Annotated in this window: 43 protein-coding genes (1 of these 43 running past the window's edge); 23 read left to right on the top strand and 20 right to left on the bottom strand. The window is 57.9% G+C overall.

The genetic code is table 11. The features are described 5' to 3' along the window. Positions 1-68: 68 nt before the first annotated feature. Positions 69-995, bottom strand: coding sequence for a LysR family transcriptional regulator (locus F0155_RS16845; protein ID WP_208999327.1), 927 nt, complete (start codon positions 993-995; stop codon positions 69-71). Between the two features lie 145 nt (positions 996-1,140). Here F0155_RS16845 and chvE point away from each other — a divergent pair, with 145 nt between their 5' ends. From chvE to F0155_RS16810, 7 genes are all read left to right on the top strand, one after another. Then, on the top strand, positions 1,141-2,196 hold the full coding sequence (gene chvE / locus F0155_RS16840) for a multiple monosaccharide ABC transporter substrate-binding protein (protein ID WP_150525710.1): 1,056 nt from the start codon (positions 1,141-1,143) through the stop codon (positions 2,194-2,196). A gap of 82 nt (positions 2,197-2,278) precedes the next feature. Continuing rightward, positions 2,279-3,799 carry a multiple monosaccharide ABC transporter ATP-binding protein gene (gene mmsA, locus F0155_RS16835; protein ID WP_150525709.1) on the top strand — a complete coding sequence of 507 codons (1,521 nt, stop codon included), beginning with the start codon at positions 2,279-2,281 and terminating at the stop codon, positions 3,797-3,799. Between the two features lie 13 nt (positions 3,800-3,812). Beyond that, positions 3,813-5,045 carry a multiple monosaccharide ABC transporter permease gene (mmsB, locus tag F0155_RS16830; protein WP_150525708.1) on the top strand — a complete coding sequence of 411 codons (1,233 nt, stop codon included), beginning with the start codon at positions 3,813-3,815 and terminating at the stop codon, positions 5,043-5,045. A gap of 3 nt (positions 5,046-5,048) precedes the next feature. Next, positions 5,049-6,791 carry an L-arabinonate dehydratase gene (gene araD, locus F0155_RS16825; protein ID WP_150525707.1) on the top strand — a complete coding sequence of 581 codons (1,743 nt, stop codon included), beginning with the start codon at positions 5,049-5,051 and terminating at the stop codon, positions 6,789-6,791. Continuing rightward, a complete protein-coding gene (locus F0155_RS16820; RefSeq protein WP_150525706.1) occupies positions 6,791-7,714 on the top strand; it encodes a Gfo/Idh/MocA family protein in 924 nt (307 codons plus the stop codon). The genes araD and F0155_RS16820 overlap by 1 nt, the downstream gene beginning before the upstream one ends. A 78-nt stretch (positions 7,715-7,792) precedes the next feature. Further along, a complete protein-coding gene (locus F0155_RS16815) occupies positions 7,793-8,710 on the top strand; it encodes a dihydrodipicolinate synthase family protein (RefSeq protein ID WP_150525705.1) in 918 nt (305 codons plus the stop codon). Between the two features lie 11 nt (positions 8,711-8,721). After that, entirely contained in the window at positions 8,722-10,230 is a 1,509-nt protein-coding gene (locus F0155_RS16810; RefSeq protein WP_150525704.1) for an aldehyde dehydrogenase (NADP(+)), read from the top strand. Positions 10,231-10,355: 125 nt separating this feature from the next. Here F0155_RS16810 and F0155_RS16805 read toward each other — a convergent pair whose 3' ends face one another. Further along, positions 10,356-10,781 carry an Lrp/AsnC family transcriptional regulator gene (locus F0155_RS16805; protein WP_150525703.1) on the bottom strand — a complete coding sequence of 142 codons (426 nt, stop codon included), beginning with the start codon at positions 10,779-10,781 and terminating at the stop codon, positions 10,356-10,358. Between the two features lie 126 nt (positions 10,782-10,907). Here F0155_RS16805 and amaB point away from each other — a divergent pair, with 126 nt between their 5' ends. After that, positions 10,908-12,431: an L-piperidine-6-carboxylate dehydrogenase gene (gene amaB / locus F0155_RS16800; RefSeq protein WP_150525702.1), complete on the top strand. Its 1,524-nt coding sequence runs from the start codon at positions 10,908-10,910 to the stop codon at positions 12,429-12,431. Between the two features lie 10 nt (positions 12,432-12,441). Further along, complete coding sequence (locus tag F0155_RS16795) at positions 12,442-13,497, top strand: saccharopine dehydrogenase family protein (protein WP_150525701.1); 1,056 nt, start codon at positions 12,442-12,444, stop codon at positions 13,495-13,497. Between the two features lie 62 nt (positions 13,498-13,559). On the opposite strand, the gene preA is transcribed toward F0155_RS16795, so the two are convergent. The 3 genes from preA to F0155_RS16780 all read right to left on the bottom strand — a co-directional run bounded on the left by preA (position 13,560) and on the right by F0155_RS16780 (position 17,779). Then, positions 13,560-14,873: an NAD-dependent dihydropyrimidine dehydrogenase subunit PreA gene (preA, locus tag F0155_RS16790; protein WP_150525700.1), complete on the bottom strand. Its 1,314-nt coding sequence runs from the start codon at positions 14,871-14,873 to the stop codon at positions 13,560-13,562. Between the two features lie 22 nt (positions 14,874-14,895). Further along, positions 14,896-16,251 carry an NAD(P)-dependent oxidoreductase gene (locus F0155_RS16785; RefSeq protein ID WP_150525699.1) on the bottom strand — a complete coding sequence of 452 codons (1,356 nt, stop codon included), beginning with the start codon at positions 16,249-16,251 and terminating at the stop codon, positions 14,896-14,898. A 325-nt stretch (positions 16,252-16,576) separates the two neighbouring features. Next, on the bottom strand, positions 16,577-17,779 hold the full coding sequence (locus F0155_RS16780; protein WP_150525698.1) for an ROK family transcriptional regulator: 1,203 nt from the start codon (positions 17,777-17,779) through the stop codon (positions 16,577-16,579). A 236-nt stretch (positions 17,780-18,015) separates the two neighbouring features. Here F0155_RS16780 and xylB point away from each other — a divergent pair, with 236 nt between their 5' ends. Then, positions 18,016-19,461 (top strand): xylulokinase, encoded by a 1,446-nt coding sequence (xylB, locus tag F0155_RS16775; RefSeq protein WP_150525697.1) that lies wholly within the window; start codon positions 18,016-18,018, stop codon positions 19,459-19,461. 37 nt (positions 19,462-19,498) lie between these two features. On the opposite strand, the gene F0155_RS16770 is transcribed toward xylB, so the two are convergent. Then, a complete protein-coding gene (locus F0155_RS16770; protein ID WP_150525696.1) occupies positions 19,499-19,993 on the bottom strand; it encodes an MmcB family DNA repair protein in 495 nt (164 codons plus the stop codon). 247 nt (positions 19,994-20,240) lie between these two features. Between F0155_RS16770 and F0155_RS16765 the strand changes: the two genes are divergently transcribed. Further along, the gene (locus tag F0155_RS16765; RefSeq protein WP_150525695.1) at positions 20,241-20,720 is read left to right on the top strand and encodes a hypothetical protein; all 480 of its coding nucleotides are present in this window, start codon (positions 20,241-20,243) and stop codon (positions 20,718-20,720) included. A gap of 3 nt (positions 20,721-20,723) precedes the next feature. On the opposite strand, the gene F0155_RS16760 is transcribed toward F0155_RS16765, so the two are convergent. The 6 genes from F0155_RS16760 to F0155_RS16735 all read right to left on the bottom strand — a co-directional run bounded on the left by F0155_RS16760 (position 20,724) and on the right by F0155_RS16735 (position 25,947). Then, entirely contained in the window at positions 20,724-21,779 is a 1,056-nt protein-coding gene (locus F0155_RS16760; protein ID WP_150525694.1) for a hypothetical protein, read from the bottom strand. Positions 21,780-21,831: 52 nt separating this feature from the next. Next, a complete protein-coding gene (locus F0155_RS16755) occupies positions 21,832-23,556 on the bottom strand; it encodes a SulP family inorganic anion transporter (protein WP_150525718.1) in 1,725 nt (574 codons plus the stop codon). Between the two features lie 159 nt (positions 23,557-23,715). Further along, positions 23,716-24,126, bottom strand: coding sequence for a protein tyrosine phosphatase family protein (locus F0155_RS16750; protein ID WP_150525693.1), 411 nt, complete (start codon positions 24,124-24,126; stop codon positions 23,716-23,718). Between the two features lie 31 nt (positions 24,127-24,157). Next, positions 24,158-25,051, bottom strand: a complete 894-nt coding sequence (locus F0155_RS16745; RefSeq protein WP_150525692.1) for an MBL fold metallo-hydrolase — start codon at positions 25,049-25,051, stop codon at positions 24,158-24,160. Further along, entirely contained in the window at positions 25,044-25,514 is a 471-nt protein-coding gene (locus tag F0155_RS16740) for a DUF6691 family protein (RefSeq protein WP_150525691.1), read from the bottom strand. The genes F0155_RS16745 and F0155_RS16740 overlap by 8 nt, the downstream gene beginning before the upstream one ends. A 4-nt stretch (positions 25,515-25,518) precedes the next feature. After that, on the bottom strand, positions 25,519-25,947 hold the full coding sequence (locus tag F0155_RS16735; protein WP_150525690.1) for a YeeE/YedE family protein: 429 nt from the start codon (positions 25,945-25,947) through the stop codon (positions 25,519-25,521). Between the two features lie 201 nt (positions 25,948-26,148). Between F0155_RS16735 and F0155_RS16730 the strand changes: the two genes are divergently transcribed. Beyond that, positions 26,149-27,186, top strand: a complete 1,038-nt coding sequence (locus F0155_RS16730; RefSeq protein WP_161599826.1) for a DUF1176 domain-containing protein — start codon at positions 26,149-26,151, stop codon at positions 27,184-27,186. A gap of 22 nt (positions 27,187-27,208) precedes the next feature. Here the strand turns inward: F0155_RS16730 and F0155_RS16725 are convergent, their stop codons facing one another. Beyond that, positions 27,209-29,257, bottom strand: coding sequence for a bifunctional DedA family/phosphatase PAP2 family protein (locus F0155_RS16725; protein WP_192913829.1), 2,049 nt, complete (start codon positions 29,255-29,257; stop codon positions 27,209-27,211). Positions 29,258-29,565: 308 nt separating this feature from the next. Between F0155_RS16725 and pap the strand changes: the two genes are divergently transcribed. Further along, positions 29,566-31,038, top strand: a complete 1,473-nt coding sequence (pap, locus tag F0155_RS16720) for a polyphosphate:AMP phosphotransferase (protein ID WP_150525688.1) — start codon at positions 29,566-29,568, stop codon at positions 31,036-31,038. A gap of 19 nt (positions 31,039-31,057) precedes the next feature. On the opposite strand, the gene F0155_RS16715 is transcribed toward pap, so the two are convergent. Next, on the bottom strand, positions 31,058-32,236 hold the full coding sequence (locus F0155_RS16715) for a pyridoxal-phosphate-dependent aminotransferase family protein (RefSeq protein ID WP_150525687.1): 1,179 nt from the start codon (positions 32,234-32,236) through the stop codon (positions 31,058-31,060). A gap of 290 nt (positions 32,237-32,526) precedes the next feature. Here F0155_RS16715 and F0155_RS16710 point away from each other — a divergent pair, with 290 nt between their 5' ends. Next, a complete protein-coding gene (locus tag F0155_RS16710; RefSeq protein WP_150525686.1) occupies positions 32,527-33,387 on the top strand; it encodes an N-formylglutamate amidohydrolase in 861 nt (286 codons plus the stop codon). 17 nt (positions 33,388-33,404) lie between these two features. On the opposite strand, the gene F0155_RS16705 is transcribed toward F0155_RS16710, so the two are convergent. Continuing rightward, positions 33,405-34,586 (bottom strand): NAD(P)/FAD-dependent oxidoreductase, encoded by a 1,182-nt coding sequence (locus F0155_RS16705; protein ID WP_150525685.1) that lies wholly within the window; start codon positions 34,584-34,586, stop codon positions 33,405-33,407. A 45-nt stretch (positions 34,587-34,631) separates the two neighbouring features. Continuing rightward, positions 34,632-35,849, bottom strand: a complete 1,218-nt coding sequence (locus F0155_RS16700; protein WP_192913828.1) for an acyl-CoA dehydrogenase — start codon at positions 35,847-35,849, stop codon at positions 34,632-34,634. A 159-nt stretch (positions 35,850-36,008) separates the two neighbouring features. Between F0155_RS16700 and F0155_RS16695 the strand changes: the two genes are divergently transcribed. The 3 genes from F0155_RS16695 to F0155_RS23440 all read left to right on the top strand — a co-directional run bounded on the left by F0155_RS16695 (position 36,009) and on the right by F0155_RS23440 (position 38,369). Continuing rightward, complete coding sequence (locus tag F0155_RS16695) at positions 36,009-36,932, top strand: LysR substrate-binding domain-containing protein (RefSeq protein ID WP_150525684.1); 924 nt, start codon at positions 36,009-36,011, stop codon at positions 36,930-36,932. Positions 36,933-37,034: 102 nt separating this feature from the next. Next, on the top strand, positions 37,035-38,147 hold the full coding sequence (locus F0155_RS16690; protein ID WP_208999326.1) for a glycosyltransferase family 61 protein: 1,113 nt from the start codon (positions 37,035-37,037) through the stop codon (positions 38,145-38,147). A gap of 75 nt (positions 38,148-38,222) precedes the next feature. Beyond that, positions 38,223-38,369, top strand: a complete 147-nt coding sequence (locus tag F0155_RS23440) for a hypothetical protein (RefSeq protein WP_161599825.1) — start codon at positions 38,223-38,225, stop codon at positions 38,367-38,369. A gap of 25 nt (positions 38,370-38,394) precedes the next feature. Here F0155_RS23440 and F0155_RS16685 read toward each other — a convergent pair whose 3' ends face one another. From F0155_RS16685 to F0155_RS16675, 3 genes are all read right to left on the bottom strand, one after another. After that, the gene (locus tag F0155_RS16685) at positions 38,395-39,345 is read right to left on the bottom strand and encodes a glycosyltransferase family 2 protein (protein WP_161599824.1); all 951 of its coding nucleotides are present in this window, start codon (positions 39,343-39,345) and stop codon (positions 38,395-38,397) included. Between the two features lie 71 nt (positions 39,346-39,416). Continuing rightward, positions 39,417-40,490, bottom strand: coding sequence for a glycosyltransferase family 4 protein (locus tag F0155_RS16680; RefSeq protein WP_150525682.1), 1,074 nt, complete (start codon positions 40,488-40,490; stop codon positions 39,417-39,419). 45 nt (positions 40,491-40,535) lie between these two features. After that, positions 40,536-40,991: a methyltransferase family protein gene (locus tag F0155_RS16675; RefSeq protein ID WP_150525681.1), complete on the bottom strand. Its 456-nt coding sequence runs from the start codon at positions 40,989-40,991 to the stop codon at positions 40,536-40,538. Positions 40,992-41,152: 161 nt separating this feature from the next. Here F0155_RS16675 and F0155_RS16670 point away from each other — a divergent pair, with 161 nt between their 5' ends. From F0155_RS16670 to F0155_RS16650, 5 genes are read left to right on the top strand one after another with little or no spacing between them, the layout of a single operon-like run. Further along, the gene (locus F0155_RS16670; protein ID WP_150525680.1) at positions 41,153-42,793 is read left to right on the top strand and encodes a long-chain-fatty-acid--CoA ligase; all 1,641 of its coding nucleotides are present in this window, start codon (positions 41,153-41,155) and stop codon (positions 42,791-42,793) included. 34 nt (positions 42,794-42,827) lie between these two features. Continuing rightward, a complete protein-coding gene (locus F0155_RS16665; RefSeq protein WP_150525679.1) occupies positions 42,828-43,334 on the top strand; it encodes a MaoC family dehydratase in 507 nt (168 codons plus the stop codon). Then, on the top strand, positions 43,331-44,320 hold the full coding sequence (locus F0155_RS16660; RefSeq protein ID WP_150525678.1) for an NAD(P)H-dependent flavin oxidoreductase: 990 nt from the start codon (positions 43,331-43,333) through the stop codon (positions 44,318-44,320). The genes F0155_RS16665 and F0155_RS16660 overlap by 4 nt, the downstream gene beginning before the upstream one ends. A 16-nt stretch (positions 44,321-44,336) precedes the next feature. Beyond that, complete coding sequence (locus F0155_RS16655) at positions 44,337-45,380, top strand: phosphotransferase family protein (protein ID WP_150525677.1); 1,044 nt, start codon at positions 44,337-44,339, stop codon at positions 45,378-45,380. Then, a complete protein-coding gene (locus tag F0155_RS16650; RefSeq protein WP_150525676.1) occupies positions 45,373-46,161 on the top strand; it encodes an SDR family NAD(P)-dependent oxidoreductase in 789 nt (262 codons plus the stop codon). The genes F0155_RS16655 and F0155_RS16650 overlap by 8 nt, the downstream gene beginning before the upstream one ends. An 87-nt stretch (positions 46,162-46,248) precedes the next feature. On the opposite strand, the gene F0155_RS16645 is transcribed toward F0155_RS16650, so the two are convergent. Then, positions 46,249-48,336, bottom strand: coding sequence for a 3-hydroxyacyl-CoA dehydrogenase NAD-binding domain-containing protein (locus F0155_RS16645; protein ID WP_150525675.1), 2,088 nt, complete (start codon positions 48,334-48,336; stop codon positions 46,249-46,251). 247 nt (positions 48,337-48,583) lie between these two features. On the opposite strand from F0155_RS16645, the gene F0155_RS16640 reads away from it, so the two are divergent. After that, on the top strand, positions 48,584-48,769 hold the 5' end (the start) of the coding sequence (locus tag F0155_RS16640) for a metal ABC transporter substrate-binding protein (protein WP_150525674.1). It continues 717 nt past the right edge of the window; the window shows 186 of its 903 coding nt (coding positions 1-186); it begins with the start codon at positions 48,584-48,586; the stop codon falls past the right edge of the window.

Genomic DNA, 48,769 nt, shown 5'->3' with positions numbered 1-48,769 from the left:
AAAGCTAGCGGGCTTTCTTGCGTTCAAATAACAAAAACCACCAGGGGGACACTGTACGAGTCACAATATCAGAACTCACTCAGGACAGCCTGCAATACGCGTTCCGCCGCATTTGGGAGTAGGCGGTAGCGATTTCGGATTACGAAACATGGCGATACCGAGATCGGGTGCGTGAGTTCCAGACAGGCAAATCCGGACGATACCGGCCCGTTTGCCAGCATCTGAGCCACTTCCTGAGCCTGCGGGGAAATAGTGTCTGTTCTCTCCATAGACTTGAGGACGACCAGAAGCGATGAGGAGTTGGTGATCCGCCGGGGAACATCCAGTCCAGCCTCGTGAAAGGCCGTTTCTACCGCCTGCCTGATGGGGGAACCACGTTCTTGCATGACCCATTCAAAATCCATCAGATCCTTGAGTGCAACTTGCCGATGGATCGCTAGCGGGTGGTCGGGATGCACCAGAAGGCTGACGGTTTCGCTGCGCGCCGGGTACATCTTGAAGTCACGGCTATCATGTTCTGCTGGCAGCCGCGCTATGACAAAGTCAAAGCGGTTTTCCATAAGCCCTCGAACCAACTCAGTTGAAGGCCCAACCTCGATTGTCATTTCGATGTCAGGAGTGAGTTCCCGGATCTTCTGAACCGCCGGCATCAGCAGACCAACCGCAGGTCCTGTGACAGACCCGACGCGAACATGTCCCTTTTCGCCCGACGTGATCCGAGATGTTTCCCTCTCAAGGGAGTCGTATTCTTCCAGAATAGCTTTTCCGTGCCTGATACAGATCTCTCCTAGGGCGGTGAGTTGCATCCCTTTTGGATGCCTTTCGAAGAGAAGTCCGCCAGCCCGCTGTTCGATATCAGACAAGATCCGCGACGCTGCTGGCTGTGACATGGCCGCCATATGGGCTGCTCGCTGCAGTTGACCGGTTTCGGCAATCCGCATGATGAGCGCCAGATGGGAGGGTTTTAAGCGGTGGGTGAAATCCATGACGAACATTCATAACATCATTGATATGCAGAACGCCAATAAACGGATTTGAGTAATATGTAAATCTGCTGATAGTCCACTGGACAGGGTCACGGCCCCCACAAGGGGAACCCGGTGCTGCGGAGGAGCGCGGCACGTCCAATGGAGGTACATCATGAGCATCAAGAAGATTTTGTTGACGGCAGGCGCTGTCATGCTGTTTGCCACGACGGCGATGGCTGACGGAATGGTGGGTATTGCGATGCCGACGAAGTCATCGGCCCGCTGGATTTCCGACGGTAATTCCATGGTCGAGCAGTTTCAGGCCGCCGGTTACCAGACCGACCTGCAATATGCCGAAGATGATATCCCGAACCAGCTGGCCCAGATCGAAAACATGATCACCAAGGGTGTCGATGTGCTCGTGATTGCTGCCATTGACGGGACGACCTTGTCCAATGCTCTGGAAAACGCAGCAGCAGCCGGTATCAAGGTCATCGCTTATGACCGTTTGATCCGTGACAGCGGCGATGTCGACTACTACGCGACCTTCGACAACTTCAAGGTCGGCGTGCAGCAGGCAACGACGCTTGTGGACGGTCTGAAGGAACGGTACCCGGACGTGAAGCCCTGGAACGTCGAATTGTTTGGCGGTTCACCGGACGATAACAACGCCTATTTCTTCTATAACGGCGCGATGAGCGTCCTGCAGCCCATGATCGATAGCGGCGACATCGTCGTCGTGTCCGGTCAGCAGGGTATGGATACGGTCGGAACACTACGGTGGGACGGTGCAGTGGCGCAGGCCCGCATGGAAAACCTTCTGTCCGCTCACTACACGGACAAGACGGTTAATGGCGTTCTGTCTCCGTATGATGGGCTCTCCATCGGTATCCTGTCGTCGCTCAAGGGCGTAGGTTATGGCTCCGGCGACCTGAAGATGCCGATCGTGACCGGACAGGACGCGGAAGTGCCGTCCGTCAAGTCGATCCTGGCGGGCGAACAGTATTCGACGATTTTCAAGGACACACGGTCTCTTGCTGGCGTAACGGTCGGCATGGTGGACGCAATGCTGAAAGGCGGCGAGCCGGAAATCAACGATACCAAGACCTATGACAATGGCGTGAAGGTTGTTCCCTCCTACCTGCTTGAGCCGCTGCCGGTTACAGCTGCCAATTGGGAAAGCACCCTGATTGGGAGTGGTTACTACACAATGGACCAGATCAAGTAAGCCCTGGCGAAAGCACATTGGCCTTTTCGGCCTGCCCGATCCTCCGGGATTGGGCAGGCTGCAAACCAACCGAGGGCTAAGCATGTCCGTTTTTCTTCAAATGCGCGGGATTACCAAGACCTTTCCGGGCGTCAAGGCACTCGACCGGGTCAACCTGAGTGTTGCGAAAGGCGAGATCCATGCCCTGGTTGGCGAGAATGGGGCAGGTAAATCAACATTGATGAAGATCCTGTCCGGGGTGTACCCGGCAGGCAGCTACGAGGGTGAGATCCACTATGATGGCGCGTTGGCCCAGTTCCGGGACATCAGCGACAGCGAAGACCAGGGGATCATCATCATCCATCAGGAACTGGCGCTGGTGCCACTCCTGTCGATTGCAGAAAATGTGTTTCTGGGAAACGAGTGCGCGCGCCATGGCGTCATTGACTGGCAGGCAACAAACAAGCGCACGGAAGAGCTGCTGAAAAAGGTCGGCCTTAAAGAGGCCCCGACAACGCTGGTCGACAAGCTGGGTGTCGGAAAGCAGCAGCTGATCGAGATCGCCAAGGCCCTATCCAAGAAAGTACGCCTGCTTATTCTGGACGAGCCGACTGCCGCGCTTTCCGAAAGCGACAGTCAGGCCCTGCTCAACCTCCTGCTGGAACTCAAGCAACAGGGCGTGACCTCAATCATCATCTCTCACAAGCTGAATGAAGTCCGCAGAGTAGCTGACACGGTGACTGTCATCCGAGATGGGACAACGGTCTCCACCTTGGATGCGCGCAGGGAAGCGATCTCCGAAGATGCCATTGTCCGCGACATGGTTGGGCGTGACATGGCCCACCGCTATCCCGAGCGACAGCGCCGCGCTGGCGACATGCTGCTCGAGGTGAGCGACTGGAACGTCTGGCATCCCGAGCATGCGGAGCGTCAGGTGATCAAGTCGGCAAACCTGACGGTTCGCGCTGGCGAGGTCGTCGGTATTGCAGGCCTCATGGGCGCAGGACGGACGGAGCTTGCCATGAGCCTCTTCGGCCAGAGCTATGGCCGGAACATCTCGGGCAATGTCCGGATCCGCGGAAAGACAGTCGATGTTTCCCGTGTGGACCGCGCTATCGACGCCGGGCTTGCCTATGTCACCGAGGATCGCAAGAGCCTTGGCCTGATTTTGGAGGAAACAATCCAGCGCAATGTGACGCTGGCCAATCTGGAAGGGGTTTCGTCCGGCGGGGTCCTGAACGAGAACGAGGAAACACAGGTTTCCGAGAAATATCGTCAGGCGATGAACATTCGCACTCCAAGCGTTTTCCAGAAGGTCATGAACCTGTCCGGAGGAAATCAGCAAAAGGTCGTGTTGTCGAAGTGGCTCTTTGCAGAACCGGAAGTTCTCATCCTCGATGAACCGACGCGCGGCATTGATGTCGGAGCGAAGTTCGAGATTTACGGCATCATCAACGAGCTGTCGGAGCAGGGGAAGGGCGTTCTGATGATCTCCTCCGAGATGCCCGAGCTGCTTGGCATGTGCGACCGGATCTACGTCATGAACGAAGGAGCGCTTGTCGGCGAACTTTCCGCTGGTGAGGCCAGTCAGGAGCGCATCATGTCGCTCATCGTAACGGAATAGGGAGGCGAGGCAGATGGCCCTTGCAGAATCTCAGGACAGCGCCGAGCAAAAGGGGATCGGGAAATACCTGCTCGCCAACCTCAGGGAATACGGACTGCTCTTTGCGTTGATTGCGATCATGGTGTTTTTCCAGATCGTGACGGGCGGCACCTTGCTGCGCCCGGTTAACATCACGAATCTGCTTCTCCAGAACAGCTATATCATCATCATGGCGTTGGGGATGCTCATCGTCATTGTTTCCGGCAACATCGATCTGTCTGTCGGCTCGGTAATGGGGTTCATCGGTGCGCTCGCCGCCGTGATGATCGTAAATCACGAGATAAACTGGCTGGTGACCATCGTGGTCTGCCTGGCTGTCGGCGGCCTCATCGGTATGGCCCAGGGCTACTGGGTGGCGTATTGGAAGATACCCTCCTTCATCGTCACGCTTGCAGGCATGCTGGTGTTCCGCGGCCTGTCGCTCTGGCTTCTGGAAGGCCAGTCTGTCGGTCCGTTCCCCAAGGAATTTCAGACAATCGCGAATGGCTTTGTTCCGGACATCTTTCCGGCGGCCATCGGGGAGTCCTTGACGTCGGTCTTCGACGCGCGAAAGGTCAACGTTCTTGCGCTTTTGACGGGATTGGCCGCAGCTGCCCTCGTTGTCTGGGGCGGATTGCACAACCGGGCCCGCAACCGCGCCTACGGTGTGGAAGACGAACCGTTCGGCTTCTTTGTCCTGCGCATTTCCATCATCAGCGCAGCGCTCGTCTTCATCATGTTCAAGCTGTCCACATTCCGTGGCCTGCCAAACGTTCTGATCACCATGGGTGTGCTTACCATCATCTACGCCTTCCTGACGGAGCGCACGGTGATTGGCCGACGCATCTATGCGCTTGGCGGGAACCACAAGGCCGCAAAACTTTCCGGTATCAAGACCGAACGCCTGACATTCCTCGCCTTCCTCAACATGGGCATTCTGGCTGCCGCCGCCGGGCTGGTTTTCGCGGCGCGCCTCAACACGGCAACGCCGAAGGCGGGTTTTGCGCTTGAGCTGGATGTGATTGCCGCCGTCTTCATTGGCGGAGCGTCAATGTCCGGTGGTGTTGGCAAGATTGTCGGTGCCGTTGTCGGGGCGTTCCTGATGGGCGTTCTCAACAACGGCATGTCGATCATGGGCATCGGCATTGATTATCAGCAGATGATCAAGGGTCTGGTGCTGCTCGCTGCCGTGATTTTCGATGTCTACAACAAGAGCAAGCAGGGGTAAGCCATGACGTTCAAACCGGCAGTCTGGCCGCGCAAACTGCGCTCTCAGGAATGGTACAGCGGCACCAGCCGCGACACGATCTATCACCGGGGATGGATGAAGAACCAGGGTCATCCGCATGACCTCTTTGACGGTCGCCCGATCATCGGCATCCTCAACACATGGTCAGACCTCACCCCATGCAATGGCCACCTGCGCGAACTGGCTGAAAAGGTGAAGGCGGGTGTGTGGGAAGCTGGTGGGTTCCCTGTCGAGGTTCCGGTGTTTTCCGCGTCAGAAAACACGTTCCGCCCGACAGCGATGATGTTTCGCAATCTGGCTGCTCTTTCCATCGAAGAGCAGATGCGCGGTCAGCCGATTGACGGAGCGGTGCTCCTGGTCGGATGTGACAAGACCACGCCGTCTCTTCTCATGGCGGCCGCTTCCACAGATCTTCCATCCATCGTCGTGACCGGTGGCCCGATGCTGAACGGCTATTTCCGAGGCGAACGGGTCGGATCGGGCACGCATTTGTGGAAGTTCGCCGAAGCGGTGAAGGCTGGCGAGATAACACAGGAAGAATTCCTTGAGGCCGAGGAATCCATGTCCCGCTCTTCGGGCAGCTGCAACACCATGGGCACGGCCTCCACAATGGCCTCCATGGCTGAGGCACTGGGGATGGCGCTTTCAGGAAATGCTGCCATTCCGGGCGTAGATTCCCGCCGCCGCGTCATGGCGCAATTGTCCGGAAGGCGCATCGTTCAGATGGTCAAGGATGACCTGAAACCCTCCGACATCATGACGCGGAAAGCATTCGAGAATGCCATTCGGACCAACGGGGCAATTGGCGGGTCGACGAATGCAGTCATTCACCTGCTTGCCATCGCAGGGCGTGTCGGGGTGGATTTGACCCTGGACGACTGGGACCGCTGCGGACGGGATGTGGCAACCATCGTGAACCTGATGCCTTCCGGCGAGTATCTCATGGAAGAATTCTTCTATGCAGGTGGGTTGCCGGTCGTGTTGAAACGCCTTGGCGAAGGTGGCCAGCTGCACAAGGACGCGCTTACCGTGTCCGGCGAAACTATCTGGGACGAGGTAAAGGATGTCCGCAACTGGAACGAGGATGTGATCCTGCCGGTGGACAAGGCTCTGACAAATCAGGGTGGCATCGCCGTTTTGCGCGGGAACCTCGCCCCAAGGGGAGCGGTCCTGAAACCTTCCGCAGCGTCACCCCATCTCATGAAGCATCGTGGTCGTGCTGTGGTTTTCGAGGATATCGACGACTACAAGGCGCGGATTTCGGACGATAGGCTCGATATCGACGAGACATGCATCATGGTGCTGAAGAACTGCGGCCCGAAGGGCTATCCGGGCATGGCCGAGGTGGGCAACATGGGCTTGCCGCCGAAGGTTCTGAAAAAAGGCATCAAGGATATGATCCGCATATCCGATGCTCGCATGTCCGGCACGGCCTATGGCACGGTGATCCTCCACACCGCCCCGGAGGCTGCGGCTGGCGGGCCGCTCGCCGTGGTGCGAACTGGCGACATGATCGAGGTTGATGTCGAGGCAAGGCGCCTTCATCTGGATATTTCCGATGCGGAATTGGAAGATCGGCTTTCCAAATGGAGGCCGGGTCACGAGAGGGCGGAAAGCGGTTATGCATGGTTGCACCAAACCCATGTAACCGGTGCTGATACAGGAGCAGATCTTGATTTCCTGAAAGGGTGCCGCGGATCGCCGGTCGGAAAGGATGCACATTGATGGAGATCGCACTTGTTGGGATAGGCAAGATCGCGGTGGATCAGCATGTGCCTGCTATCGCGCAAAGTCCGGATTGGGACCTGTCAGCCACCGTTTCACGGAACGGGTCGGTTTCCGGGGTTCCGGCCTATACGGATTTGGACAGGATGCTGGAAGATCGGCCAGATATCCGCGTCGTCTCTCTGTGCCTGCCTCCCGTTCCCCGGTTTGAATATGCCAAGGCTGCCATCAAGGCGCGTCGTCATGTGATGCTGGAAAAGCCGCCGGGTGCAACCTTGTCCGAATGCCAAGAACTGGCAGAGCTTGCGGAAAAGCACCGGGTTTCGCTTTATGCGACGTGGCATTCGCGTCAGGCAGACATGGTGCCCGCTGCAAAGGCGTGGCTTGCGGACAAGGACTTGCGCTACCTCAAGATCACCTGGCGCGAAAACGTGCGCCAGTGGCATCCAAATCAGGACTGGGTGTTTGAAGCTGGTGGTCTTGGTGTTTTTGATCCGGGCATCAACGCCTTGTCGATCCTGACCGAGATCCTTCCTGACCCGGTTCATCTGACTTCGGCCGAGCTGCACTTTCCGGGCAATCGGGAAACGCCGATCGCGGCGACTTGCCGCTTTTCCCATCCAGCTGGGGCAGACGTGTCGCTGGAGCTGGATTGGCTGGAGCCGGGTGAACCCAAATGGACGATCGAGGCTGAAACGGAGCAGGGCCGCATGCTGCTGGAAAATGGCGGTGGCAAGCTCACGATCGATGGCCGGATTGTCGATGAACACGATGGATTGGCCGGAGAATATCCGCGCCTTTATGCCCAGATGGCCCAACTGGTCAGGCGCGGGGGGATCGACATGGATCTCTCCCCTTTGCGCCATGTCGCCGATGCCTTCCTGCTTGGAAAACGTGTCACAGCCCCGGCCTTCGACTGGTAAGACACAAGCCCGCGCCGCAATTCACCTTTCGTGCCTTTGTGCATTCTCCCTCGACCCGTTCATGCGAAGAGAGCTCCCATGATCAAGCCGCTTTCCGGAATTCTCCCCGTTGCTCCCACCCCGTTTCATGCCGATGGACGGATTGACCCAGACGGCATGTGCCGCGTGCTCGATTGCATGATCGATCAGGGTGTCGACGCCATCTGCATTCTCGCCAATTATTCCGAGCAGTTTCTCCTGTCCGATGAGGAACGCGCGATCCTTACGCGGGTCAGTCTGGAGCATGTTGCCGGACGTGTTCCGGTGATCGTCACCATCAGCCATTTCTCGACAGGGATCGTCACCACTCGTGCAAAAGAGGCACAAGGCATGGGAGCCTCCATGCTCATGATGATGCCACCTTACCACGGCGTCGGGCTGGTTCCCTCGGAGACGGGCATTCTTGAGCATTTTCAAAGTGTCTCTGACGCAATTTCGATCCCGATCATGGTGCAGGATGCGCCTCTTTCCGGTGTCAGCCTGCCGGTTCCCCTTCTGGTGAAAATGGCGCGGGAGATCGAGAACGTCTCCTATTTCAAGATGGAAACCCCGTTTGCCGCCGACAAGCTTGCGGCGCTGATCGAGGCTGGCGGCGAGCATATCATCGGCCCGTTCGACGGCGAAGAAGCCGTGACCTTGCTGGCGGACCTTGACGCAGGCTGTACGGGAACGATGACATCCGCCCTGCAGCCGGAAAAAATCAGGCCGATAGTGACCGAATACCTAGCAGGCAACCTTGACGCTGCGCTTTCACAATGGAAGCTCTGTCTCCCATTGATCAATCACGAGAACCGTCAGTGCGGCCTGCGCGCAACCAAGACGGTGATGATGGAAGGCGATGTGATCGGCTCCGATCATGTGCGCCATCCGCTGAAGCCCCTTTCGGCGCGAACCCGGGATCGCTTGCTGTCTCTATCACGCGAGCTGGACCTGATCGCATTGAAATGGGGCAAATAAGGAGTATCTGCATGTCATTCGAGCCCCATGGAAAACACCTGATTGCCGGGGAATGGACTGGTTCTGAAGGGACCTTTGCCTCGCAGCCTGTTCGCGGGCCATCTCATCAAACAGCCAATGGCGGAGCTGCGGAAGTCGAGCGGGCTGTTGTGGCAGCAGAAGAGGCATTCTGGACCTATGGTTATTCCAGCCGGGCCGAGCGTGCTGCGTTTCTGGACGCAATAGCGGATGAAATCGAGGCGCGTGCAGACGCCATCACGGAGATCGGCACCCGCGAGACCGGCCTTCCCGAAGCGCGTCTTCAGGGGGAACGGGGCCGGACGACAGGCCAACTGCGATTGTTTGCCCGCCACATCGAGAAGGGAGACTATCTCGATCTGCGCCACGACGAAGCCTTGCCGGACAGGGCCCCCATGCCGCGCCCGGACCTGAAAATGGTCCAGCGCCCGGTCGGGCCTGTTGCCGTATTCGGGGCCTCCAATTTCCCACTGGCCTTTTCCACGGCAGGTGGAGACACGGCATCGGCACTGGCTGCCGGGTGTCCGGTAGTCGTGAAGGGGCATCCCGCTCATCCGGGAACGGGCGAAATCATCGCAGATGCCATTCTGGCGGCTATTGAGAAAACCGGCATGCCAAAGGGCGTCTTCAGCCTCATTCAGGGCAATACGACCGATCTCGGCGCAGCTCTCGTCCAACATCCGCTCATTTCAGCGGTCGGCTTCACAGGATCTCTTGGGGCAGGGCGTGCCCTGTTTGACCTTTGTGCCGCGCGCCCGGTGCCGATCCCGTTCTTTGGTGAACTTGGCAGCGTCAATCCGGTATTCCTTCTGCCGGACGCGCTGGCAGCAAGAGGGGCCGAGATTGCGAAGGGCTGGGCGGGATCGCTGACCATGGGCGCCGGCCAGTTCTGCACCAATCCGGGAGTTGTCATCGCCCTTGCGGGACCCGACGCCACTGCCTTTGTCGAGACGGCTTCTGAAGCCCTGTCTCAGGTCGCAGCGCAGGTCATGCTGACCGATGGAATCGCAGCCGGCTACCGTGCAGGGCGCGACAAGATCGCAGCAACAACCGGTGTCCGGCAGGTGCTGACAACCGTTTGTGACCAGCGCAACGCAACGCCCTATTTCTTCGCCACCACCGGCAAGGATTTTCTTGCCAATGCAGCTCTCGGGCATGAAGTCTTCGGCCCGCTCGGGATCTTTGTCGAGGTGTCTGATCCGGCAGAGATGCTCGAAGTTGCCAAATCATTCGAGGGGCAGTTGACCAGCACCTTGATGATGGACACTGGCGACACGGCCCTTGCACGGCGTTTGATGCCGATCCTTGAGCGCAAGGCAGGCCGTATTCTGGCCAACGGATATCCGACAGGTGTTGAGGTCAGCGAAGCCATGGTTCATGGCGGCCCTTATCCGGCGTCCACGAATTTCGGGGCAACCAGCGTCGGCACGCTCGCCATCCGGCGTTTCCTGCGTCCGGTCTGTTATCAGAACATCCCGGATGATGTTCTCGACATTCGGTGAAATGCTGCGGCAGGGAGGAAGTCCCTGCTCCCGCCAGACCTGAAATCGAACATGGTCAAACGCCCGCCCGATCCTTCCAGACCGGCGGGCGTTTTGGCGAGAGCTGCCACGAAGAACGGGCACCGCTAGCTGTTCTGCCAGCTCCGAAGGCGGATATGGCTTTGTGTTCCTGCCACATCCCCAAGACTGCGGATATGATCTATCACCTCGTCCAGACGTGACAGGGAAGAACAGCGAAGCTCGACAACAAGGTCGAAATTGCCGCTGAGCGTTGAGACCGCCATGATCTCCGGAATACGCCGAAAGGCAGCTCGAACCACCTTGTCATCGCCAACCTTCAGCTGGATCAGGGCAAAGGCACTTACCTGAAAATCTATGTCCGAGCGACCAAGCTCTATCGTGAACCGCTCGATCGTGCCCTGGTGAACAAGCTTGTCGATCCGGTTTTGAACTGTGCCACGCGAGACACCAAGCTGCCGCGCGAGATCCGCCGCGGAGCTGCGCGAATCCTTTTCCAACAAAAGCAAAAGCTGCTGATCGAGGTCATCCATCCTGAAATTATGTCACTTGAATTGAGCAAAAAGCAAGAAGCCTGACGAATAGGCAATAAAAATCCCATTTCGCCTGACATGAGGGAGGCGCATCATGAAGGGAGAAATACTTCGGGGACCGATACCATGCCACAAGAGCACTCCCATTCATCCTTTCCAGAAATCATCAGCCGGTGCGGTCTGGACCGCTTTCTGGCACCCACTGGCAGCCTGACAGTCACGACGCCCATCGATGGCAGCGTGATCGCACGACTGGACGAACAGTCGATTGACGACGCGGCACAAACGATCCGCGCGGCGCGAGAAGCCTTTCTTGACTGGCGGACGGTTCCGGCCCCGCGCCGGGGCGAATTTGTTCGATTGCTTGGAGAAGAACTGCGCAAGGAGAAGGAAAACCTCGGCGCGCTCGTGACCCTTGAATGCGGCAAGATCCTGCAGGAGGGTCTTGGCGAAGTTCAGGAAATGATTGACATTTGCGACTTTGCCGTCGGGTTGTCGCGTCAGCTTTATGGCCTCACCATCGCATCTGAACGTCGGGGTCACTCCATGCGGGAGACCTGGCATCCGATGGGCGTTTGCGGCGTGATTACCGCCTTCAACTTCCCCGTCGCGCCATGGTGCTGGAATGCGGCGCTGGCGCTGGTATGCGGTGATCCGGTGATCTGGAAGCCATCAGAAAAAACACCGCTGACGGCTTTGGCCGTGCAGGTCATTTGCGAACGCGTCATGGCTTCCTTTGGAGCCGATGCGCCGAAGGGTTTGATCCAGACGCTGATCGGCGGACGGGATCTCGGCGAAGCCCTCACCGCGTCTCCGGATGTTGCGATCATCTCCGCAACGGGCTCTGTCCCGATGGGCCGTGCCGTTGCATCAGACATGTCCCGTCGCCTCGGCAAGACCATTCTGGAGCTTGGCGGCAACAATGCCATGATTGTCGCGCCCTCTGCCGACCTTGAAATGGCGTTGCGAGCGATCGTGTTTTCGGCTGTCGGCACCGCCGGACAGCGGTGCACCACCTTGCGCCGGTTGATCGTTCATGAAGATGTCTATGACGATCTGCTCCCCCGCATCATCAAGGCTTATCAAGGCCTGCCAATCGGCGACCCACTCACGACCGGCACTCTTGTCGGACCCTTGATCGACAGTCCGGCGCTGGAGGCCATGATGGCTGCCATGAAGCAGGCGAAGGCCGAAGGCGGAACAGTTCACGGCGGTCAGCGCGCGCTGGTGGATCAGTATCCGAATGCGGCCTATGTGACACCGGCCATCGTTGAAATGCCAGGCCAGACGGCCATCATGCATACGGAAACCTTTGCCCCCATTCTCTATGCCGTGAAGTACCGCGATCTGGATGACGCAATCACGATGCACAACGCGGTTCCGCAGGGCCTGAGCTCCTGCATCTTCTCTACGGATGTGCGCGAAACCGAGTATTTCCTGTCTGCTGCAGGGTCCGATTGTGGCATCGCCAATGTGAATATCGGCCCGTCCGGCGCAGAGATCGGCGGGGCATTTGGCGGCGAAAAGGAAACAGGGGGCGGGCGCGAGAGCGGTTCGGATGCTTGGAAAGCCTACATGCGGCGCCAGACCAACACCATCAACTATTCACGCGAGCTTCCGCTTGCTCAGGGCATCCGGTTCGAGATCTGAGGAGAAACCCATGAAAACCATCGCAGTTCTGGGCCTTGGAAAAGTTGGCCGACTGGCAGCCGAACTCCTGCTCGATACCGGGTTCGAGGTGATCGGTTTTGACCTCGTTGCCCCCGAAGGCATGCCCTTTGAAGCGAAATCCCTTGATGTGTCCGACAAGTCGGCACTCTCCGGGGCGCTGGGCACGGTGGATGCCGTGCTGTCCTGCCTGCCCTACTCCTTCAACAAGGGAGTGGCGGAAACCGCGCACGGGCTGGGCATCCACTATTTTGACCTGACAGAAGACGTGCCGACGACAAAGGCGATCATCGCCATGTCGGACAGCGCCAAGGCCTTGATGGCTCCGCAGTGTGGGCTGGCTCCGGGGTTTGTGGGAATCGTTGGCGCGCATCTCATTCGTCAGTTCGAAAGCTGCCGGTCCTGCAGGATGCGGGTGGGCGCTCTGCCGCAGCACCCGACTGGTCTGATGAGCTATTCCTTCAACTGGTCTCCGGAAGGGGTCGTGAATGAATATCTCAATGACTGCGAGGTGCTGGAGGACGGGCAGCTCAAGCAGGTCTCCCCGATGGAATGGGTGGAGAAGGTTGTCATTGGCGGCATCGAGCTCGAAGCCTTCACGACGTCTGGCGGTCTTGGCACCATGTGCGAGACCTATCGGGACAGCGTTCCGAACATGGACTACAAGACCATGCGTTATCCGGGCCATGTGAAGCTGATGAATTTCTTCTTTCACGAACTCCTGATGCGCGAGCGACGCAAGGAAGCAGGCGAAATTCTCGTCAATGCCAAGCCGCCGGTGGAAGACGACGTCGTCTATGTCCACGTGTCTGCGGAAGGCACCATCAATGGCCGTCTGGCTCGCAAGGAATTCGTGCGCGCTTTGAAGCCGATCGAGTTCGCTGGCAAGCAGCGCACCGCCATCGCCTGGACCACGGCGTCGTCCGTTGCAGCTGTCATCGAGATGGTGCGGGATGGGTCCTTGCCGTCCCGGGGCTTCCTGAAGCAGGAGGACATTCGCCTCGACGCGTTCCTCGCCACCAAAAACGGGCGTCGCTACGAAGGCTGAAAACCTGTATCTGAAGTCTGAATCAAAAGCCCGGCCAACAGGATTGGCCGGGCTTCATGTTTTTATTCTGCTGCTTCCGTGACCGCCATCGGATTGTTCGGGTGGGTGGTCCAGTTGGCGTAGGTCGGGTCGACCTTCTTGCCGGTACGCGGGTCGATGCTGCCTGCCTCCATCGCTTCCATGGTGATGCAGTTCTCCACGGGACAGACGCTGACGCACAGGTTACAGCCGACGCATTCCTCGTCGATCACCTCGAAATGGCGTTCGCCGTTGAACATGCTCGTAATGGCCTGATGGGACGTATCCTCACAGGCGATGTGGCAGCGACCACACTTGATGCAAAGGTCCTGATCGATCTTTGCCTTGGCGATGTAGTTCAGGTTGAGGTGCTGCCAGTCCGAGCAATTCGGCACGGCCTTGCCGACAAACTGGTCGATGCTGGTGTAACCGGAACTGTCCATCCAGTCGGACAGCCCCTCGATCATGTCCTGAACGACCTTGAAGCCATAGGTCATGGCTGCGGTGCAGACCTGTACGGTGCCGGCCCCAAGAGCCATGAACTCGGCCGCATCGCGCCATGTCGTCACTCCGCCAATTCCGGAAATCGGCAGACCATGGGTGACCGGATCGCGGGCGATTTCGGCAACCATGTTGAGGGCGATCGGCTTCACCGCAGGCCCGCAATAGCCGCCATGAGCGCCCTTGCCATCAATTGTTGGAGTGGGCGCCATGGCGTCCAGATCAACGCCGACAATCGAGTTGATGGTGTTGATCAGCGAAACCGCGTCGGCCCCGCCCGCATTAGCAGCCTGAGCAGGCTTGCGAATGTCGGTGATGTTCGGGGTCAGCTTGACGATCACCGGCATGCGCGTGTGCTGTTTGCACCAGCGGGTCACCATCTCGATATATTCCGGCACCTGTCCGACAGCCGAGCCCATGCCGCGCTCGCTCATGCCGTGCGGGCAGCCGAAATTGAGCTCAACCCCGTCGGCCTCGGTATCTTCAACCTTCTTGAGGATGTCGATCCAGTTTTTCTCTTCACACGGAACCATCAGGGATACGACAAGGGCGCGATCCTTCCAGTCCCGTTTGACCTGCTTGATCTCCTGCAGGTTCACTTCGAGCGGGCGATCCGTGATCAGCTCGATATTGTTGAAGCCGATGAGATGCCGGTCCTTGCCGTGGATCGCGCCGTATCGGGGACCATTGACGTTGACCACAGGTGGGTCTTCCCCAAGCGTTTTCCAGACGACGCCGCCCCATCCGGCCTGAAACGCCCTGACGACGTTATAGGCCTTGTCGGTCGGGGGAGCGGATGCCAGCCAGAACGGGTTCGGCGATTTGATGCCTACGAAATTCGTGCGCAGATCAGCCATGGTGGGATCTCCTTGAAACGGGTCAGGCGCTCAGCGCGCGATGAATGGCGGCAGCGGCGATCTTGCCGTCCTCGACTGCGGCAACGGTCAAATCCTCGCCGCCGAGAACACAGTCACCACCAGCCCAAACGTCATCGAGGCTGGTCTTGCGGTCCGCATCGACAACGATCCGCCCTTTCTCGATCTGCGGGGCGGGCCCCGATCCGTTGAGCACGGCCGGGACAAGGGTCTGGCCGACAGCCTTGAAAACCATGTCCGCAGGCAAGGTCACCGTTTCGCCGGTGCCTTTCAGGGCGCCGCCGGTCTCTCTGGTTTTTTCAAGCTCGATACCGCTGATATGACCGTTTTGCGCAACAAGTCCCTTGGGCTGGGCCCAGGTCAGGATCTTGACACCGTTCGTCTGAGCCAGATGCTGTTCATACTCGCTCGCGTTCATCCGATCCTGACCACGGCGATAGGCAATGGTCACATCTTCTGCCCCGAGAAGGCGCGATTGAACGGCAATGTCGACTGCTGTCATGCCGCCGCCGATGACGACAACACGCTTGCCGACCGGCAAGCTGGACAGGTCTTTGGCCTGGCGAAGCTCGGAGATGTAGTCGACCGCATTGAGAACGCCGTCCTTGGCCTCGTTTTCAAGTCCAAGATCATTGACGCCGCCAAGGCCGATGCTGAGGAAGATGGCATCATACTGGCTGCGCAGGTCAGCAAGATGAATGTCGGTGCCAAGCTTTTGTCCGGCCTTGAGCGTGATGCCGCCGATGGACAGAATGAAGTCGACCTCGCGCGCGGCGAAATTGTCGACCGACTTGTAGGCGGCAATGCCGAACTCGTTCAGCCCGCCCGCCTTTGCACGTGCGTCGTAAAGATCAATGTCATGCCCCTCGACGGCCAGAGCATGGGCACAGGCCAGACCGGCAGGACCCGCGCCGACGACAGCCACCCGCTTGCTGCTCGCGGCCTTGCGTGTGTAGGGAGTCTTGTCGTTGGTCGACATGTAGTGATCGGTCGCATAGCGCTGCAGCTGACCGATCTTCACCGGTTTGCCCTCGGCAACTTCCCGAACGCAGGACTGTTCGCACAAGGTTTCCGTCGGGCAAACGCGAGCGCACATGCCGCCGAGGATGTTCTGGTCATAGATGGTCTTTGCAGACCCGGTGGGGTTGCCTGTCGAGATCTGGCGAATGAACTGCGGAATGTCGATGCTGGTCGGGCAGGCCTGCATGCACGGAGCATCGTGGCAGAAATAGCATCGATCCGCTTCCACCCGCGCTTCATGCGGGTCGAGCAAGGGATGCAGGTCTGCAAAATTTCGGGCGTATTCCTCGTCAGACAGACGTCCTGCAGCCACGTCAGGAGCAGCATTGGATTGGGTCATTCGGGCCCTCCGGATAAAAGGCGATTTGCGAATATTTGGCGCAATCTTCGTTGCTTGAGATTGCTGTTGGTATTCATTGGAAAAAAATTTGAACAGTTAGTCAAATTTTTTTTGAGGCATGTAAAAACAAGAGGTTTTTTATCAGGTTTAAAGCTGAATTATTTCATCAGCTTGGTAATGTCGGTCCCATGAAATACAGTGGCGCGGAGCGGGGCCAAAAACCGATGAAAAACAGGGTGTCGAGCCAAGTTTTGACTGCTGCAATGCAGCAAATTCCGTCGCTGGAGGCAAATCAGGCAACGAGACGAAGGACCCGGCGCGGGGTCTAGCGACCAGCAGTGCCCTTGTAGCAAAGGTCCAGGCGGGTCATGGCCTGAGCCGCCATGCCGCGAATGATGTAGTCTTCGTCCCATGGCGCCACGTCAATTTCGTGGTTCTGGCTGAGGTCCGCTATCAGTCCATCCTCAAGGCCCGAGCGCATTCCCTCCTGCATGTAGGGAAGGGCTCTTGCAGAGCGTCCGGTAAGGACGATGCGGCGGGGATCAAACATGGCAATGATGCGTGCAAGAGCAAAGCCAAGGACCCGACCGGCTCCCGAAAAGCCGTCCAGAACCGGGCCATTGCCGGACGCGGCCAACTCCAGTGCGGCGTCCAGCGAGGGCGCGTCACAGCTCGGCTCTGCAAGCGCGATCCGGGAAAGGGCATTTTCCGAAAGATAGGCCTCAAAACACCCCTTCTTGCCGCATTGGCACAGCGCGCCGTCCGGCATGTGATTGGTGTGGCCGATTTCCGCGGCCTTACCATTGGCGCCGCAAAACAGACGTCCGTCGAGGTAAAGACCCATTCCCATGCCGTGGTCGAGGAACACGACGACAAAGGTCCCCGCATATTTTTCCGGGTCCGACCAGTGCAAGGCCTCGGTGATCATGTTCGTGTCATTCACGATGGTGCAATGCGCGTCAAACGCGGCAGACAGAGGCTCGACGATTTGTGTGTTTCGCCCGTCTATCGCCGGACTCCATATGATCGTGCCCGCTTCCACATCCACATCCACAGCCCCTTGCGCGATCAGGCCGATTTCCTGAACCCGGGATGATGGCGCATCCGCCATGGTCAAAAGCTCGCGAATGAGATGAACAAGTCGTGGAGATGTGGTGTCAGATGTAAGGGCATTCCCTTCAAGGGGAGCCGAATGATGAGCGACGGTCTGGCCTGAATAATCGACCAAGGCCAGATCAAGTCGCTGAACCGACAATCTGACGCAGACAACATAGGCGGCGTTTGGCGTCAGGCGAAGCAAGGATCTTGGGCGCCCGCGCGTCGATTGCTCCTTCTGCTCACTTGTCTCGAAGCCTTCGATCAGTCCCTGATCGAGCAAATCACCGGTGATGGAAGTCACGGTTGCCGGGCTGAGTTTTGTAATCTGCCCCAGTTCTATGCGCGCAAGCGGACCGTCCCGGCGCAAAGCCTGGAGAATGATGCTTCGGTTCTGACGTCGTATCTGGTCGCGATCCGCCTTATGAGGCATGACCTGGTCCTGTGTTGCTAACGCGTAAGCTTGAAATTACGGGTCATGAATACCCGAAAGAGAGCCGCAATCTGGCAGGAGAGGGACGGTCAATCAACATTTTTTTGGTGTCCAAAAAAATACCAATGCGAAATTGATCGATCCGAAATCTGCCCGCAGCACGAATAGCCGTGTAAATACAAGATGACGAAGGGGTAGGTAATACCAACCTCAAAAGACAAGGGACAGGCAGACCAATGTATCTGGGGTTGGATTTCGGAACGAGCTCGGTCAAGGCGATCCTGATCGATGAGGAGCAACGGATCATTTCGTCGGCCAGCGAGGCATTCGAAGTCTATCGTCCCCATCCGTCCTGGGCAGAACAGGACCCGGAAGACTGGTGGGCAGGCTGCGCAAAGGCTCTGGACAGGATCGCAGACGAGGCACCGAAAGCAATGGCCGATGTGCGGGCCATCGGATTGTCCGGCCAGATGCATGGAGCGACCCTTCTGGGGAAGGATGATCGGCCCCTTCGACCATGCATCTTGTGGAACGATACGCGATCGGTAGCGCAGAGCCTGCAGCTGGAAGAGGGCCAGCCGAAATTCCTGACAGCCGGGGGCAACCGCGTCATGCCGGGCTTCACAGCGCCCAAGCTGCAATGGGTTCGCGAGCATGAGCCGCAGATATTCCAGCAGACTGCAAAGGTCCTCCTGCCCAAGGACTATATTCGTCTTTGTCTGACGGGAGGACATGCCAGCGACATGTCTGACAGTGCCGGAACACTCTGGATGGATGTTGCGGCGCGCGATTGGTGTGATGACCTGTTGGCAGCAACCGGATTGTCGCGAGATCACATGCCGACACTGGTCGAGGGAACACATGGGACGGGGACCGTGAGGCCGTCCCTGTGCCAGCGCTGGGGCTGGACGACGGCCCCGATTGTAGCCGGCGGCGGCGGCGATAATGCCGCTGCAGCTTGCGGCATTGGCGCGGTACGGCCGGGCTCCGCCTTCGTCTCGCTTGGCACATCCGGGGTGATATTCGCGACCACAGATGCATTCAGGCCGAACGTTGAAAGCGCGGTTCATGCCTTTTGCCATGCTGTTCCGGACACGTGGCACCAGATGGGCGTAATTTTGTCTGCAGCAGACAGTCTGAACTGGGTCTCGCGCCTGTTCGGCGAAAAGCCAGCGGATCTGGTCACGGCCATTGGCACGGTGTCCGGCCCCTCGCCGGTCAAGTTTCTTCCCTATCTCGGAGGGGAGCGAACGCCTCACAATGATGCTGAAATTCGGGGGAATTTTTCGAATCTCTCGCATGCAACGCAGCGGGGAGACCTGGTCCAGTCTGTTCTGGAAGGTGTCTGCTTAGGGCTGAAGGATTGCGTTGAGGCGCTTGAACAGGCTGGCACACGAATTGACCGCCTGCTTGCGGTCGGTGGTGGCGCACGGTCGCGAACCTGGCTTCAGATCCTCGCCTCCGTTTTGAATGTGCCGGTGGACCTTCCTGCAGAAGGAGATTTTGGGGCGTCCCTTGGCGCAGCGCGTCTGGCTCAGGCGTCAGTTCGCGGGTATGACCCGGATATTTTCTCCGTTCCGCCCCTTGCTGACACAATCTCGCCGACGCCTGAACAGGTGTCTGCATATGAGGACGCTTACGGGAGCTGGAAGCGCCTTTATCCGGCACTCAAGCAAGTCTAGATCAGCTTTGGGCGTCTCCAACAAACCGCCCGATGCACTAGGACCTGAGGGCTGTCGTCAGATCAGGGTCCATCAAGCCGTGCAGCCGGTTGGCTGCATGGCGGGCGAACCGATGGGTCACAGATTTGCGCGTTGCCGCCGGCAGTTTGTGTTCCGGTGCTTCGCGCAGGATTTCCGCATGATAACCGTCCGACAGGATCAGTCCGGCCTCCTGCGGAAAAATCTCCATGGGGACATCCGGGTGGGTTGCAAAAAACAACCGGTCGCAATGCTGCCGGTAGTCCGGCCACTTCGTGTCGGCCCGAAGATCGGCGATCGAGGATTTAACCTCGATGATCCAGATTTCGTGTCTGGGACCAAGGGCCAGAAGATCTGCCCGTCGGCCCGAGGCGAGCGTGACTTCGGCCAGACTGGAAAAGTCGAGGCTTCGCATCAGCCGGGCTGTGCCACGCCAGACAAGCTGCGCCGTTTCCGACTGACGACCGTCGCTAAGCGGATCATCCAGCACTATTCTGTTGGTTTCAGAAAGCATGGTCCCTCATGTCAATGATGTCAGGCTGTGCGGACGGATTGAAGACAGAGCCTAATTTATTTGTTCCCGGCTTGTTCCATCTATAACCGAAAACTGGAAGCGAAGGATAGTGACCGTGAACAAATCGCAGGTTGCGCCGACTTGCATGGCTCGGTAAGGATTTGGCAGAACATCGACACCTGCAGAGGGCCCGGACGGGGGAGGAGCGCACTGCAGGCATCCAGGAAAGCTTGGGAGGGCTGCAACTGTGAGACAAACCATCTGGATGGGTATGGCGATGCTCCTGATCGCTGGCTTGTCTCCGGCCCATGCCGCAAAAGGCGATCGAACCGTCACTATCCAGCGGTCATCGGAAATCCTTGCAAGCAGGACCCTTGACCTCCGCTTCGCCGACTTTGCGCAAGGCATCTGGGCCCGTCAGGTGGATCGGTGTGAGTCGGTTGCGCGGATTGATGAAGGCGAGCCGGGAGATGCCATCGCGATCTATCGCGGTCTCTTTGAAACGCCCGGTCGGATCTGTGTTGTCTATGGAGCCGAGCAAAACGCCACGCGCGTTCAACGCGCGGCGATGAATTGCCGACTGGACCGGGGCGGGAGCGCACTCGGGCTGGTTACGGTCACCAGCCGTGGCCCGAGCAAGCTCGTTGTGCAGGAAGGCGAACGTCCTCCGGTTGCCTACCGGTTCTGCCGCGCCATTCCGCCTCTCATCCAGCCCTACGGTCAATAGCGGTCAACCCGAGGCGATGCCCAATCGGCGTGCGAGGTCTTCCATTGGCTCGTCGAGAGGAAACCGTGCCCGCATTGTATCAAACACTCGGCCAGCTTCAGTGCTGTTGCCGATGTCCAGCAGCAGGGCGGTCCGCCTTAAAGGCATCAACCTGCGCCAGCGCTTCGGCAAGCTCCGCCAGAGCTGATGGGCGCTGACCCGTTCTTCAAGCTCCGCCAGTTCTTGTGCCGCTGCTTCGGGATTTCCGTGGCGCGCGAGCATTTCTGCGTGCAGCAGCTGAAGTCCCGGGTTGTTGGTGTAGTCGTGTTCCGACTGAATCTCATCAGGTGTGGGAAGTGGTCCGTCCGCCCGGCGCTCGACGAAATTGCCGAACCTTTGAAGGCTCTCCCGGTCAAACGCGGCATAAAGCTCCTTGGAGCGAAGCTCAGGGGCCGGGTCACGATCAAAGGTGCGGATGATCCGCCGGATGATGTTCAGGCTGTAGAGGTGATCGTGGCTGGCATGGGTCGACGCCAGAAGATGGAGGGTTGCGTGCGGAAACCAGTCCATCGCAATAGCCGCGTTTGCCGCATCCGTACCATCAAAGCAGCCATAGTAGAGATGAACCGGATGTGCGGGTGGGTTGGATCCGAGCGTCCTGAAATCCGGGTAGCTCGGGTCATTCGGGCGTACACCATACTGCCGTCCCTGCGAGTCCGGTGTGCCGGGAAGGAGTTCGCCGCCAAAGGCATGAATGGGCCCATCAGAGCGCTCAAGCCCAATGCCAAGGGCCGCAACAGCCCCCATCGAGGATCCATAGTGAATGATCCGGTCGGGGCGGGCTTCACCAATTGCGGCGTCCAGCTGACGGTTGATCTCGTCATGCAGTCCAAGATACCAGCCATTTTGGGGATCATTCAGGAACAGACAGGCATGGCGCGTGTCGGAAAACAGCCGCTCCAGTCCGAACTTGCCGTCGGGAACGCGAACTTGCGAATAAACCACCACCAACGTGCCGCTGGTGCCCGGTTTGAAGCGATGACGGAGACGGGAACCGGCAGAGCCTGGGATGCTTGTCATGATGCCTGATGGCCTGATGGGAGTGCCGATAGTGGCTGCACGGACTATGTGCTCAGATTTCCGGCCCCGTCCAGATGTCAGATTGCGCGGCTTTCTTTGGTGTGCGGGATTCCGAGATATGAGCCGTTTGCGGATCCAGCGTGCACAGGGCGTCATACTGGCTGAGGAACACCTGACCGGTGAGGTGTGACAGGAAATCCGTCCGCTTCAACCGGTCCATCACCGGGCCCTTCACTTCAGAAAGATGGAAGGAAACGCCGCTATCGGAGAGGCGGTGGTTGATTTCCTCCAGACTTTCCAGCGCGCTCGCATCAATCGAGTTGACGGCAGGACACATGAGGACGACGTGTTCGATTTCCGGCCTGTCGGATACCAGCCCGTAGATCCGGTCTTCCAGATACCGGCTGTTGGCAAAGAACAGGCTTTCATCCACACGAAGCGACAAGACCCTGGAGCCGGTGACCACCGCATGGCGGTCGATATTGCGAAAATGCTCGGTCCCCGGGACCACACCGACAATGGCCGTGTGTGGCCTGCTGGAGCGGTAGAGATGCAGGGCGATGGACAAGGCCACACCCGTGACAACGCCCTGCTCGACGCCAAAGAACAGCGTGACGAGAATGGTGGCCGCCATGGCCAGAAAATCGCTCTTTGAATAGGCAAAGGTGCGCTTGATCGCCCCCAGATCAACGAGGGACAGGACAGCAACAATGATTGCTGCCGCGAGCGTTGCCTGCGGCAGGTGAGTCAGCAGCGGGGTCAGGAACAAGGTGGCGACCGCAATCCCGATGGCTGTGAAGGCTCCGGCAGCTGGTGTTGCAGCTCCTGCATCGAAATTGACGACGGATCGGGCAAAGCCGCCCGTGACAGGATAGCCGCCTGAGACAGCCGATGCGATGTTCGATGCGCCAAGGCCGATCAGTTCCTGATCCGGTTCAATACGCTGGCGCTTCTTGGCGGCCAGCGTTTGCGCGACCGAGACCGATTCAACAAATCCGATCACGGAGATCAGCAGCGCCGGTCCCAACAACTGAAGCCAGAGATCGGACTGAAACGACGGGAATTGCGGAACCGGAAGACCGGACGGGATGTCCCCGACGACCCGTACACCCCTTTCCCCGAGATCGAAGGCAGCTGCCAGCAGAGTTGTCGCGGCAACAGCAGCGACCGGTCCGGCCTTGGTCAGGATATCCGCAACAAAGGGCTTCAGCCCGAGTGCCAGAAGTCTTCTTTTCAGGTCCTTGCGCACCCAGAACAGGAAGGCTGTGGCGCTGGCGCCGATGGCAAACGTGATCCAGTTGATGTCACCCAAATGGGCGACAAGCGCTCCGCCGATCTCGTATAGCGTATGCCCGGAAGCCGGAACGCCGAGAATGTGTTTCAGCTGGCTGGACGCGATAAGAAGCCCAGATGCGGTAATGAAACCGGAAATCACCGGATGGCTCAGAAGGTTTGCCAGAAAGCCAAGGCGAAAAAGGCCCATGGCGACAAGCATCAACCCGGACATGAATGCCAGAACGATCGCTGCCCCAAGATATTCGGGCGTTCCCTGTGCTGCGAGCTCTCCAACGGCAGATGCCGTCATCAGGGAGACAACAGCCACAGGACCGACGGCGAGGGCCCGGCTGGTGCCGAAGATGGCATAGGCAACCAGCGGCAGGATCGATGCATAAAGGCCGACTTCCGGCGGGAGGCCGGCCAGCAGCGCATAGGCCAGCGATTGCGGGATCAACATGATCGTGACGATGACCGCGGCCACCAGATCGTTGGTGGCCATTTCCCGGTCATAGGACCGTCCCCAGCCAAGGATCGGGACATAGCGCTCCAGGGCGCGCGAGGAACTGCTCTTCGTCACGGGGCAACCTTCAAGGGAAGATCAGGCCGTCGAGCAGGCCTGAATGGAAACGCCCGGACGAGCCGGGCGTCAAATGGCAGGCTAGCCTGCAATCCCGAACACGGGGCGCAGGTCATATCCTGCCTCCGCAGCAGAGCGGAGGATCTCGTCAACGGGCCGACTGCCAGCTTGTGACAGGGCCCAGACCGTTGCGCAGCGGGTGCCGGTCCGGCAATAGGCGAAAACCGGCTTTGGGAGGGCTTCAAGCGCCTGTGCAAAATCGCTGACATTCGCCTGCTGCATTTGTCCGGAAATGATCGGCAGGAACCGAAACTCCAGTCCGGCCGCATCTGCTTCGGCCTGAATGCTTGCAAAATCGGCCTGATCCGGCGATTCGCCGTCCGGACGATTGCAGATAATCGACTTGAACCCGAGAGCCTTGATCTGCGCGATGTCTCCCGGTTCGATCTGCGGGCTCACGCTCAAGTCTGCATTGATGGTTTTCGGTGTCATTCCGGATCCCTGTATGAAACTGGGCCTATTCCTAGAGGCCGTTCACCGGCACTTTAAGGAAAGTTTTGCCGTTGTCATCAGCCGGCGGCAACTTGCCCGCGCGCATGTTCACTTGAAGCGAGGGAATGATCAGTTTCGGCATGTCGAGTTGCGCGTCGCGCTCGGTCCGGAACTTGACGAATTCCTCGCGGGTTTTGCCGCCGCCAACGTGAATATTGTTGGTCTTTTCGTCGCCCACGGTCGTTTCCCACTGGATGTCCCGACCATTGGGACCATAGTCGTGGCACATGAACAGGCGCATTTCGTCGGGAAGGGTCAGAACCTTCTGGATGGAATCGTAAAGCGTTCCGGCGTCGCCGCCCGGGAAGTCCGCCCGGGCTGATCCGCCATCGGGCATGAAAAGCGTATCACCGACAAAGGCTGCATTGCCGCAGACATGGACCATGCAAGCAGGTGTGTGGCCGGGTGTGTACATGGCAAAGCAGGTCATCGAGCCCACCTTGTAGACATCTGCGTCCTTGAACAGGTGATCGAACTGGCTTCCATCCCGCTGGAACTCGGTGCCTTCGTTGAACACCTTGCCGAAGGTTTCCTGCACGACGGTGATTTTCTCGCCGATGCCAAGCTTGCCGCCCAGCTTCTGCTGGATGTAGGGCGCTGCGGAAAGATGATCGGCATGCACATGGGTCTCGATCAGCCATTCCAGCTTCAGGCCATTTTCCTGAATGAAGGCAATCATCTGGTCCGCATGGTCATAGGTGATACGCCCGGCGGCGTAGTCTATATCCATCACGCTGTCGACAACCGCGCAGGCATTGGAGGCCGGGTCCTGAACCACATAGGAAATTGTGTTCGTGGCCTTGTCAAAGAAGGCGGTGACGATCGGCGCGACAGCCATGTCGACGGGATAGATGGTATCAGGCATTTCCGGCTCCCTTGATCTGGTTTGGCGACGGAGCGGCCGCCGGACGGTCAAGCGTTTTGGTTAGCAACTTGGCCCCGGCAATACCCACAAGAACTCCTACCAATGCATAGATAGGCTCTATCCGGCCGAGGCTCAAGGCTGGAAGAAGGCCGCCGGGACAAATTCCGCTGATGCCCCATCCGATGCCGAAGATTGCCGATCCGCCAATGAGGCGGGAATCGAGATCAGACCGGGTTAGCAAGGAGAAAGACTGGGCCAGAAGCGGCTTCTTCATGCGGAAGATCAATCGGTAGCCAATGACGCTGACGGTCAGGGCACCGCCCATCACAAAGGCGAGACTCGGGTCCCAGGTGCCGAACAGATCGAAGAAATTCAGCACCTTGGCCGGGTTTGCCATGCCGGAGATCAGGATGCCGATCCCGAAGAGAAGTCCAATTGCAAAGGCTGTCAGGAGCTTGAGCATGTTGTTAGCCTCCGAACACGTGACGAATGAGGAAAACGGTCACGAGACCGGTGGCCATGAAGGTGCATGTGGCGACGATGGAGCGGGCAGAAAACCGTGAAATGCCGCATACCCCATGTCCACTTGTGCAGCCCGAGCCGAGGGTTGCGCCAAGTCCGACAAGAACACCGCCGCCAAGCAGCATCAAGGTTGTAACGGGAACTTCATAGTTTGGAGACCATCCGCTCGCCAAGGCCACGATCATGGCGCTGGAGGCCATGCCCGCAACGAAGGCGGCGCGCCACGACCAGTCGGCAGATCCGGGGCTTTGCAGCAAGCCGCCCAAAATCCCCGAGATACCGGCGATGCGGCCATGAACGGCCATGAGTGCCACGGCGGCCAGCCCGATCAGGCTGCCTCCCAGAAGCGAGAGTATGGGAGTGAATTCGGTCATGCCTTCAGTCCAATAGTTTCAAATTTATGAAAGTATAGGAGTTGAACTCCGGTTTGGCAAGGTGAAGATGCATGATCGCTCTCAATTTAGTCCCCGGAAAGGCCCTTCATTCCAAGCCACCAGTAAATGTGGTTCGCGAATTTGCTTTTGGTCTGCCCTTGGGTGATGCTGCAATCTATACGCGAGTTTGAGGGGGAGGTCATGAGATTACTGAAACGGATTGCCGCGCTGGGCATTGCAACATGCGCGGCATGGGCACCGAATATAGTCAGCGCGGCAGAACAAGACTATGAAATTGCGCTGAAACTCTTCGGATATCAGGATGTTGGCAGTGCGCAGTCGGAATGCCGCCTGGTGTTCTGGCAGCACAACCGCGACCCGGGCGAAGACCGTTACTCTCTGCTGCTCCATGCTCCAAAGCCGGATGATGGCCGTATCGGTGACGCCCGGCTGAAGATCGGCGGTGACTTCCATACGCTCCGGCTTCTTGTCCATGGTGGCGACGGGGCAAATGGCTTCGGAGAGCATTACCTGTTTGCAACCGATGACCGGGACATCAAGGTTCAGGTCGAAGTTCTCGACGTTGACTTTCAGGCCGACCTCGTCCGTTTCGACAAGGTCAAACTGACTGTCATCAAGAAGGGGCGGGTTCCCTTCACGGCGAATGCAAAGGGTGAAAGCGGGTGCCCACCAGTTGCCAAGCCTGCAATAACCGCCAGTTTGCCTCAGGGCTTGTCCATTGGAGAGGAAACACCGCTGGACGACGTGTCCAAGGTGCCCGGCGTTTTGCGCCAGTTGATGCGCGACTATGCCCAAGATCACTGCGACATCGATGGTTTCTTCGCCTGGGGCGGCGCGCGCTACATCATCAATGACGCCTACCTGCTGTGGCAGGTGCCGTGCACCTCCGGCGCCTATCAGGCGTCCGGCGTTTTCGGTGTTACCCAAAACCCACCCGGAAGCTGGGGAGAGCTTCTGACCTTGCCTAATCCGCCGAGACTGGAGGGCAATCAGAACTATGCGGCAATGAGTGCAACGGTTTTCGGGAAAGAGGGCCACATTGTCACAACGGATCTCAACCGTGGCGCGGGTGATTGCGGTGTTCGCCAAACCTTTCGTCTGATCGATGGTCCCGGAGAAGTTCTGGAACTTGAACTGCTGGAATTCCGCGAAAAGTATGATTGCGATGGCAATGCAATCGATCCGGCGCGCTGGCCGGTGGCCTATTCCGTGCGCTGATCTGGTAGACTTTGGACAGCTGCTACTCTCTGCGCGGTAAAGCGGGCTGTGCAGGCTGATCAGTTGAGACCGCAAGCACCAGAGACGTGCCATCGGGCCGGGTCTTCACAATCGAGCCTGGCAGGAGGTGCGCCGGATTGTCGGCCAGATCCGGCGCCTGTAGGTCGGTCTTTGGTCCGGAGAACTCACCCATCGGGCGCAGGATCTCCTCGTGAAGCACGCTTCCTGTCAGAATGGGAAGAAGGCGCGTGCCATCCGCCACCTGATAGCGGCTTGGCCACAGGCGCAGGATCCAGCGCCCGCTGGCTTTTTCAGCTCCCTCTTCAGTCTGGTCATTCTTGATCAGAACCAGTGACGGGCGTCGGCCATTCTGGGTTCGCGGGAGAGCGGGGAGATCTTCTGGTGGCGTTTCGCCTGCGACAAACCCGGAGGCGCTCGTCAGTGACCATTTCGGTGCGATCTGCCATCCGTGCGGTGCAAGGGCCGCAGCAAAGGCCTCGGTTGATCCTGCATACTGGATGACCAGCGGTTCCTCGATCTCGCCATTCAGCTCGATGCGGTTAAGCGGCATCTGGCTCCAGCTTGAGGTCTGCCAATCGGTGAGGGTCAGGACGACCCGGTCGCTCCTTAGGGCGTAGCTTTCCAGTGCGGAGTCCAGATTGCGGGTCGCGTGCCATGTGCCGACAATGGCCAGCGTGCCGATGACAAGCGTGGCAAGCGTCGCCCGTCCGACCTTTTCATTGCGGATGGGTCCGAACACGAAGCCGAAGGCCGAGACCATGGCCGTACCGAACAAAAGGCCGCCCAGAACATCGGACATCCAGTGCGCGCCAAGATAGACGCGGGAAAAGCCGATCGTGATCACGTATATGGCGGTGATGGTGAAGACGCCCGCTTTTGTCCAGCGGCTGCGATCATGAGCCACCAGAACTGCGCAGATGCCAAAAAGAACCGCGTTCAGTGTTGCGTGACCGCTTGGAAAGCTGAAGGCATCCGCACCGGAATAGAGCTCGATTGGCCGCGAACGGTGCAGCATGGTTTTCACGACGGGGACAAAGATGGCGGTCGCCACAATGGCGGCAAGAAAGCCTGTTGCCCGCCGCCAGGCCTTGCGGGCCAGAAGATAAAGGGTGACGACCGCCGTGATCGAGGCAACCACCACGCCGTCTCCCAACGTGGTGATGAACACCATGATGATGTCACCAGCCGGAGTTCTCAGGCTTTCAAACAGGTTCAGGATGGCAATATCCGCACGCACCATAGGCTCGCCCGGTGAAATCTCGCCAACGAACCAGAAGAAGGCTGGCAAGGTGACCAGCAGCACGATCGCGGAGGTGATCATCCCGGCAGATCTCGGATGAGCCGGGTCGAATGTTTCGGCGATCCAGAGCGATACGGGGTTCTTGTGGCTGGCAAACCACTTCACGATGGCAGCATGTGCGCCGGGAAAGAGTGGCATGATGATCAGAATGAGCCAGCGGCCGAGCATCACCGAAACGAAGACGATGACACACAGGGCTCCGACAACGAGAGCAAGGCGCCCGCTGATCTGGCCGAGCGCATCAAGCGCCGTACCGGCGATAATGCCGGGACCAAGATGGGCAGCTGACCAGGCCAACGCCGAGGTGAAATTGACCAGCGTAAACCGCCAGGCATTCATGCCGACCATGCCGGCGATGCCCGGAACAACAGATTTTACGCCTGGCACAAAGCGGCCGATGAAGACGCTCTTGCCGCCATGTTTGCGGAAATAGTCCTCGCCCTTCTCCACCAGATGAACATATCGGGAAAGTGGCCAGACGCGTTTGATCTGATCCTTGTAGAAATAACCGAACCAGTAAGACAGGGCATCGCCAGCCGTTGCCCCAAGGGTTGTCCAGATGAAGATCGACACCGGGTCGAGCTTGCCAAGGCCGATAAGTGTGCCCGCACCGACCAGAACAACGGTGCTGGGCACAACCAGACCGATGATGAACAGCGCCTCTCCCATCGCGGCCGCAAAGCAGACAAGCCCCGCGATGGACGGGTTCTCGGCAATGAAATTGAGAATCTGGTTCAGAAAATCTGGCACGGTCTCGTCAGGTCACACATCGGCTGGGGCCTTGGGGTGTTCCCGCTCAGGGCAACAGCCAATGGCCTGATTTTGCTTCATATATGGTCGGAAGGGCCCAACCAATAGACCAGAAGGTCCGAATCCGCCGGTTTTTTTCACCCGCCTGCCGCGTCTTCTTGCCGGCGAAGCGACAAACCATTGATTTCGCGGAGGCTTGTCAGGCAGGCGGTTCGGTTGTCTAAACTGATTTTCAGGACGAATACTCTGTATACAAAATAGAGGCGGCCCGTATCGGTGAAGTCTGACGGGGCCTTGGGAGGCAGTGAATGGTCGAATCTGCGGATCTTCCCCAGAAGATGGATGGAAAGAGCTTCAGGAAACTTGAGCCGGAACTTCGACAAGAGCTCCTGTCTGCGCAGCTGGAGATGATCGAGAAGAAGGCATTTTCGACGCTGATCGTGGTGGATGGCATGGACGGGGCCGGGAAGGGCGAGTCTGTTGCCCGCCTTTATGAATGGATGGATGCCCGGCATCTTGTCTGCAACGCCTATGGAGAGCCGACCGACGAGGCGAAGGCACGACCGCGCCTTTGGCAGTTCTGGCGCGATCTTCCCGCAAAGGGGGAAACCGCAATCGTGTTTGGCAGCTGGTATCAACGGATCCTGCGCGAACATGTTGCCGGTAACATGGACGATAAGGCCGTTGGGCAGGAGCTTGCCCGAGTGCGGCAGTTTGAAGAGATGTTGGCCCTTGAGGGCGTGCTGGTACTAAAGTTCTGGTACACGCTGCCCAAGGATGAACAGAAGCGCCGCCTTGAAAAAATCGGAAAGAAAAAGAATGTCGCGCGGCATGTTCTGGCCGATTGGGCTGCCTTGAAAAATTATGACAAGGCTGCCCGGCTGGGGGAGAGGATCATCGAGGAAACCGGCGCGGCAGACGCGCCATGGTTCGTCATTCCCTCACAGGATGCGCAATATCGCGATGCTGCTGTTGCCCGGACTATTGCCAAGGCCATGCGAGCCAGATTGGAGGCATGCAAGGCGAAAGCGCCCGCGCCTGCAAGGGTCGTCATCAAGCGAAGTGAGGCCGGTTCGCCTGTTGACACGATTGATCTGACCGCAAGGCTCGATGAAGAGACCTATGCGAAGAAACTCAAGAAATTGCAGCAAAAGCTGTCTGACATGAGCGACCACAAGGATTTTGCCAAAACTGGCATGATCCTTGTCTTTCAGGGCAATGACGCGGCTGGAAAGGGCGGCGCAATCCGGCGGGTCATTCGCCCCCTCGATCCCCGCATCTACAAGGTCTATCCGATCGGTGCTCCCACTGATGAGGAGCTGGCCCGTCCCTATTTGTGGCGGTTCTGGCGGCGCCTTCCCAGAAAGGGGCAAATCGCGATCTTCGACCGGTCCTGGTACGAACGTGTGCTTGTCGAGCGGGTTGAGGGTTATGCGCGGCCTGAGGCATGGTCGCGCGCCTATGGCGAGATCAACGAGTTCGAACACGAGCTGACCGATTTCGGATTTATCGTCTGCAAGTTCTGGCTGGCGATCAGCGCCGAGGAGCAGCTCCGTCGGTTCCAGGCGCGTCAGGAGACCATCTACAAGCAACACAAGATCACGGATGACGATTGGCGCAATCGTCTGAAATGGGACAAATACGCCGTTGCCGCCGGGGATATGATTGAGCGAACGAACACCGATCATGCATCCTGGACGCTCGTGTCATCGGAAGACAAGCGCCATGCAAGGATTGAGGTGCTCAAGACCATTTGCAAGGAACTGAAGCGGCGGGTCTAAATCCGCTCCATTGCCCTTTTCAGATGGACTGCGCCAGATACTCCATGGCGGCGTTCACTCCGCCTTTGCCGTGGGCAATGCCAAGCTTGATGAAGCCTGTCTCGATGGCGGACAAGGTGCCAAGCAGCATGACCGCATTCACATGGCCCATGTGTCCGATCCGGAAGCCGCGCCCGGCATAGTCGCCGATCGTACCGCCAATGGTGACGCCACACTGTTCGCGGGTGAAGGTGCGCAGTTTTTCCGCCTCCCAGCCATTGGTGGTCACAACGGTCACGCTGTTGCTGCGCGCCGTCTTGTTGGGGACCATCATGTCCATGCTGCCTGCGCTGGACCAGATCTCGACAGCCCGCCGTGTGGCCTCGGCCAAAAGGGCGTGGCGGTGCCAGACGTTTTCGAGGCCCTCCGCAAAGATCAGGTCAAGTGCCGCCTTGAAGGCAAAAAGCAGATGCTCTGGCGGGGTGCCGCAATATTTCTGATAGTGAACGGGACCATCGCGGAAGGTCCAATCCATGTAGTTGGAGCGCAGATTTGCTGTCGCATGGGTGGCCTTCGCTTTTGGTCCGACAGCAACGAATGAAAGGCCGGGGGGTGTCATCAACCCTTTCTGGGACCCTGTCAGGGCCAGATCGACGCCCCAGGCATCCATTTCAAAAGGCATGCACCCGAGGGACGCAATCGTGTCGACCATGAAAAGGGCCGGGTGGGCAGCAGCGTCAATGGCGGTGCGCAGGCGTCTAATGTCGTTCCAGACGCCCGTTGCCGTGTCGACCTGCACCACGAGGATTGCTTTGATCCTGTGCCCGATATCTTCCTTGAGGGCCTTTTCCAGAGCATTCGGATCAACCGGCGTATGCCAGTCGCCCGGAAGAAGCTGGACATCAAGCCCCATTACCTTGGCTGCCTTGCCCCACTCTGTTGCAAACAGGCCAGATTCCAGCACCAGAACGCGGTCTCCCTCAGACAGGGTATTTGAAAGAGCCGCATCCCATGCGCCATGTCCGTTGGCAGCATAGATGTAGAGCTGATGCTGTGTTCTGAACAGTTTCTTCAACCCGGCAAGACATTGCTCGGTTGTCTCGACAAGTGGACCGTCATAGATATCGATGGCTGGCCGATGCATGGCGCGCAACACTTCATCGGGTACATTGGTCGGGCCCGGTATCATCAGGAACTCTTTGCCCTGTCGTAGTGTCATCTTGCGCTCCAGGATCGGCTGCTTCGCCATTTGTTGCAGTGTCACGTAATATTGTTTGGACAAAACAGGTAACTTTACGGACGCTTTGTGTGATCAACTCATTTTTGCTACTGCAAAAACTGACTTGTTTGAGTAGTCTTTTAATGGTGGTTCAGATTACCGGATGAATCCCGATTTCAGTAGCGTCAGGCAGGACTGGCCGTGTTCGAATTCGGCAGTTCCTGTTGTAGGCGTCCAGTTTTGAGTTAGTTGTTTTGGTGTCATGTCGGCATCGTCTGCGGGGCTTTGCGATGATTCGCGTCAAAAAGGGTAATAATCCTCTTATCATCTGTCTTCCGCACATCGGAACAGAGATTCCACCGGCTGTGGAACGTCGGATGAGTGCGACCGGACGATTGCAGACTGACATGTCCTGGCATCTGGATCAGGTGTTCGATCTGGCGGCGGCGCTGGATGCGACCGTGATCACAACCACGGTTTCAAAACTGGTTGTCGATGTGGATCGCGCTCCTGACGACTATTCCACGAGTGAGGACAGCGCGACATCTGTCTGCCCGACGCTCACTCTGGATGGCAAGAAGATCTATAAGTACGAGGAAGAGCCCGGCCCGACAGAACAGGAGCAAAGGGTGCTTCTGTTCCATGACCCTTTCCACAAGGCCATTCGCAGCGAACTGACGCGGTTGAAGACAATGCACAAGAAGGTTGCGCTCTTCGATTGTCAGTCCATGCGCTCTCGCATCAAGGGGTTTTGTGACCGCGGCTTGCCGATGATCAGTCTCGGCACAGACGAAGGTCAGTCCTGCGACAAGGACCTGAAGGTCCTCTTCGCGGAGAGTTTCACAGGCGTAACGGGCTTTTCGATCGGCGTTGATGATCTTTTCACCGGTGGTTACATCACACGTACATATGGTGCTCCGAAGCAGGGAGTGCATGCGATGACCGTGGTTGTTGCGCAGCGTGCCTATCTTCGCCACGAGACACCGCCCTTCGAACCGGACAAGGTGCGCGTGACCCGCCTGAACGCCACCATGACAGGGGCATTTTCCAAGGTGATTGACTGGGTTGGTGGCGAGAGCGGTGTTCAGGCCGATGTCGACACGGATGCAGGTGTCGAAGACGAAGATCTTTTCGCCGTTGAAGCATCCTGACGTCAGTATTCGTCCGCTCAGACGACGTTTCGTTCCTTGAGCGGCTTGTTCCCGAAAAATCGGTCAATTCCAAGCGGTCCAAGATCGAGGGTCTGGTAAGATCCGGTCGCTATCAGTTCCGATAGCCCGCGACCGATCGCCGGTGCCTGTTGCAATCCATGGCCGGAAAAGCCGAGCGCCAGATAAAAGCCATCAAGCCCTGAAACCCCGCCTACAAACGCGTTGTGGTCGAAAAGATTCATGTCGTAATGGCCTGCCCAGGCTGCGCCTGGCTTGATGGCTTCAAAGGCGGGAACCCGATTGGCGAGTGTAGGCCAAATGTGGTCCTCAAACAGCCAGTGATCGACTTCGAAATCTCGGCTGTCAGGGTCATGATCCTCCGGCGGGGCGCTGCCGCAGATATAACCCGCGCCCTCGGGACGGACATAGGTTCCATTCGGATCAATCAAGAGCGGAAAATGGTCCAGCTGCGTGCGGCACTCGAATGTAAAGACGCAGCGCTTGCGGCTGTGGACCGGCACCTCAAGTCCCACAGCTCTGCAGATGTCCGCGCCTCCCGAAGCACCTGCCGTATTGACCAACACCGGAGCAGTCAGCGTGTCTCCGTTGTCCAGCTGTACTGTCCAGTCCTGTCCGGTTCTCTCCAGTCCGATGGCCCTTTGTGCCAGATAGTCCACGCCGAGCGCGCGGGCCTTCTTTCGAAAGGCCTGAACGAGCGCATAGCCATCAAACCAGCCTTCCCCGGTCACCCCATGGCAGCCGGCGGCAAGATCATCGACCCGTAGCCACGGAAAGTTTGCAGAAAGCCCGGCGGTGTCATGAAAGGCAATATTAGCGCCTAGCTGTGACTGGAGGGCATGGTTTTCGCGAAGAATGTCCTGCTTGTCGGGTGTTGCAAGAAAGAGGTAACCGCCTTCCTTGAGGTCGATTACCGGACTTTCGCCGTCAACCGCAAGATGCTCGCCGATGGAACGCAGATACTCGATCCCGAAAAGCGAAACCTCAATATTGATCGCGGTGGAAAATTGCTGGCGAATGGAAGCCGCTGAACGGGCAGATGCGGAATGCTGGTATCCACTATCGGGTTCAAGAACGATAATCTTACCGGTAAAGTCCGCGCGCTGGGCAAGCTGGCAGGCGGTGGATGAACCCATCACCGCCCCGCCAATCACAACGACGTCCGCATTTCGCCTCGTCACTCAACAACTCCCGGTTCTTTCGCGTCCCGCCGAACGGGAGGGAAATCAGAAGAACGCCTGCAGGCCGGTTTGAGCACGGCCGAGGATCAGGGCATGAACGTCATGCGTTCCCTCATAGGTGTTCACGGTTTCAAGGTTCTGGGAGTGGCGCATCACGTGGTATTCTTCCTGAATGCCGTTGCCGCCGTGCATGTCACGGGCCTGGCGGGCAATATCCAGAGCCTTGCCGCAGTTGTTGCGCTTGATCAGGGAGATCATCTCGGGGGCAACTTCGCCGGCATCGAACAGTTGACCAACGCGCAGCGCGGCCTGAAGTCCAAGGGCGATTTCGGTCTGCATGTCGGCAAGCTTCTTCTGGAACAGCTGGGTCTGGGCCAGAGGGCGGCCAAACTGTTCGCGTTCCAGGCCGTACTGGCGTGCCCGCATCCAGCAATCTTCGGCAGCCCCCATAGCGCCCCAGGCAATGCCGTAGCGAGCCCTGTTGAGGCATCCAAACGGGCCTTTGAGCCCTGATACATTGGGCAGTAGCGCATCTTCGCCGACTTCCACATTGTCCATCACGATTTCGCCGGTGATGGAGGCGCGCAGAGACAGCTTGCCGCCAATCTTGGGAGCGGAAAGGCCTTTCATGCCCTTGTCGAGCACGAATCCGCGGATCGCCCCGTCATGTGCCTCGGACTTTGCCCAAACGACAAACACATCCGCAATCGGAGCGTTGGAGATCCACATTTTGGAGCCGGTCAGGCGGTACCCGCCGTCTGTCTTGATCGCACGTGTGCGCATGCCAGCCGGATCGGATCCAGCATCGGGCTCTGTCAGGCCGAAGCAGCCGACAAATTCTCCACTGGCCAGTTTGGGGAGGTACTTCTTGCGTTGCTCTTCCGAGCCATAGGCGTAAATCGGATACATGACCAGGGAGGACTGCACGCTCATCATTGAGCGATAGCCGGAATCCACCCGTTCGATTTCACGCGCCACCAGGCCATAGGAGACATAGGAGGCGCCTGCGCAGCCATATTCCTCGGGAAGTGTGATACCCAGAAGGCCGAGTTCGCCCATTTCATTGAAGACGGAGCGATCTGTCTTTTCTTCCCGGTAGGCTTCGATCACGCGCGGCAGAAGCTTTGCCTGCGCATAGGCGCGCGCACTTTCCATGATCAAGGTTTCATCTTCGCCGATCTGGCCTTTCAAGACGAACGGGTCCTGCCAGTCGAAAACGCCGCCGCCTGCCGGGGAAGCCTTGATGTTTGTCGGTGCATTCATGATGTCAGTCCTTAAAGCCGGGATCAGTTTGGGCCAGTGAGAGGGCCGAAGCATTCCATTTGCGCGAACTATCCTTGGTCAAGGGCTTGCAATAAAGGGAAAGCTTCGACAAAGTTCATGCCTAAATGGAATAATTTTGAATATAAAGGATAAATAGGCATGAAGCGTGCGTTCATTCCGCCGGCAGATACGCTGATCGCCTTTGAATGCTCTGCGCGCCATGGCAGCTTCACACGCGCAGCGAAAGAGCTTCATCTGACGCAGGGCGCGATTTCCAAACAGGTCCGCCAGCTTGAGGACAGGCTCGGCGTGGAGCTGTTTCGCCGTGTGCGTCAGCGCATCGTCTTGACCGATGCCGGGCGTTTATATCTGCATGACATCCGCGGTGCCATGGAAGCCCTGACCAACGCCACCCGTCAGGTCATGTCCTATGCGGGCAGCGAGGATGTATTGAACCTTGCCGTTCTGCCGACCTTCGGAACCCGCTGGCTTGCGCCGCGCCTGTCCCGTTTCTTGCGGGTCTATCCCAATGCAGGGCTCAACTTGAGTGTTCGATTGCAGCCTTTTGATTTTGAGGATGAGCCCTTTGACGGGGCTATTCACCACGGTGACCCGGTGTGGGCCGGGGCCATCGCCGAACCGCTGTTTCCCGAAGAGGTGATTGCGGTTGCTTCACCGGTTTTCCGGGATCGCCATGACATCCGCACGCCTGCTGATCTCATTCGCGTACCCCGGCTGCAACTTGCGACCCGACCTCTTGCCTGGAGGCAGTGGTTCGACCTTGCCGGTGTTTCGACCGAGGTTGCCTTTCAAGGCGCCCGTTTCGAACAGTTCGTCATGATCTCGGAAGCCGCGATCCACAATGTCGGGGCTGCGCTCATGCCCCGTTTCTTCATTCAGGACGAACTTGCTTCAGGCCGTCTTGTGCAACTGTTCGACATTTCGTTGTCTCAAGCGACGGCCTATCACTTCGTTTATCCGGAAAATCGCACACTGCGCCCGGTCGTCACCGCCTTCCGGACCTGGCTTATGGACGAAGCACGGCAGGTGCTTGCCGATGAAGATGAGGTGTTGCCGGGGTAGGATGCAGGGAGCAAAAAAATGACGGAAAGATAAAGAAATCAATTGAAGAGATGAGGTGGTTTGATATTTGTGTTCCTATAAATAATTTCTATCGAATGCATAATGTACGCCGCAGAATTTCGAGACCGCTATCATTCCTTCCGTAAGGCCATTATCCGTGGTGTCGATGATCGTTGGCCAAAGACCGACGTGGGACCATTTCTCGACACACTGCACATCGAAACGAAAGCTCCCTATTCCGACGAAGAGCCCGAAGTCCTGCCCGATCAGGCGCGAGATTTTCTTGCAGAGTGGCGAAAGACGCAGGACATCGAGGCGCTCTACCGCGTCAGTGAACCATGCACTGTTGATCCGAAAATGGGCATTCTGTTTCATAAAGGCAGGGTACTATGGGGATCAAGCGATCAGCCTCTTCGCGAGCGGAGCCCAAGATTCCTTTCGCACCTGAAGTCTGGGCACAGGACTTTGGCGTCGGCGATCCTGCTTCACCATGTCCATGGCGACAATTATTTCCATTTCCTGCTTTATGTGATGAGCAGGGTGGAGCTGGTTGAACGACTAGGACTGCCGACGGACATACCGTTTCTTGTCCCTGAGAGAACGGCAGAGACCGCCTTCTTCAAGCGAGCACAGGAACTCGGAGCCTTTGGCGCGCGCGAAATAGTGGTACAGGGCAAAAGGGAGGTCGTGCTTGTCGAAAGCCCCTATCTGGTGCGCGCCTTCTTTTGTCAGTGCAGGGTTTTCGATTGGCTTGCAGACAAACTCGGAGCGCCTGCCCCGTCAAAAGATGCCGCGCCGCTCTTCGTGGTACGGCGCGCGAATGCTGCCAACGGGCGGACCTTTCGAAATCAGGCAGAGATGGACGACGTCGCTCGATCTCTCGGGTTTGAGACGATCGATCCCGGCGACCATTTGCTGGAAAAGCAGGTCGAGATTTTTCAACATGCCCCGATTGTTGCAGGGCCGCATGGCGCGGGACTGACAAATGTTTTGTTTCGGAGCAAAAAGCCCGGCGGATTGGTTGAGATATTCAATCCGGGCATGGGGTCGCCGCACTACTACATGGTCGCTCGTGAACGCGGCTTTTCCTATGACAGCTTTTTCGCGATCAACCCGATTGGACGCGCCTTTTCGGCCAGTACAGAAGTTGACTTGGACACTTTGCGGGAGAGCCTCGAGACGGCGTTGGAAGTCAACCAGCGGCAAACACAGTGACAAGTGGGCTCGGTTTTTCCGTCAGACGGCTTTCAGAATTTGGAGATGCTTCTCGGCCACGGCGCGGATGTATGCATGTTGAAGGGCATGCGCCCGTCCAGTTTCCGAGAGCGATTGGCATTTGTCCGAATTATCGATCAGGGACTGCAGGGTTACCCTGATTTCATCGACGAGCGCTTCTCCGTCCTGCGGCGGAAGGCGGCGTTTGAAGCCAACAGATGACTCTCGCGCTATGAGCCAGATGTGCTCAATGCCCGTCAATGGTTGAATAATAAGATGGTGGTCGCCCGAAAAGGCCAAGAAGATTCCCAATTCCGCGCGCTAAACGCATTCGGCTACGGTAATATAAATTGACGAAGGTCGCGGAGCCGAATAGAGCTGGAACATAGGCAACAGCTGCCAAGACAGTAGCGCTAAGGACCCGTCTGAGTCCCTTGAAGAAAAACTTGGGAAAGACCTTCCAATATCCTTTTCGCAAGATACCCACCTGAACATGGGCCGCGGCGCAGGATTTGGCGAAGTCAATGATACGCTTGGATGCGACACGGCTAGCTGGCACATATTCTTCTACAATGGCATCTGGTGCCCAAACAATCTTAAATCCAAGCTGGGCCGCGTTTTCGAAAAAATCGAGATCTTCGTAGCCGTAGGTCAATGCATTATTGAACCTCAGATTGGCGGGGGGGTGAAGAAGGGCGCTTTTGAAAAGCACATTGTTTGTCGACGCGCGAGAGAGCTGTACGCCAGCATTTTTGTCTAAGGGCGTTTCTTGAGGCGCCCAGATGGGAAGCGGTTGCTCATAAGTGCGTTTGATCTGTCCGTAGCTGATATCCGCATTGAAGCTTTGGGCGGTCTGCACATGCTTTGCCAGCCAGTCCTTGCGGGCGACCTCATCGTCGTCAATAAGCAGGATCCAATCGTAGTTTTGTGCCTTCGCCATATCGAGTGTCTTGTTGCGCGCAAAGGGAATTCCTCTGCGCGGTTCCATCTCGTATCGAATAGGAAAGGGAGACGTTTGGTTCAGCTCGTCAATCGTGCCTCTAGAAAGTGGTTGGGTGTCGTTCTCCACTACACAAATCTCGATCTGCCATTCGTCGGAAGTGTCTTGAGTTATCAGGCTTTCTAGGCAGCTGCGCAACATGAGCGGACGTTGGGCCGTGCAGACCATGATACCAAATCGGAGCGGAGAAGTTTTCATCTGATACATTCAGTCTTTGAATACTACGGATTCAATACCTAGTGCTGCAGCTTAACTATGTGCAAGCTTAGCTATGACGTGACAAGGGTTTTCAACACGTTCATGTGCTTCTCGGCCACGGCGCGGATGTCGGCATGTTGAAGGGCATGCGCCCGTCCAGTTTCCGAGAGCGATTGGCATTTGTCAGAATTATCGATCAGGGACTGCAGGGTTACCCTGATTTCATCGACAAGCGCTTCTCCCTCATCAGGCGGAAGCAGGATGCCTGCGCCTCCAGCAGCTTCGGGAGCGCCGCCGCGCTGTGTGGCTATCGTTGCACAGCCGCAGGCCATGGCCTCGATGACAGCCCGATGAAACCCCTCTTCCACTATGGACGGCAGGGCGGCAATGGCTGATCGGGCAAACAGGTCCCGCACCTCGATAGCTGACAGGTTTTTTCTGATCGTAATTGTCTTTGAGCCTGCAATCTTGCGCATCAGCGCATCAAAAAACTGCCGCTCCTCATCTGTCTGGACCGCAAGAGCCAGTTCCAGCGACCAGCCTTCGGGGTTCAGGCAAGTATAGGCGGATGCCAGCTCAAGGATGCCCTTGTCTGCTCTTGCGCGCCCCGCAAATGCGATGAACGTCTGCTTTGAACTCGCGGGTTTCCAGAAGTCGGTGTCGATTCCGTTCCAGACCACATGGGCTTTGTCAGCCATCAGGGGATAGTTTTCCAGAAACCGCCGACGCAGGAAGTCGCTGACAAAAATCACCCCGGCAAGCTTCGAGAATTGCCGTCCCTTGCGCCACTTTGAAAGCAGCCCGCGCTTGTTGCGTAAAAGCCCATGCCGGTGCAGAACAACCGGAATAGGGGCAATGGCACGCGCCAGTGCCGCCGCGCTCTCCGGGTGTTGGTGCACAACGACAAGATCAGGCTTTTCCGATTTCAGAAGATGTCCTGCATTTTTGAGGAAAGCCTTGCTGCCGTCCGCATCAATGGCCCGAAAGTCAACATCTGCGAAGGGGTCATCGACCTTCGCGCCAACCACGAATGCCTCGCTGCCGTAGCCGCCAGACAGCATCAGGTCCCTTGTGACCAGATCGATGGAGGTCGCGCCCTTTGGCGAAAAGATCATGCCTCGTGGCAATACCGCAGCAATTTTCAAGTTTCTGCTCTCCGGCAAGGTCGCGGGGCGGTGGCGTAGGGAGTCTCAGATCCAGCGCCGGACCCGCGTCTTGTAGGCGAGATACTCGTCGCCGAAAAGGGTCTCCAGTGCCAGCTCTTCGGGCTTAATCTGGAAATGCGTCAGATACCAGACGGTAGCGGCGGCGAACAGAAGCCCGGGCACCACAGCGCCGAGATACACGGACCATGCTGTCAGCAGAAGCACCATGCCCAGATACATCGGGTTGCGGGTGAAGCGATAAAAGCCATCCGTTACCAAGCCGGTGGCTCGTTCAGGTTTTAGTGGGTTCACCGTGGTTTTGCGGCGGAAAAACTGAATGACGCCGGCCAGTTCAATGAAGAAGCCGATCGAGGCGACCAGAATGGCTGCGCCCAGCTGACCTGAAAAAACAAAGGAAAACTCAGGAAATTGACGGTTTGCATACCAGATCAGCACACCGGCGACGAAAGTTACAAGCGGGGGAGGAACGAGAGGCTTCATGGTGTTCGTGCACCTTGCAGGTGGGACAGAAATGAAATGTCCGCAAGTGTCTCTTTTCAAGCAATGTAAGCGCTTTATAGTGAAACAAAAGGCAGACCGTTGGCGAGGAGAAAAGCGGCCACCTTTTGCGATGAGTCACCATCCGGAGTGGGAGGAACTCTATGGAAGGCTTGATGATGAATCGTTCGCTGAAAATCGCGGACATTCTGGACTTTGCATCTTCAAATTTCCCCAAGGGCGAAATCGTCTCGGTTCGCACGGAAGGTGATATCCACCGCACCACTTATCGAGAGACAGCGAAGCGGACCGCACAGCTGGCCCGCGGTCTGAATGGGCTTGGCATGGAGCGGGGCGATCGCATCGCGACGCTCGCCTGGAACGGCTACCGTCATCTGGAGCTGTATTACGCGATTTCCGGAATCGGGTCTGTATGCCACACCATCAACCCGCGCCTTTCCGCCGAACAGATGCTCTATATCGTGCATCATGCGAAGGACAGGCTGCTGTTTACGGATGTGACCTTTGTACCGCTCCTGCAGAAGCTGGCACCGCAATTCCCGAAGGATATGCGTATCGTCGCAATGACCGACAGGGCACATATGCCGACAGCGGAGGGGCTCGAGCTCTTGTGCTACGAGGATCTTCTGGACGGCCAGCCTGACCAATTCGACTGGCCGGATCTAGCGGAAAACACGGCGGCAGGCCTTTGTTACACCTCCGGGACGACCGGTAATCCCAAAGGGACGCTCTATACCCACCGATCGACCGTGCTTCATGCCTTGATGGCAGGCATTACCTTGCCGAATGTCCTGCGGGAAGGAAGGCGAATTCTTCCCGTCGTTCCTCTCTTCCATGTGAACGCCTGGGGTTTGCCTTATGCCGCGCCGCTGACGGGCGCGTCACTGATATTCCCCGGTCCAAAACTGGATGGAAAGAGCCTGTTTGACCTGATGGATCAGGAGAAGGTGTATTCCGCCTGGGGGGTTCCGACCGTATGGCTTGGTCTTCTTGGCCAGATAAGGGCCGAGGGACGCAATCCGGACGGGTTCGGCGATGTTGTTGTGGGCGGGTCTGCGGCCCCGCGCTCCATGATCGAAGCCTTTGAAAAGACCGGGGTGAATGTCTGCCACGCCTGGGGCATGACAGAAATGAGCCCTATCGGGACGCAGGGAAATCTGCCGGTCGAACTCTCCGACCTGCCACTGGATAAACGCGTTGAAGCCAAGAGTTCGCAAGGGCGGCGGGTCTTTGGCGTTGAATTGAAGATCACCGATGATGACGGCAACCGGCTGCCGCATGACGGCAAATCCCCCGGCAATCTCTTTGTCCGAGGCAACACAATCACCTGCGGCTATTTTGAGGACGAAGGCGCCAACAATGAGGCCTTTGATGCGGAAGGTTGGTTCAAGACCGGTGACGTTGCCACGATTGACGAAAACGGCTTCCTGCTGATCACCGATCGGGCAAAGGACCTGATCAAGTCGGGTGGGGAATGGATCAGTTCGCTCGATCTGGAAAATGTCGTGATGTCTCATCCGGGAGTGGCAAGCTGCGCGGTTATTGCCGTTCCGCATGAAAAATGGACCGAACGACCCTTGCTTGTCGTGCAAGCAGCCGCCGGGGCGGAAGCTCCCCGGGAAGAGCTGATTGAAATGCTGTCCAGGCACTTTGCCAAGTGGCAGCTTCCCGATGATGTGGTCTATGTGGACAGCCTTCCCCTGACGGCAACAGGAAAGGTCTCAAAACTGACATTGCGCCAGCAGTTCGCCGAACACGAGATGCCTGAGGTCTCGCTTGGCTAGGACGTTGGAAAAAAAAGGTGAGGTGACAGTGGGCTTGCAGGAACAGACGGAAGCGCGCGTGGAAGAAATCAGGCAATTGGTCAAAGTGGAAGTGGGCATTTCCAGATGGTTTGCCATCGGACAGGACCGGATCGACGCCTTTGCGGATGTAACCGAGGACCATCAGTTCATCCATATTGATCCGGAACGTGCGCGTTCCGAGGCTGGTCTTGAAACAACGATAGCGCACGGGTTCCTGACACTTTCCCTTCTGTCTGCGATGGCGCTGGATGCCACCCCCGCTATCATCGGCACACGCATGGGGATCAACTACGGATTTGACAGGATCCGCTTCCTGTCTCCCGTGAAGTCGGGAGCACGGGTTCGGGGCAGGTTTGTGCTTTTGAGCCTTGAAGAGCGAAAAAACTGCGAAGTCGACGTGGTGTGGTCCGTCACTGTTGAGAGTGAAGGCGGAAAGCGCCCGGCACTGACCGCCGAATGGATCAACCGCTTTTACCTGAACGAGAATGACCCTGTGCCCAGCGGAGAAACGCAAGCATGAACGAGCCCAGAAACCTGCCGCCGGTCCTTCAGGGGCTTCGCATTCCCGCAGTTGCCGCCCCACTTTTCATCGTGTCCTGCCCCGATCTTGTCATTGCCCAGTGCAAGGCAGGTATCGTCGGCAGTTTCCCGGCGCTCAATGCAAGGGAGGCTCCGGGCGATCCGATCATGCTGGAAATCTGGCTGAAGCAGATCACGGAGGAGCTTGATCGGCATAATCAGGCAAACCCGGACAGACCGGCAGCTCCCTTTGCCGTCAACCAGATTGTTCATCGCTCCAACGAGCGGTTGGAGCGCGATCTGGAAATCTGTGCAAGGTGGAAGGTGCCGATCTGGATCACGTCGCTGGGCGCGCGGCCAGAGGTCAATGAAGCAGCGCACTCCTGCGGCGGAATTGCCCTTCACGACATCATCAACAACACCTTCGCGCACAAGGCGATTGAAAAGGGGGCGGATGGCCTGATTGCTGTTGCGGCTGGCGCAGGTGGTCATGCCGGTCCGCAATCCCCGTTCGCCTTGATCCGGGAAATCCGCGAGTGGTTTGACGGCCCGCTGCTGTTGTCCGGCTCGATCGCGACCGGGGAAGCGCTGCTGGCCGCCTGTGTGCTGGGGGCTGACCTTGGTTATATCGGGTCCGCCTTTGTCGCAACGAAAGAGGCAAACGCGGTGCCTGACTACAAACAGATGCTGGTTGAGTGCGGCGCGGAAGACATCACTACCTCGACCCTCTTTACCGGCATATCCGGCAACTATCTGAAGCCGTCCATCGCCCGTGCGGGCTTTGATCCGGAGAACCTGCCGGAAGCCGATCCGTCCTCCATGAACTTCAAGGACGGAAGTAAGAAGCCCAAGGCATGGTCGGAGGTCTGGGGCTCCGGTCAGGGTATCGGGGCGATCAAGTCTGTGGTTTCTGCCGGGGAAGTGGTCGACCGGATTGAACAGGAATATCGCGCTGCGCATGCCCGCCTTGCCGCGATGGCCGTTTAGGGGAGATGACAAGCCCATGTCAGGAGACGCCGAGCAACTTGATAGAGGGCGTCTTTCCCTATGGCTCAGCGAGCATGTTGAAGGGATCGACGGTTCGGTTGAGCTATCACCCATCTCGGGCGGGCAGTCCAACCCGACGTATCGGCTCACCGCATCGGGCAAGAACTTCATCTTGCGGCGTAAGCCTTTCGGGGACCTCCTGAAATCGGCGCATGCCGTGGACCGTGAATTTCGCGTTCAACAAGCACTCGCGGGAACCGCGGTGCCGGTCGCCCGGATGATTGCCCTTTGCGAAGATGACAGCGTTCTGGGCTCCATGTTCTACCTCATGGCAGAGGTTCGCGGACGATCCTTTGATGATCCGCGTGTGCCCGATGTTTCTGCGGATGAACGGCGTTCCATTTATATGGAAATGGCACGTGTCCTTGCCACCATCCACTCCGTCAACCTGGAGGCCGTTGGCCTAAAGGACTACGGGCCGGACGGCAACTATTATGAACGCCAGCTCAGTCGTTGGACCCGCCAGTACAGAGCCTCAGAAACCGAAGTCATTCCGGCGATGGATAGCTTGATAAGCTGGCTTGAGGCGAACCTGCCAGCGGACGATGGTCTGCGGACATTGGTTCACGGGGATTTCCGTATCGACAACCTGCTGTTTGATCGCGGCGGTCCAAACTGTGCTGCTGTTCTAGACTGGGAGCTCTCCACTCTCGGCCATCCCTTTGCCGATCTTGCTGCCCTTGTCATGCAATGGGGACGCCCGACAGGTCCGGATAGTCGTGGCCTTTTGGGTGTTGACAGGTCGGCGCTGGGCATACCGTCAAATGAGGCGTTTGTCGCAGAATACTGCCGTCATATGGGTATCAGTGCGCCGGAGAATTTCAGGTTCTATGTCGCCTTTGCGGCCTTTCGCATGGCCGCGATCCTGCAAGGGGTGAAGAAGCGGGCGCTTGATGGAAACGGCGCTGACCCTGAGCGCGGCCTGCAGCTTGGGGCCTATGTGCCGGGATTTGCAGAAGACGGGCTGCGGGCGGCAGGTCTTGGAGCTGCTCATGGGTGAACGCCGTTACGAGGGTCTGGTCGTCCAGATCACCGGTGCTGCAAGCGGATTTGGACGCCTTGCCGCACAGCGTTTCGGTGAAGAAGGCGCGCTTCTGGCGCTCTCTGATCTGGATGGGGATCAGCTGAGCGAAGTCGCAGCACAACTGCAAACGAAGGGGCATCGTGTTTTTTTCGAGCAGGTGGATGTCACTTCGCAACTGCAGGTGTCGGGGCATATCAAGGCGGTTCTTGAAGAATATGGCCAGCTTGATATCGCCATCAACAACGCCGGGCGGGTTCATGCCTTGGTGCCGTTGCCCTCTCTGGATCTTGAGACCTTTGAACACATGATGGCGGTCAACGCACGAAGTGTTTTTCTCGGTCTCAAGTACCAGATTCCGCCCATGATTCAGCAGGGCAAGGGAGTGATCCTCAATGTTTCCTCCGTCGCAGGACTGGTTGGAGCCGGATATCTCTCGGCCTATGCGGCCTCCAAACATGCGGTTGTCGGCTTGACCCGTTCAGCCGCGGACGAAGTTGCTAGCAAGGGGATCCGGATCAACGCCCTTTGTCCGGCCTTTTCGCAAACGCCAATGCTTGGTCAAATTGCGGAGCAATTGGCGGATCGTCACGGCCTGACGGAAGACGAAGCAGCCCTCCGGCTCGCGACGCGCATCCCGATGAAACGGACCATTCTTCCTGAAGAAGTGGTCGATGCGATGCTCTGGATCTGTTCACCTGGTAATTCGGCCATGACCGGGCAGACGATAGCCGTGGATGGCGGTTTGACCACCATCTGATCGCTGTCATCTGGTTCGACGAACCTGTGTAGAGCATTTCCAGGCGAAGTGGATACCGCTTCGTCGTCAGGGAATGCGTGACGTGCTCTAGCCGTTGAGTTCAGCGAATTTCCCGCCGCGCTCGGCCGTTTCCCGCAGCAGCTTTGGCACCTTCCAGAAGAAGGCATCCTCCTGCGCATAGGTTTCGATCCGTCGCACCAGTTCGCTGGCACCGATGGCATCTGCCGTGTGCATCGGCCCACCGCGGAAGCGCGGGAAGCCATATCCAAAGAGATAGACCGCATCGATATCAATCGGTCGGAGCGCGATGCCGTCTTCAAGAATGCTGATAGCTTCCTTGATGATGGCGGTCATGATCCGGGCAGTGATCTCCTCTTCCGAAAAGGAGCGGGGTGTGACGCCTGCCTTGGCTCTTTCCGCTTCGATGATGGCAACAGCGGCCGGATTGAGCGTTGGCGCACCCTCTCCATAGACATAGTAGCCTTGGCCCGTTTTGCGTCCGAAGAGCTCGGCTTCGCACAGGCGGTCCGGAATGGCGATATAGCGCTCATTCGGGGAACGGTTCGGGGCCTGTCGCTTGCGCGCCGCCCAGCCGATGTCCTGACCCGAGAGGTCTCCAACCGCAAACGGTCCCATGGCGAAGCCATAATTCACCATGGCCTGATCAACCTCTTCAGGGCTGGCCCCATCCATCATCAGGTAGTCGGCGGCCTTCTTGTAGGTGTTCAGGATGCGGTTGCCGATAAAGCCGTCGCAGACCCCGGCGCGCACTGCAATCTTCTTGAGCTGCTTGCCAAGCGCGAAGCCGGTCGCCACTGCGTCGGGCGCGGTCTTATCGGCGACCACCACTTCGAGCAATTTCATCACATGGGCTGGCGAGAAGAAATGCAGGCCGATCACATCTTGCGGGCGGCTGGTGGCAGCGGCGATCTCGTTGATATCGAGATAGGATGTGTTCGTGGCAAGGATCGCGCCCGGACGGCAGATCGCATCCAGCTGGCTGAAGACGTCCTTCTTGACACCCATGTCCTCAAACACGGCCTCAATGACAAGATCGGCCGCAGCGAAGCTGGCATAGTCGGTGGTTGTCTTGAGTTTGGTCTCAAGGATCTCGGTCCGGCCAGCGTCCGAAAGCTTGCCGCGTTTGACTGCTCCGTCCAGATTGCCGGTGATAATGGTCCGGCCCCGCTCAAGACCCGCTTCGTCGCGCTCGGCCAGGATCACGTCCAGTCCTGCAAGCAGACAGGCGGTTGCAATGCCCGACCCCATGGTGCCGCCGCCGATGACGCCAACCAGTTTTACCGGGCGCGGCGTTTCGCCCGCTTCCGGGATCTTCGTGACTGCACGTTCTGCAAAGAAGGCATGAATGAGACCAGCCCGCTGCGGGCTTTCCATGCATTCGCTGAAGAGACGACGCTCTTCTTTCAGGCCGTCCTCCAGTGGCAACGTGCTGGCGGCTACGGCTTCAACGCATTTATGCGGCGAAAAGAGGTTCGGCTGCTTGCGCTTCAGGGTGCTTGCCGTTGTCTCGATGGCGGCAGTGTCCGCAACCGTTGCAAGGTCACCGGTTCGGCGGGTTTCAAGATCTCCGTCCAGAACCCTTTGGGCGCTTTGCAACGCGAGGTCGCGCGGTTCGCCGCTGAGGATTTCATCGATCAGGCCAATTTTCAGGGCCTCTTCAGCGCCGACCCGGTTACCGGTGGTAATCAGCTCCAGAGACGCGGGGATTCCGGCAAGGCGCGGGGCCCGCTGTGTGCCGCCTGCACCCGGAAGAATGCCCAGAGTGACTTCCGGAAAGCCGATGGTGAGATCAGGCAAGGCAATTCGCGCATGGGTGGACAGGGCAACTTCCAGTCCGCCGCCGAGCGCGTTGCCGTGCAGCACCGAAATGACCGGCTTTTCCATCGCCTCGATCCGGTTGCAGACATCCGGCAGCCAGGGAGCCTGCGGCGGTTTTCCGAATTCACGGATATCCGCACCGGCAATGAAGGTCTTTCCTGCGCCGTAAATGGCGACGACCTTGATGGCATCATCCGCCGACAGTTGATCCATGGCCTTCACCAGACCATCGCGCACAGCAAGGGACGCCGCGTTTACAGGAGGATTGTTGATCGCAACAAGCGCGATAGCGCCGGAAGTTTCAACTGTAACCATCTGGTCGTGAGTGTTGGTCATGGGCACTTCTATTCGACAGCTTTGAAGGGAAACAGGGACTGGACCTTATTGATCCGGATTTGGACGGGGAGTTTTCGCAAGCGGGGACTGGAAGTCAAGCAGTGATCAGCGCCGGGCGTATGGAAAGCCGATTTTGGGCAGGTGCGTCAAAATCGCAAATGCAAATCATTTGCAACTGGCTTGACTTCTGCACGTCACTTCGCAATAACGTCAGAAGATGCCAGTTCTGGCCCCTCCGGAGTGTTTCATGCGCCGATTTCGCAAGGTTCTTTCTGTCGCCACTGTCCTCTCGGCGCTGGTGCCGATGACGGCTCTGGCAGGCGAGCGCATGAAGGTCGTGACGACATTTACGGTTCTGGCCGACATGGCCCGCAATGTAGCCGGAGATGCCGCTGACGTTGTGTCCGTGACAAAGCCCGGTGCGGAAATTCAC

The organism is Roseibium sediminis (assembly GCF_008711325.1).
Classification (GTDB): domain Bacteria; phylum Pseudomonadota; class Alphaproteobacteria; order Rhizobiales; family Stappiaceae; genus Roseibium; species Roseibium sediminis.
This window is presented reverse-complemented; position numbering and strand designations above follow the sequence as displayed.

Excerpts from the sequence above, each read along its gene's own strand:
- mmsA (WP_150525709.1), top strand. The coding sequence starts at position 2,279 with ATGTCCGTTTTTCTTCAAATGCGCGGGATTACCAAGACCTTTCCGGGC.
- amaB (WP_150525702.1), top strand. The coding sequence starts at position 10,908 with ATGCCACAAGAGCACTCCCATTCATCCTTTCCAGAAATCATCAGCCGG.
- F0155_RS16780 (WP_150525698.1), bottom strand. The coding sequence starts at position 17,779 with ATGCCTCATAAGGCGGATCGCGACCAGATACGACGTCAGAACCGAAGC.
- F0155_RS16745 (WP_150525692.1), bottom strand. The coding sequence starts at position 25,051 with ATGCCTGATACCATCTATCCCGTCGACATGGCTGTCGCGCCGATCGTC.
- F0155_RS16655 (WP_150525677.1), top strand. The coding sequence starts at position 44,337 with ATGTCAGGAGACGCCGAGCAACTTGATAGAGGGCGTCTTTCCCTATGG.
- F0155_RS16700 (WP_192913828.1), bottom strand. The coding sequence starts at position 35,849 with ATGAATGCACCGACAAACATCAAGGCTTCCCCGGCAGGCGGCGGCGTT.
- F0155_RS16795 (WP_150525701.1), top strand. The coding sequence starts at position 12,442 with ATGAAAACCATCGCAGTTCTGGGCCTTGGAAAAGTTGGCCGACTGGCA.
- F0155_RS16650 (WP_150525676.1), top strand. The coding sequence starts at position 45,373 with ATGGGTGAACGCCGTTACGAGGGTCTGGTCGTCCAGATCACCGGTGCT.
- F0155_RS16695 (WP_150525684.1), top strand. The coding sequence starts at position 36,009 with ATGAAGCGTGCGTTCATTCCGCCGGCAGATACGCTGATCGCCTTTGAA.
- F0155_RS16645 (WP_150525675.1), bottom strand. The coding sequence starts at position 48,336 with ATGACCAACACTCACGACCAGATGGTTACAGTTGAAACTTCCGGCGCT.
- mmsB (WP_150525708.1), top strand. The coding sequence starts at position 3,813 with ATGGCCCTTGCAGAATCTCAGGACAGCGCCGAGCAAAAGGGGATCGGG.
- F0155_RS16755 (WP_150525718.1), bottom strand. The coding sequence starts at position 23,556 with ATGGCCACCAACGATCTGGTGGCCGCGGTCATCGTCACGATCATGTTG.
- F0155_RS16815 (WP_150525705.1), top strand. The coding sequence starts at position 7,793 with ATGATCAAGCCGCTTTCCGGAATTCTCCCCGTTGCTCCCACCCCGTTT.
- F0155_RS16770 (WP_150525696.1), bottom strand. The coding sequence starts at position 19,993 with ATGCTTTCTGAAACCAACAGAATAGTGCTGGATGATCCGCTTAGCGAC.
- F0155_RS16710 (WP_150525686.1), top strand. The coding sequence starts at position 32,527 with ATGATTCGCGTCAAAAAGGGTAATAATCCTCTTATCATCTGTCTTCCG.
- F0155_RS16785 (WP_150525699.1), bottom strand. The coding sequence starts at position 16,251 with ATGACCCAATCCAATGCTGCTCCTGACGTGGCTGCAGGACGTCTGTCT.
- F0155_RS16845 (WP_208999327.1), bottom strand. The coding sequence starts at position 995 with ATGTTCGTCATGGATTTCACCCACCGCTTAAAACCCTCCCATCTGGCG.
- F0155_RS16810 (WP_150525704.1), top strand. The coding sequence starts at position 8,722 with ATGTCATTCGAGCCCCATGGAAAACACCTGATTGCCGGGGAATGGACT.
- preA (WP_150525700.1), bottom strand. The coding sequence starts at position 14,873 with ATGGCTGATCTGCGCACGAATTTCGTAGGCATCAAATCGCCGAACCCG.
- F0155_RS16760 (WP_150525694.1), bottom strand. The coding sequence starts at position 21,779 with ATGACAAGCATCCCAGGCTCTGCCGGTTCCCGTCTCCGTCATCGCTTC.
- F0155_RS16675 (WP_150525681.1), bottom strand. The coding sequence starts at position 40,991 with ATGAAGCCTCTCGTTCCTCCCCCGCTTGTAACTTTCGTCGCCGGTGTG.
- F0155_RS16750 (WP_150525693.1), bottom strand. The coding sequence starts at position 24,126 with ATGACACCGAAAACCATCAATGCAGACTTGAGCGTGAGCCCGCAGATC.
- F0155_RS16740 (WP_150525691.1), bottom strand. The coding sequence starts at position 25,514 with ATGCTCAAGCTCCTGACAGCCTTTGCAATTGGACTTCTCTTCGGGATC.
- F0155_RS16730 (WP_161599826.1), top strand. The coding sequence starts at position 26,149 with ATGAGATTACTGAAACGGATTGCCGCGCTGGGCATTGCAACATGCGCG.
- F0155_RS23440 (WP_161599825.1), top strand. The coding sequence starts at position 38,223 with ATGTTGAAGGGCATGCGCCCGTCCAGTTTCCGAGAGCGATTGGCATTT.
- pap (WP_150525688.1), top strand. The coding sequence starts at position 29,566 with ATGGTCGAATCTGCGGATCTTCCCCAGAAGATGGATGGAAAGAGCTTC.
- F0155_RS16735 (WP_150525690.1), bottom strand. The coding sequence starts at position 25,947 with ATGACCGAATTCACTCCCATACTCTCGCTTCTGGGAGGCAGCCTGATC.
- araD (WP_150525707.1), top strand. The coding sequence starts at position 5,049 with ATGACGTTCAAACCGGCAGTCTGGCCGCGCAAACTGCGCTCTCAGGAA.
- F0155_RS16805 (WP_150525703.1), bottom strand. The coding sequence starts at position 10,781 with ATGGATGACCTCGATCAGCAGCTTTTGCTTTTGTTGGAAAAGGATTCG.
- F0155_RS16690 (WP_208999326.1), top strand. The coding sequence starts at position 37,035 with ATGTACGCCGCAGAATTTCGAGACCGCTATCATTCCTTCCGTAAGGCC.
- F0155_RS16685 (WP_161599824.1), bottom strand. The coding sequence starts at position 39,345 with ATGAAAACTTCTCCGCTCCGATTTGGTATCATGGTCTGCACGGCCCAA.
- F0155_RS16820 (WP_150525706.1), top strand. The coding sequence starts at position 6,791 with ATGGAGATCGCACTTGTTGGGATAGGCAAGATCGCGGTGGATCAGCAT.
- F0155_RS16670 (WP_150525680.1), top strand. The coding sequence starts at position 41,153 with ATGGAAGGCTTGATGATGAATCGTTCGCTGAAAATCGCGGACATTCTG.
- F0155_RS16660 (WP_150525678.1), top strand. The coding sequence starts at position 43,331 with ATGAACGAGCCCAGAAACCTGCCGCCGGTCCTTCAGGGGCTTCGCATT.
- F0155_RS16715 (WP_150525687.1), bottom strand. The coding sequence starts at position 32,236 with ATGACACTACGACAGGGCAAAGAGTTCCTGATGATACCGGGCCCGACC.
- xylB (WP_150525697.1), top strand. The coding sequence starts at position 18,016 with ATGTATCTGGGGTTGGATTTCGGAACGAGCTCGGTCAAGGCGATCCTG.
- chvE (WP_150525710.1), top strand. The coding sequence starts at position 1,141 with ATGAGCATCAAGAAGATTTTGTTGACGGCAGGCGCTGTCATGCTGTTT.